This window comes from Actinophytocola glycyrrhizae, assembly GCF_042653545.1.
GTDB classification, from domain to species: Bacteria; Actinomycetota; Actinomycetes; order Mycobacteriales; family Pseudonocardiaceae; genus Actinophytocola; species Actinophytocola glycyrrhizae.
In genome coordinates, this window is sequence record NZ_JBHSIS010000007.1 from 458712 (window position 1) to 515925 (window position 57214).

Annotated in this window: 50 protein-coding genes (2 of these 50 only partly in view); 27 read left to right on the top strand and 23 right to left on the bottom strand. The window is 70.9% G+C overall.

Going from position 1 to position 57214, the window contains the following annotated elements:
• Window positions 1–442: the 5' portion of a sensor histidine kinase gene (locus ACFPCV_RS18005; RefSeq protein WP_378057354.1), read on the bottom strand. 662 nt of this gene lie to the left of the window's left edge; the window shows 442 of its 1104 coding nt (coding positions 1–442); it begins with the start codon at window positions 440–442; the stop codon falls past the left edge of the window.
• A 157-nt stretch (window positions 443–599) separates the two neighbouring features.
• On the opposite strand from ACFPCV_RS18005, the gene ACFPCV_RS18010 reads away from it, so the two are divergent.
• The 3 genes from ACFPCV_RS18010 (at window position 600) to ACFPCV_RS18020 (ending at window position 2825) form a co-directional block, all read left to right on the top strand.
• Window positions 600–1226, top strand: coding sequence for a hypothetical protein (locus tag ACFPCV_RS18010; RefSeq protein ID WP_378057355.1), 627 nt, complete (start codon window positions 600–602; stop codon window positions 1224–1226).
• Complete coding sequence (locus ACFPCV_RS18015) at window positions 1219–1728, top strand: hypothetical protein (protein ID WP_378057356.1); 510 nt, start codon at window positions 1219–1221, stop codon at window positions 1726–1728. The genes ACFPCV_RS18010 and ACFPCV_RS18015 overlap by 8 nt, the downstream gene beginning before the upstream one ends.
• 239 nt (window positions 1729–1967) lie before the next feature.
• A complete protein-coding gene (locus ACFPCV_RS18020) occupies window positions 1968–2825 on the top strand; it encodes an MHYT domain-containing protein (RefSeq protein ID WP_378057465.1) in 858 nt (285 codons plus the stop codon).
• A gap of 150 nt (window positions 2826–2975) precedes the next feature.
• Here ACFPCV_RS18020 and ACFPCV_RS18025 read toward each other — a convergent pair whose 3' ends face one another.
• The gene (locus tag ACFPCV_RS18025; RefSeq protein WP_378057357.1) at window positions 2976–3593 is read right to left on the bottom strand and encodes a TetR/AcrR family transcriptional regulator; all 618 of its coding nucleotides are present in this window, start codon (window positions 3591–3593) and stop codon (window positions 2976–2978) included.
• Between the two features lie 69 nt (window positions 3594–3662).
• Between ACFPCV_RS18025 and cysD the strand changes: the two genes are divergently transcribed.
• Both cysD and cysC read left to right on the top strand, forming a co-directional pair.
• The gene (gene cysD, locus ACFPCV_RS18030; RefSeq protein ID WP_378057358.1) at window positions 3663–4559 is read left to right on the top strand and encodes a sulfate adenylyltransferase subunit CysD; all 897 of its coding nucleotides are present in this window, start codon (window positions 3663–3665) and stop codon (window positions 4557–4559) included.
• A complete protein-coding gene (gene cysC, locus ACFPCV_RS18035) occupies window positions 4559–6364 on the top strand; it encodes an adenylyl-sulfate kinase (protein WP_378057359.1) in 1806 nt (601 codons plus the stop codon). The genes cysD and cysC overlap by 1 nt, the downstream gene beginning before the upstream one ends.
• Window positions 6365–6571: 207 nt before the next feature.
• Here cysC and ACFPCV_RS18040 read toward each other — a convergent pair whose 3' ends face one another.
• The 5 genes from ACFPCV_RS18040 to ACFPCV_RS18060 all read right to left on the bottom strand — a co-directional run bounded on the left by ACFPCV_RS18040 (window position 6572) and on the right by ACFPCV_RS18060 (window position 11216).
• Window positions 6572–7348, bottom strand: coding sequence for an SDR family oxidoreductase (locus tag ACFPCV_RS18040; protein ID WP_378057360.1), 777 nt, complete (start codon window positions 7346–7348; stop codon window positions 6572–6574).
• Window positions 7345–8472 (bottom strand): sulfotransferase family protein, encoded by a 1128-nt coding sequence (locus ACFPCV_RS18045; protein ID WP_378057361.1) that lies wholly within the window; start codon window positions 8470–8472, stop codon window positions 7345–7347. Before ACFPCV_RS18045 ends, ACFPCV_RS18040 begins: the two co-directional genes overlap by 4 nt.
• A gap of 61 nt (window positions 8473–8533) precedes the next feature.
• Window positions 8534–9589, bottom strand: coding sequence for a DUF1214 domain-containing protein (locus tag ACFPCV_RS18050; RefSeq protein WP_378057362.1), 1056 nt, complete (start codon window positions 9587–9589; stop codon window positions 8534–8536).
• Window positions 9590–9762: 173 nt separating this feature from the next.
• Window positions 9763–10782, bottom strand: a complete 1020-nt coding sequence (locus ACFPCV_RS18055) for an SPFH domain-containing protein (protein WP_378057363.1) — start codon at window positions 10780–10782, stop codon at window positions 9763–9765.
• A 2-nt stretch (window positions 10783–10784) separates the two neighbouring features.
• Complete coding sequence (locus tag ACFPCV_RS18060) at window positions 10785–11216, bottom strand: NfeD family protein (protein WP_378057364.1); 432 nt, start codon at window positions 11214–11216, stop codon at window positions 10785–10787.
• Window positions 11217–11444: 228 nt separating this feature from the next.
• Between ACFPCV_RS18060 and ACFPCV_RS18065 the strand changes: the two genes are divergently transcribed.
• Window positions 11445–12698: a cation:proton antiporter gene (locus ACFPCV_RS18065; RefSeq protein WP_378057365.1), complete on the top strand. Its 1254-nt coding sequence runs from the start codon at window positions 11445–11447 to the stop codon at window positions 12696–12698.
• A 99-nt stretch (window positions 12699–12797) separates the two neighbouring features.
• On the opposite strand, the gene ACFPCV_RS18070 is transcribed toward ACFPCV_RS18065, so the two are convergent.
• Window positions 12798–14009 carry an ROK family transcriptional regulator gene (locus tag ACFPCV_RS18070; protein WP_378057366.1) on the bottom strand — a complete coding sequence of 404 codons (1212 nt, stop codon included), beginning with the start codon at window positions 14007–14009 and terminating at the stop codon, window positions 12798–12800.
• Window positions 14010–14116: 107 nt separating this feature from the next.
• On the opposite strand from ACFPCV_RS18070, the gene ACFPCV_RS18075 reads away from it, so the two are divergent.
• The 6 genes from ACFPCV_RS18075 (at window position 14117) to ACFPCV_RS18100 (ending at window position 25891) form a co-directional block, all read left to right on the top strand.
• Window positions 14117–15616 (top strand): sugar ABC transporter ATP-binding protein, encoded by a 1500-nt coding sequence (locus tag ACFPCV_RS18075; RefSeq protein WP_378057367.1) that lies wholly within the window; start codon window positions 14117–14119, stop codon window positions 15614–15616.
• A complete protein-coding gene (locus ACFPCV_RS18080) occupies window positions 15613–16689 on the top strand; it encodes an ABC transporter permease (protein ID WP_378057368.1) in 1077 nt (358 codons plus the stop codon). The genes ACFPCV_RS18075 and ACFPCV_RS18080 overlap by 4 nt, the downstream gene beginning before the upstream one ends.
• Entirely contained in the window at window positions 16686–17699 is a 1014-nt protein-coding gene (locus ACFPCV_RS18085; protein WP_378057369.1) for an ABC transporter permease, read from the top strand. Before ACFPCV_RS18080 ends, ACFPCV_RS18085 begins: the two co-directional genes overlap by 4 nt.
• Window positions 17700–17731: 32 nt before the next feature.
• On the top strand, window positions 17732–18934 hold the full coding sequence (locus ACFPCV_RS18090) for a substrate-binding domain-containing protein (protein ID WP_378057370.1): 1203 nt from the start codon (window positions 17732–17734) through the stop codon (window positions 18932–18934).
• 7 nt (window positions 18935–18941) lie between these two features.
• Complete coding sequence (locus ACFPCV_RS18095; RefSeq protein ID WP_378057371.1) at window positions 18942–19793, top strand: sugar phosphate isomerase/epimerase family protein; 852 nt, start codon at window positions 18942–18944, stop codon at window positions 19791–19793.
• Window positions 19794–19888: 95 nt separating this feature from the next.
• On the top strand, window positions 19889–25891 hold the full coding sequence (locus ACFPCV_RS18100; RefSeq protein WP_378057373.1) for a ThuA domain-containing protein: 6003 nt from the start codon (window positions 19889–19891) through the stop codon (window positions 25889–25891).
• A gap of 145 nt (window positions 25892–26036) precedes the next feature.
• Here the strand turns inward: ACFPCV_RS18100 and ACFPCV_RS18105 are convergent, their stop codons facing one another.
• The gene (locus ACFPCV_RS18105) at window positions 26037–26405 is read right to left on the bottom strand and encodes a hypothetical protein (protein WP_378057374.1); all 369 of its coding nucleotides are present in this window, start codon (window positions 26403–26405) and stop codon (window positions 26037–26039) included.
• 396 nt (window positions 26406–26801) lie between these two features.
• Here ACFPCV_RS18105 and ACFPCV_RS18110 point away from each other — a divergent pair, with 396 nt between their 5' ends.
• Entirely contained in the window at window positions 26802–26975 is a 174-nt protein-coding gene (locus tag ACFPCV_RS18110) for a hypothetical protein (RefSeq protein ID WP_378057375.1), read from the top strand.
• Here ACFPCV_RS18110 and ACFPCV_RS18115 read toward each other — a convergent pair.
• Both ACFPCV_RS18115 and ACFPCV_RS18120 read right to left on the bottom strand, forming a co-directional pair.
• On the bottom strand, window positions 26963–28840 hold the full coding sequence (locus tag ACFPCV_RS18115; RefSeq protein ID WP_378057376.1) for a Na+/H+ antiporter: 1878 nt from the start codon (window positions 28838–28840) through the stop codon (window positions 26963–26965). The two genes, ACFPCV_RS18110 and ACFPCV_RS18115, sit on opposite strands and share 13 nt — an antisense overlap.
• 27 nt (window positions 28841–28867) lie before the next feature.
• Window positions 28868–29530: a YbhB/YbcL family Raf kinase inhibitor-like protein gene (locus tag ACFPCV_RS18120; RefSeq protein ID WP_378057377.1), complete on the bottom strand. Its 663-nt coding sequence runs from the start codon at window positions 29528–29530 to the stop codon at window positions 28868–28870.
• 119 nt (window positions 29531–29649) lie between these two features.
• Between ACFPCV_RS18120 and ACFPCV_RS18125 the strand changes: the two genes are divergently transcribed.
• Window positions 29650–30111 carry a DUF4383 domain-containing protein gene (locus ACFPCV_RS18125; RefSeq protein ID WP_378057466.1) on the top strand — a complete coding sequence of 154 codons (462 nt, stop codon included), beginning with the start codon at window positions 29650–29652 and terminating at the stop codon, window positions 30109–30111.
• 87 nt (window positions 30112–30198) lie between these two features.
• Here ACFPCV_RS18125 and ACFPCV_RS18130 read toward each other — a convergent pair whose 3' ends face one another.
• From ACFPCV_RS18130 to ACFPCV_RS18165, 8 genes are all read right to left on the bottom strand, one after another.
• Window positions 30199–31746, bottom strand: a complete 1548-nt coding sequence (locus ACFPCV_RS18130) for an MFS transporter (protein WP_378057378.1) — start codon at window positions 31744–31746, stop codon at window positions 30199–30201.
• Between the two features lie 249 nt (window positions 31747–31995).
• Window positions 31996–32193, bottom strand: coding sequence for a hypothetical protein (locus ACFPCV_RS18135; RefSeq protein ID WP_378057379.1), 198 nt, complete (start codon window positions 32191–32193; stop codon window positions 31996–31998).
• 73 nt (window positions 32194–32266) lie between these two features.
• Window positions 32267–33571, bottom strand: a complete 1305-nt coding sequence (locus tag ACFPCV_RS18140) for an MFS transporter (RefSeq protein ID WP_378057380.1) — start codon at window positions 33569–33571, stop codon at window positions 32267–32269.
• Between the two features lie 9 nt (window positions 33572–33580).
• Window positions 33581–34327 (bottom strand): ABC transporter permease, encoded by a 747-nt coding sequence (locus tag ACFPCV_RS18145; RefSeq protein ID WP_378057381.1) that lies wholly within the window; start codon window positions 34325–34327, stop codon window positions 33581–33583.
• On the bottom strand, window positions 34327–35091 hold the full coding sequence (locus ACFPCV_RS18150) for an ABC transporter permease (RefSeq protein WP_378057382.1): 765 nt from the start codon (window positions 35089–35091) through the stop codon (window positions 34327–34329). The genes ACFPCV_RS18145 and ACFPCV_RS18150 overlap by 1 nt, the downstream gene beginning before the upstream one ends.
• Window positions 35084–35857, bottom strand: a complete 774-nt coding sequence (locus ACFPCV_RS18155; RefSeq protein WP_378057383.1) for an ABC transporter ATP-binding protein — start codon at window positions 35855–35857, stop codon at window positions 35084–35086. Before ACFPCV_RS18155 ends, ACFPCV_RS18150 begins: the two co-directional genes overlap by 8 nt.
• Window positions 35858–36502, bottom strand: a complete 645-nt coding sequence (locus tag ACFPCV_RS18160) for an isochorismatase family protein (protein WP_378057384.1) — start codon at window positions 36500–36502, stop codon at window positions 35858–35860. It abuts the gene before it with no gap.
• A gap of 2 nt (window positions 36503–36504) precedes the next feature.
• Window positions 36505–37464 (bottom strand): ABC transporter substrate-binding protein, encoded by a 960-nt coding sequence (locus ACFPCV_RS18165; RefSeq protein ID WP_378057385.1) that lies wholly within the window; start codon window positions 37462–37464, stop codon window positions 36505–36507.
• A gap of 162 nt (window positions 37465–37626) precedes the next feature.
• On the opposite strand from ACFPCV_RS18165, the gene ACFPCV_RS18170 reads away from it, so the two are divergent.
• The 7 genes from ACFPCV_RS18170 to ACFPCV_RS18200 are packed head-to-tail and all read left to right on the top strand — an operon-like array spanning window position 37627 to window position 44764.
• A complete protein-coding gene (locus ACFPCV_RS18170) occupies window positions 37627–38274 on the top strand; it encodes a CoxG family protein (RefSeq protein WP_378057386.1) in 648 nt (215 codons plus the stop codon).
• Entirely contained in the window at window positions 38274–39089 is an 816-nt protein-coding gene (locus tag ACFPCV_RS18175) for an FAD binding domain-containing protein (protein ID WP_378057387.1), read from the top strand. Before ACFPCV_RS18170 ends, ACFPCV_RS18175 begins: the two co-directional genes overlap by 1 nt.
• Entirely contained in the window at window positions 39082–41376 is a 2295-nt protein-coding gene (locus ACFPCV_RS18180; RefSeq protein WP_378057388.1) for a xanthine dehydrogenase family protein molybdopterin-binding subunit, read from the top strand. Before ACFPCV_RS18175 ends, ACFPCV_RS18180 begins: the two co-directional genes overlap by 8 nt.
• Window positions 41373–41834: a (2Fe-2S)-binding protein gene (locus ACFPCV_RS18185; RefSeq protein ID WP_378057390.1), complete on the top strand. Its 462-nt coding sequence runs from the start codon at window positions 41373–41375 to the stop codon at window positions 41832–41834. Before ACFPCV_RS18180 ends, ACFPCV_RS18185 begins: the two co-directional genes overlap by 4 nt.
• On the top strand, window positions 41831–42553 hold the full coding sequence (locus ACFPCV_RS18190) for an alpha/beta fold hydrolase (RefSeq protein ID WP_378057391.1): 723 nt from the start codon (window positions 41831–41833) through the stop codon (window positions 42551–42553). Before ACFPCV_RS18185 ends, ACFPCV_RS18190 begins: the two co-directional genes overlap by 4 nt.
• Complete coding sequence (locus ACFPCV_RS18195; RefSeq protein WP_378057392.1) at window positions 42550–43977, top strand: UbiD family decarboxylase; 1428 nt, start codon at window positions 42550–42552, stop codon at window positions 43975–43977. The genes ACFPCV_RS18190 and ACFPCV_RS18195 overlap by 4 nt, the downstream gene beginning before the upstream one ends.
• 16 nt (window positions 43978–43993) lie before the next feature.
• A complete protein-coding gene (locus ACFPCV_RS18200; RefSeq protein ID WP_378057393.1) occupies window positions 43994–44764 on the top strand; it encodes an IclR family transcriptional regulator in 771 nt (256 codons plus the stop codon).
• Window positions 44765–44884: 120 nt separating this feature from the next.
• Here ACFPCV_RS18200 and ACFPCV_RS18205 read toward each other — a convergent pair whose 3' ends face one another.
• Both ACFPCV_RS18205 and ACFPCV_RS18210 read right to left on the bottom strand, forming a co-directional pair.
• The gene (locus tag ACFPCV_RS18205) at window positions 44885–46357 is read right to left on the bottom strand and encodes an arylsulfotransferase family protein (RefSeq protein WP_378057394.1); all 1473 of its coding nucleotides are present in this window, start codon (window positions 46355–46357) and stop codon (window positions 44885–44887) included.
• 5 nt (window positions 46358–46362) lie between these two features.
• The gene (locus ACFPCV_RS18210) at window positions 46363–47439 is read right to left on the bottom strand and encodes a zinc-dependent alcohol dehydrogenase family protein (RefSeq protein ID WP_378057395.1); all 1077 of its coding nucleotides are present in this window, start codon (window positions 47437–47439) and stop codon (window positions 46363–46365) included.
• A 757-nt stretch (window positions 47440–48196) separates the two neighbouring features.
• Between ACFPCV_RS18210 and ACFPCV_RS18215 the strand changes: the two genes are divergently transcribed.
• From ACFPCV_RS18215 to ACFPCV_RS18230, 4 genes are all read left to right on the top strand, one after another.
• Window positions 48197–48535, top strand: a complete 339-nt coding sequence (locus ACFPCV_RS18215; protein WP_378057396.1) for a DoxX family protein — start codon at window positions 48197–48199, stop codon at window positions 48533–48535.
• A gap of 817 nt (window positions 48536–49352) precedes the next feature.
• On the top strand, window positions 49353–50429 hold the full coding sequence (locus ACFPCV_RS18220) for a damage-control phosphatase ARMT1 family protein (RefSeq protein WP_378057397.1): 1077 nt from the start codon (window positions 49353–49355) through the stop codon (window positions 50427–50429).
• Between the two features lie 100 nt (window positions 50430–50529).
• Window positions 50530–51162, top strand: coding sequence for an HAD family hydrolase (locus ACFPCV_RS18225; protein WP_378057398.1), 633 nt, complete (start codon window positions 50530–50532; stop codon window positions 51160–51162).
• Window positions 51163–51200: 38 nt separating this feature from the next.
• On the top strand, window positions 51201–51842 hold the full coding sequence (locus tag ACFPCV_RS18230) for a DJ-1/PfpI family protein (protein WP_378057399.1): 642 nt from the start codon (window positions 51201–51203) through the stop codon (window positions 51840–51842).
• Here ACFPCV_RS18230 and ACFPCV_RS18235 read toward each other — a convergent pair.
• Entirely contained in the window at window positions 51768–52757 is a 990-nt protein-coding gene (locus ACFPCV_RS18235; RefSeq protein WP_378057400.1) for a DUF1295 domain-containing protein, read from the bottom strand. The genes ACFPCV_RS18230 and ACFPCV_RS18235 overlap by 75 nt on opposite strands.
• A gap of 209 nt (window positions 52758–52966) precedes the next feature.
• Window positions 52967–53821 (bottom strand): siderophore-interacting protein, encoded by an 855-nt coding sequence (locus ACFPCV_RS18240; protein ID WP_378057401.1) that lies wholly within the window; start codon window positions 53819–53821, stop codon window positions 52967–52969.
• 178 nt (window positions 53822–53999) lie between these two features.
• Here ACFPCV_RS18240 and ACFPCV_RS18245 point away from each other — a divergent pair, with 178 nt between their 5' ends.
• Window positions 54000–55016, top strand: a complete 1017-nt coding sequence (locus ACFPCV_RS18245; protein WP_378057402.1) for a hypothetical protein — start codon at window positions 54000–54002, stop codon at window positions 55014–55016.
• Window positions 55000–57214, top strand: the 5' portion of a protein-coding gene (locus tag ACFPCV_RS18250; protein ID WP_378057403.1) for a heavy metal translocating P-type ATPase. 326 nt of this gene lie beyond the right edge of the window; only the first 2215 of its 2541 coding nucleotides appear in the window; it begins with the start codon at window positions 55000–55002; its stop codon lies off the right edge, out of view. The genes ACFPCV_RS18245 and ACFPCV_RS18250 overlap by 17 nt, the downstream gene beginning before the upstream one ends.

Consider the following 57214-nt stretch of genomic DNA (forward strand, 5'->3'; position numbering starts at 1 on the left):
CCACCCCGCCGACCGCGACCGACGCCACGAGCCACCCGAACAGCAGGAACAGCGAGACGTCGTCGAGGTGGCGGCGTTCGCTGGCCGTCTCGCCCACCACCGTGAGCCCGAGCGCCAGTGCGCCGAACCCGGCGGCGGCCCACAGCAGCCCGGCCTCGCCCACGCCGAACATCGCGGCCATGAACGTCAGCATGATCGGGCTGCCGGGGCCGGTCAGCGGGTAGTACAGCGCGCAGGCGAGCAGCGTGTACGCCGCGACGAACACCGGGTACCGGCGCCGGAGGTACAGCGCGGCCGACGCGGTGACCACCAGTAGCCAGCTGATGACGCCGACCTGGCCGTTGCCGGCCGAGAGCACGGTCGAGCCGAGCACGAACGCGCCGATCGCACCCGCGACCAGCGCGTCGGCGAACCGTCCACGCGGCGGCCACGACCACTCCATGCGGCAAGCATAGGGACGAACCGGACGGCGGGCCGGGACCCGGGCGACCGGCGCCTGCCCGCTCCGCCTGCTCCAGGTGGAGCAATCTCGCGGTAGTGCCGTTTCCCGATCACCCGAACGGGCCATCCCCTCCACAGTTCCCAGGAAGGAGCGCGTGATGTCGACCGCAGCAATTGTAATTCTGGTCGTCGTCCTGCTCGCGGTGTTGTTCGCGGCAGGGTGGTTCCTCGGCGGGCAGGCACGCAGCCGCAGGCTGCGCAACCGGTTCGGGCCGGAGTACGACCGCCACCTCGAGACCGCGGAGAACCGGCGGATCGCGGAACGTGAACTGACGGAACGCGAGAAGCGGCACGCGCAGCTGTCGCTGCGGCCGCTGTCGGACACCGCGCGGGTGCACTACACCGAGCAGTGGACCCGGGTGCAGGAGCGTTTCGTCGACGCGCCGCGTGAAGCCCTCGCGGGTGCCGACGATCTGGTGCACGCCGTGATGCGCGAACGTGGTTACCCGATGGAGGGGTTCGAGCAGCAGGCCGCCGACCTGTCCGTCGAACACGGACACATCGTGGACGGCTACCGCGCCGCGCACGAGATTCACGACGGACGCGCCCAGGCGGACACCGAACGACTCCGCGCCGCGCTGGTGCACTACCGGGAGGTCTTCCGCGAGCTGGTCGGCGACGACGCCGACGTGCCCGCGCAGCGGACCCCGGATGTCGATCCCCGCCAGGACGGGCACCGCGACGGCCGCCACAACGACCAGCACCAGGAGGCCCACCATGCGTAACGTCGAGCACCAGGACGGCAGATCCCAGGACGGCATGCCCCGCGACGGCATGCCGAGGAACGGCGTGGCGAACCACCAGATCCCGCGACAGGAAACCCTTGCGGCGGAACCACTTCCCGCCGACACGCAGGACTTCGGCACGCCCGTGGACGACCGGCCTGCCGAGTCGTTGCCCGTCGCGGACCGGCCTGCCGACTCGCTGCCCGTCGACGAGACGGGGCCGGCGGCCGGTGACGCCGCGGTGACCGGCGGCGACCTGTTCCCCGGCGACGCCGCCACGCGCCTGCGGGAGCGGTGGCGTGAGCTGCAGGCGGACTTCGTCGACGACCCGCAGCGAGCGGTGCGGGAGGCCGACGACGTGGTCGACGAGGTGCTGCGGACCATCACCGAGCACCGGCAGCGGCTCGCGGGCGAGTGGCAGGGCGACACCGACACCGAGCACCTCCGGCTGGCGATGCGGGAATACCGCACCTTCGTGGACCGGTTGCTGCCGACGACCTGAAAAGTAATTCCGTAACCGCGTGACGCCGATTGCGGTCTGCAAAGTGCAGATCCAATCGGCGTCACGCTTTGCTTATGCGGCAATACCTTTATTGACACACCGGCTGAAGTGGACTTTTATTCACGTTGTCGCGGGCTTGGTCGTCCCGGGCACGATTCGGCGCTGACCGGGGGAAGCGCTCTGAATGCGAGGAGTACCGCGCTGTGTCCGTTGCCGCCGGTCACGTCCATCACTTCGCGATGGGCTCGTGGCTGCCGTTCTTCGCTTATGCCGTCGCCGTGGTCGGCTCCGTCGTCGGGCTCGCGTGCACACTGCAGGCGCGCCGTGCGGGCGACGAGGGCAGGCCGAGGTACGGCTGGCTGATCCTCGCCGCCGTGTCGATCGGTGGGGTCGGCATCTGGCTGATGCACTTCATCGCGATGCTGGGCTTCGACACGCCGGGTTCGCCGGTGCGCTACGACATCGGCCGCACCGCGGTCTCCGCGCTCCTGTCGGTCAGCGCCGTGTTCCTCGGGTTGCTGGTGTTCGGCGTCCGCTCGCGCTTCACGCTGTGGCGGCTGCTGCTCGCCGGGCTGATCACCGGTCTCGCCGTGAACCTCATGCACTACACGGGCATGTGGGCGGTGCGGGTGCAGGGCACGATCACCTACGACGCGGTCGCCGTCTGGCTGTCGATCGGCATCGCGATCGTGGCCGCCACCACCGCGTTCTGGTTCACCGTCCTCATCGAACACCCGGGACTCCGCGTGCTCGCCGGTCTCGTGATGGGACTCGCGGTCACCGGCATGCACTACACCGGCATGGCCGCGGTCCAGGTGCAGCTCGACGAGAACGCGCCGGCTCCCGTCGGTGCCGAGGTGTTCACCTTCCTGTTCCCGGTGTTCGTGCTGTCGGTCATCGCGCTCGCGGTGCCGATCTACGCCGTGCTGATGGCGTCCACGTGGTCGGAGAACGACGAGGTGGCGCGGGTGGCGCCGCGCGGCGCGGCCGCACCGGCGCGGCCGCGGGACCAGCCGGTGGCAGAGCCCGAGCTGGGACAGGGGCTGCGCGGGTTCCGCCAGCTCGCCGCCCGGTACTCACCAGGGCAGGACGACTAGCCCGCCTCCCCGGGAATTCGAAGCGCCGGTCTCGACCCAGCGGCACCTGCGGACCGCGGGTGGTTGGTGGTCCAGTGCCGTCATTTCCCCCGACGTCACTGCTGATCAGGCCAAGGCGTTGCACAAAGATCCAAGGATGCGCTGTGGTGCTCAGTGCGCCACGATGCCGCGCTCGATGGCCTCGGTCGCGAACTCGACGAGCCGGGCGGCCGAGACCCGTGCCTGCAGCGAACCGCCGTGCACGAGGTCGTCGGCCACGCCGATCAGGGAGTCCCACACCCAGTAGGCCATCGCGGGATGGTCGACCAGCGTCGCGCCCTGCGCGTCAGCCGCCTCGCGCAGCGCCCTCTCCAGCGCGCGGGCCATGCGGCGGAACACCGTCGCCGACGTGACGGCCCGCTTGCCCTTCGGCCCGCCCGCGAGCACCTTCGACTCCCACTGCTGCGCGGACCGGCCGAACACCCGCCACAGCTCCCGCACCTGCGGCAGGATCGCGGTCAGCACCCCGGCGACCCCGACACCGCGGTCGAGCTCGTCGAGGGTGTCGCTCATGTCCGCGAGGCGGGCGGACATGAGCGCGACGAACACGTCCTCCTTGCCGTCGAAGTACTGGTACACGGTGCCAGAGCTGACGCCCGCACCGACGGCGATCGCACGCATGGTGAGCGCGGCGTAGCCGGAGTCGGCGAGCAGCTTCTCGGCGGAGCGCAGGATGTCGCGCCTGCGGCCCTCCGCGTCACCCCAAGCGGTCGGTTCGGTGCTGTCCACGGCGACAGCATATCGAACGATGTCCGATTTCATTCTGGACAACGTTCAAAATGGGCTTATCATCGAGTCATGCTGACCCATCTCGACCGGCTCGAGGCGGAGAGCATCGACATCCTGCGCGAGGCGGTCGCCGAGAGCGAGCGCCCGGTCCTGCTGTACTCCATCGGCAAGGACTCCTCGACCCTGCTGCACCTCGCGCGCAAGGCGTTCCACCCGTCGAAGCCGCCGTTCCCGCTGCTGCACGTGGACACGACGTGGAAGTTCCGCGAGATGATCGCCTTCCGGGACCGGACCGCCGCCGAGCTGGGACTCGAGCTGATCGTCCACCGCAACCCGGAGTGCCTCGCGCTCGGCGTCAACCCGTTCGACCACGGCTCCGCGACGCACACGGACCTGTGGAAGACCCAGGGGCTGCGGCAGGCACTGGACAAGCACCGGTTCGACCTCGCGTTCGGCGGCGCGCGCCGCGACGAGGAGCCGGTGCGCGCCAAGGAACGCGTGTTCTCGTTCCGCACGGCCGACCACCGGTGGGAGCCTCGCGACCAGCGGCCGGAGCTGTGGCGGCTGTACAACGCGCGCACCGCGCCGGGCGAGAGCATCCGGGTGTTCCCGCTGTCGAACTGGACCGAGCTGGACGTGTGGCGCTACGTCGAACGCGAGCGGATTCCCGTGGTGCCGCTGTACTTCGCGGCACCACGACCGGTGGTCGAGCGCGACGGCACGCTGATCATGGTGGACGACGACCGGCTGCCGCTGCGGCAGGGGGAGCGCCCCGAGCTTCGCACGGTGCGGTTCCGGACGCTGGGCTGCTACCCGCTGACCGGCGCGATCCAGAGCACGGCGGCGACCGTGGCGGACATCGTCGCGGCGACCGAGGCAGCGGTGACCTCGGAGCGGCAGGGCCGGGTGATCGACCGCGACCAGTCCGGGTCGATGGAGCGCAAGAAGCGGGAAGGCTACTTCTGATGGACCTGTTGCGGTTCCTGACGTGCGGCAGCGTCGACGACGGCAAGAGCACGCTGATCGGCCGCCTCCTGTACGACACGCACGCGCTCTACAACGACCAGGTCGCGGCACTCACCGAGAGTGGGCTGGACTTCGCGTCGCTGACCGACGGCCTGCTCGCCGAACGGGAGCAGGGCATCACGATCGACGTCGCGTACCGCTACTTCGCCACGGCGGCACGGAGTTTCATCGTCGCCGACACACCGGGACACGAGCAGTACACCAGGAACATGGTGACCGGGGCGTCCACGTCGGACGCCGCGGTGCTGCTGCTCGACGCGCGCGCCGGGGTGCTGCGCCAGACCCGCAGGCACAGCCACGTGGTCGCGCTGCTGGGCATCCGGCGGGTGGCGCTCGCGGTGAACAAGATGGACCTGGTGGACTTCGACCGGGCGCGGTTCACCGCGATCGCCGACGAGTACCGGGAGTTCGCCGCCGGGCTCGGTGTCGACGAGGTGACGTGCGTGCCGACCGCCGCGACCGAGGGCGCCAACGTGGTGCACCGCGCGGCGCGGACGCCGTGGTACGACGGGCCGACGCTGCTCGAGTGGCTGGAGACCGTGCCGGTCGACGCCGGGCACGGGCCGTTCCGGATGATCGTGCGGTGGGTCAACCGGCCGGGGCCCGACTTCCGCGGTGCGTCCGGTCTCGTGGTCGGCGGCACGGTGCGCGTCGGTGACGTGGTGCGCGTGCTTCCCGGGCACGCGACGAGCACGGTCGCGCGGTTGGTGACCTTCGACGGCGACCTCGACGAGGCGGAGGCCGGGCAGTCGGTGACGGTGGTGCTGGCCGACGACGTCGACGTGCCCAGGGGCGCGGTGCTCGCCGCCGCCGACCCGCCCGGTGTCGTGGACGCGGCGCAGGCGGACCTGATCTGGATGTCGGAGCAGGAACTGCTGCCCGGCAGGCGGTACCTCGCGAAGGTGGGCGCGCGGACCGTCGGGCTCACGGTGGACCCGCCCAAGCACCGCGTCGATGTCGACACCGGCGCGCGGCTGGCGGCGCGGACGTTGCGCCTCAACGAGATCGGGGTCGGGAACGTCCACTTCGACCAGCCGGTGGCGCTGGACCCCTACCGCGCCAACCGGGACCTCGGCGGCTTCATCGTGATCGACCGGCTCACGAACGCGACGGTGGGCGCCGGGCTCGTGCGGTTCCCGTTGCGGCGCGCGGCGAATGTGACGTGGCAGCCGACGTCGGTCACCAGGGGGATGCGGGCCGGGCTGAACGGGCACCGCGGCTGTGTCGTGTGGTTCACCGGCCTGTCGGGCGCCGGCAAGTCGACGATCGCGGACCGCACCGAGCAGCGGCTGCACGCGGCGGGCAGGCACACGTTCCTGCTGGACGGCGACAACGTGCGGCACGGCCTGAACGCCGACCTCGGCTTCACCGACGCCGACCGGGTGGAGAACATCCGCAGGGTCGCGGAGGTCGCGGGCCTGATGGTCGAGGCGGGTCTGGTCGTGCTGGTCTCGTTCATCTCCCCGTTCCGCGCGGAACGCGAACTGGCCCGCGGCATCGTGGCGGCGGACGAGTTCTGCGAGGTGTTCGTGGACACCCCGCTCACGGTCGCCGAACAACGCGACCCGAAGGGCCTGTACGCCAAGGCACGCAGGGGCGAGCTGCCCAACTTCACCGGCATCGACTCACCGTACGAGCCACCGGAACACCCGGAACTGCGCCTGGACACGACGACCCTGACCGCGCAGGAGTCCGCGGCCGCGGTTGTGGCCCGGTTGGAACAGCTGGGTCTGGCGACGCACTGAGGGGCGTTCAGGGCATAACCAGTGCCGTGAAAGGCGCGTTCAGAGCGCTGAGCGCCGCGAAAGGCCCATTCACGGCATCGCAGGTGGGGGTTTACAGCGTCAAAGCCAGCCCGCTACGCGCCCGGGTCCGCGCGGTAGACCCGCGAAGCGGGGCATGCCCGTGCAATCCCGACGGCGATCCCACCGTCACGGACGTGATCGCCTGACTCAGGACGGCAGGTACTCCCCGCCGTTGACGTCCAGCACCGCACCCGTGACCTCGGACGCGAAGCGGGACAACAGGAACAGGATCGCTCCCGCGCACGCCTCGTCGACCGGGATGCGGCCCAGCGGGTTGCGGGCGGCGATCTCGTCGTACACGTCCTGCTCGGTGATCCCGCGCTGCTGTGCGGTCATCGTCAGGTAGAACCGCACACCCGGCCCGTCCAGCCAGCCGAGCACCGCCTGGTTGACCCTGATGCCCCGTTCGCCGAGCTCCAGCGCGAGGTACTGGGAAGCGCAGCCCATCGCCGCCTTCGCCACCGCATAGCCGCCCTCGCCGCGCATCGGCTTGCGGGTCGACAGGGTGCCGACGTTGACGATCGAGCCGCCGCCGGTCATGTGCGGCACCGCGGCCCGCGTCATGGCGAGCGCGCCGTGCAGGATGATGTCGACCGACCGGCGCAGCTGCTTGTCCGGGGTGGCGAGCAGGTCGTGGAAACCGGGGTGGGAGTACGCCGAGTTCACCAGGCCCGTCACCCTGCCGAACCGTTCGGCCGCGGTGTCGACGACCCGTTCGACGTCCTCGGGTTTCCGCACGTCGCACGGCACACCGACCGCCTCGCCGCCCGCCGCGGCGACCTCCTTGGCCACCTGGTCCATCACCTGTGGCGACCGGGCGGCCATCACGACCTTGGCGCCCTCCGCCGCCGCGCGGGCCGCGAGCTTGGCCCCCAGTCCCGCGCCGACGCCCGACACGATGACGACCTCGCCGTCGAGGATCACGGCGCCACCTCCTCGTAGCACGCGAAGTCCCGCGCGAGACCCGCCTCGGTCAGCCCGAAGTCCTCCGGCGTGTAGGTGTGCCTTCCGTGCCGCTGCTCGCGGTTGCGCGCCAGGTACGCGGTGAACGCCTCGCGGTCGGCAGGCAGGCCCAGCTCCGCCGTGACCTGCTCGGCCTGCGCGACCGGCGCGGCCACCATGTCGGCGAACCGCACGTCCACGAACCGGTCCGGGCGCTCGCGGCGGATCTCGGTGAACGCGCGCAATGTCGTGGCGAACCGGTCCGACCAGTACCGGCCGATCTCGACGGGGTCCACCCGGTCGCTGTACTGGCCGGTCATCGAGGTGACCATCGAGGCGTAGGACGGCACGGCCGCGGCGGGCGAGCGGTGCGTCATGACGATCCGGCAGCCGGGGAACGTGTCGAGCACGGTCCGCGCGGCGGTGAGGTGGTGCGGCGACTTCAGTACCCACGGCAGGCCCCTGCGTGCCGGGTTCTGCCACTGCAGCGCCTGCAGCCACTCCCGCAGCTCCCGGTAGGCGGGTGCCTGGTCGGCGCCGCGCAACCACGTCCCGTAGGTGGGCACCCGGTAGAAGGAGTCGAAGCTCATCGACGTGAACGTGCGGTCGAGCAGGATCACGTCCTCCTCCGGCCCGTCCCACTCGATCGTGTGGATATCGCCGAACTCGGGTGACATCCGCAGGAACAGCGCCGCCCGGTCCCGCGCGCGCTGCTTGCGTTCCGCCGCGTCCGGGCCCTCGCCGGGGAACGGCAGCGGGTAGGACGTCTCCCACGACAGCGTCGACGTGACGTGCCGGGAAGCGGCGAGTAGCCGGTGCAGCAGGGTGGAACCGGTGCGCGGGAGCCCGCAGATCTCGGCCGCGACCGTCACCTCCTCGTCGCGCACCTCGGGGTGGTCCCGGTGCAGCCGCCGCAGCCGCAGCCGGTCCGCGAGCAGGGCGGTGAGGCGGCGCCTGGTGAGCACCAGCCCTGCCTCGGACAGGCGGGCCTCCTCGTTCAGCGCGCGGACCAGCACGGAAAGCGGCTCGGTGAACCATTCGTCGCCGAAGTCGCGCAGACCGGTCTTGTCCCGCGCCGAGGCGAGCAGGTCGTCGACGGTGATCACAACGCCCTCTCACGGGCTCCGGGACGTTGTCCGTGCCGGTGGTTCGCTCCGCAGGATCCGCTCACGCTTCCTCCAGGTCGATGACGCGGCAATCCGGAATCGGGTGGTGGTCAGCGCCGAGCCAGCGCAGGAGAGCGGTGCCGCTGGTGTGCCCGCACGTGTCGATCCAGTTGCCCCAGCCGGGATCCCGCGCCGCGACGACGATCGTGAGGCGGCCGTCGTCGAGCGTGGCGGTGTGCTTGTTGACGGTGATCCGCCGGTCGTGGTCCAGGGACTCCATCCACCAGTTGTCGAGCTGGAAGTTCCAGTACGGACAGTCCGGGACCGCGGTCTCGATCACCCACGCCTGCCCTGGTTCGAGCGTCCAGTAGCCGTGCAGGTAGAAGATCCCGGGATCACCGCCCGCCCGCTGGAACATCTCCTGCCCGAAGTCCGGCAGCTCGTTGGGGCGGGTCATGAACAGCTCGGTCCAGCCCGCGAAGGTGGCGGCCGTGCCGTGCACCGACAGCGCGGCCCGCCGCAGCGCCTTCGTCAGGAACCCGGGCGACAGCTCACGCGGCTCGGCAGGCCCGCCGACACACTCGATCCGCCACCGGCCGGGCACCTCGGTGGCGCGGTCGAGATAGGTCTGGCGCACCACGAGCCCCGTCGAGTCGGCCGCCAACGGCAACCAGTTCTTCTCGTGCGGGGTGGCACTCGCGACGATCTCGACGGTGCCGTCGGGCTCGACCACGAGGTCGGCGCCGGACAGCTCGCCGGTGGAGGCCATCGTGCCGTCCTTGGCGTACCGGTTGGCCTTGGAGCCGATCGAGAAGTAGGCGATCGTGCCCCGGGTGCCGGTGATCCGGTACGTGCGGTCACCTCGGATGTTCGCCGACAGGTACACGTTGTCCGGGTTGTCCGCGCCGATCTTGACCCGGTCCAGCTCGTGCAGGCGGGGAAAGTCCGGATCGGCGTTCTCGACGGTCGAGTACAGCATCTCGCGCACCAGCCGGGTGAGGTAGCGGTAGCCCTCTGCCCGGTCGAGCGGCGTCGCGGGCGCCTTGTCCCGCAGCACCACCTCACCCGCCCGTTCCAGCGCACGGCAGAACTCGGCCCAGACCTGTGCGTCGACCATGCGCACCTCCGTAGATCTAGAACACGTTCTACCAGAGGTGCGCACTTCCGGACAACGTTCAAAATTCCGCGGTCGGAACTGGATGACACGCTTTCAGTGCCTGGCCGCCATTGTGCGAGTGCGGACAGGGACGCCTGTCCGCACTCGCACGCCTCGCCACCGTTCCGGAGGCGTCAGCGGTTCCTGTTGCTGGGTTGTGCTTCTGCCGCGTCCGCCACCGCGGCGGCGGCCGCGTCCGCCGCGCGGGCGGCGTCGTCGGCGGCTTCCTGGGTCAGTTGCGCCGCCGGTGCCTCGTCGCGGGTGGCCGCGGACTTCGGCAGTGACTCGCTGAACGCCCTCGACACGCCCGACAGTGCGGACGTCAGCTCGCTGGGGATCACGAAGAACGTGTTGTTGGGTCCCTGTGCCAGCTGCGGCAGCGTCTGGAGGTACTGGTAGGCGAGCAGCTTCGGGTCGGGATCGTTGCGGTGCACGGCCTGGAACACGGTCTCGATCGCCTTCGCTTCGCCCTCCGCCTTGAGGATCTGAGCGGTCCGGTTGCCCTCGGCGCGCAGCACGGACGACTGCTTGTCGCCTTCCGCGGTGAGGATCTGGGACTGCCGTTGGCCCTCCGCGCCGAGGATCGCGGCGCGCTTGTCGCGTTCGGCGCGCATCTGCTTCTCCATGGCGTCCTTGATGGTCTTCGGCGGGTCGATCGCCTTGATCTCCACGCGGTTGACGCGGATGCCCCACCGGCCGGTCGCGTCGTCGAGGACGCCGCGCAATTGGCTGTTGATCGTGTCGCGGGACGTCAGCGTCTTCTCCAGGTCCATCGAGCCGACCACGTTGCGCAGCGTGGTGACGGTCAGCTGCTCCACCGCCTGCAGGTAGTTCGCGATCTCGTACGCGGCCGCGCGCGGGTCGGTGACCTGGAAGTACAGGACCGTGTCGATCTCGACGACCAGGTTGTCCTCGGTGATGACCGGCTGGGGCTGGAACGACACGACCTGCTCGCGGAGGTCGATCGCGGAGTACACGCGGTCGATGAACGGGATGACGAAGTTCAGGCCCGGCTTCAGCGTCTTGTTGTAGCGGCCGAGCCGTTCCACGTTGCGGGCCCTGGCCTGTGGCACGATCCGCACCGCGCGAAAGACCGTGAACACCACCAGCAGGACCACGAGCAAAGTCACGATGAGTGCTGCGGAGATCTCCATGTTCACTCCATGGGGTAGACGTAGGCGGTGGTGCCGCTGATGCGCATCACGTTGACCGCGGCACCTTCTGGGATCACGGTGACCTCGTCGAACGACCGGGCGGACCACTCCTCGCCGTCGATGCGCACGAGCCCGTCGCGGTCACTGACCTCGCGGACCACGAACGCGCGCTTGCCGACCAGCGCCTCGACACCGAACTGTTCCAGCTGCGGTCTGCTCATGTGGCGCAACGCGATCGGGCGCACCAGCAGCACTCCCGCGGTGGCCGCGACCGCGAACGCGGCCAGTTGCAGGGGCAGTGGCAACCCGAGCGCGGCGATCACCACGGGCACGACCGCGGCGGCACCGAGCACGCCGAGTGCCGCGGTGAGGGTGAAGATTTCCGCGACGCCGAACACCACCGCGATGACCAGCCAGATGAGCCACAGCTCCATGCGGCCTCCCGGTGCGCAGACGTCAGTACGTGCCGACCAGACTTCCCGGCGCACCCTTGTCACCCACCGTAGCACCGGTGGGTGGGTGACCGACGGGCAAGCGTGCGGATGGATCGGCGGGACCCCGAACCGAGTGGCCCGCGAGCACACGCGATGACCGCGGGTTCCGTTTCGGCCTGGTCGGCGCCGGGTATGACTGGCAAGCGTTGATCAAGGCGAAGGAGACACGTGGCGGACACGACGTCGGTCGTCTACGTGGCGGCCGGTGCGGCGACGCTCGCGGCCGCCCTGTTACCACGGGTGCTCGGCCGTGCACCCGTTTCGATGCCGATGATGTTCCTCGGCGTCGGTGCGTGCGTGTTCGGGTTCAGCGGCTCACTGCCCGCGCCCCTCCCGAGGGACTACCCGTCGATCACGCTCCACCTGACCGAGCTGTGCGTGATCATCTCGCTGATGGGGGCCGGCCTCGCGATCGGCAGACCCGTCGGGTGGCGGCGGTGGGGCACCACCTGGCGGATGCTCGGGATCACGATGCCGCTGACGATCATCGCGGTCGCGTTCCTCGGCTGGGCGGTGCTGGGGCTGGGGGTGGCGGCCGCGCTGCTGATCGCCGCCGCGCTCGCGCCGACCGACCCGGTGCTGGCCACGGAGGTCCAGGTCGGGGAGCCCGCGGAGGACCCGGAAGAGGACGAGGACGAGGTGCGGTTCTCGCTCACCTCCGAAGCGGGGCTCAACGACGGGCTCGCGTTCCCGTTCACCTACGCCGCGGTCGCGGTCAGCGTCGCCGGGTTCGCGCCGTCGGGGTGGCTGGGCCACTGGCTGCTCGTCGACGTCGGCTGGCGGCTCGCCGTCGGCCTGGTCGTCGGGCTCGGCGCCGGGTGGTTGCTGCGCAAGCTGTTCTTCGACGTGCCCTTCGAACGGTTCCGCCTCGCCGAGCACGCGGAGGGCTTCGTCGCGCTCGCGGCCACGTTCCTCGCCTACGGCGCCGCGGAGATGGCGGAGGGGTACGGCTTCGTCGCGGTGTTCGTGTGCGCGTGCACCATCCGCGCGGCCGAGCGGTCGCACGGCTACCACCGGGTGCTGCACCAGTACGTCGAGCAGGTCGAGCGGATGCTCACCGTGCTGGTGATCTTCCTGCTCGGCGGCGCCGCCGCGACCGGGCTGCTGGCGGGCCTCACGTGGCGCGAACTGCTGGTGGCCGGGCTGCTGCTGGTCGTGATCCGGCCGGTCGCGAGCCTGGTCGCGCTGGCGGGCAGCAGCACGGGGGCGCGGGAGCGGGGCGCGATCGCGGTGTTCGGCGTGCGGGGCGTCGGGTCGGTGTTCTACGTCGCGTACGGGCTGCAGGAAGGCGAGATCGCCCACGTCGACCAGGTGTGGCGGATCGTCGCGCTCGTGGTGGTCGGGTCGATCCTGCTCCACGGCATGAGCGCCACCCCGGTCATGCGGCGGCTGGACCGCCTCCGGGACCGCGACGCCGGGTGACTGGGCCAGGGCGGGCCCGTGTGACGGGCGTTGGCAATGCCCTGAAAGGCGCGTTCAGGGCGCTGAGCGCCCTGAACGGCCCATTGACGGCACCGGTTGTTACGAGACCCGGGGCGGCGGACTGGCGAAGATGTGGGTGTCCACCTGCATCGGGGCGAGCGCGTGGTCGATGACCATGACCGCGGCGCCGATGATGCCCGCCCGGTCGCCGGTGCGGGACTGCACGATGCGCAGGTCCTGCGTGGCGAGCGGCAGTGACCGCCGGTAGACCACCTCGCGGACACCCGCGATCAGGTGCTCGCCCGCCTGCGCGAGCGACCCGCCGATCACGATGATCGACGGGTTGAACAGGCTCACCGCCGCGGCGAGCACCTCGCCGATGTCGCGGCCTGCCTGGCGCACCAGGTGCAGTGCCTCGACCGAGCCGCCCCTGGCCAGCGCCACCACGTCCTGGCTGGACCTGGCAGGCAGGCCCTGTTCGGTGAGCCTGGCAGCGATGGCCGCGCCGCTCGCCACCGCTTCGAGGCAGCCGGTGTTGCCGCACCGGCACACGATGTCGGCGCCGTGCGGCAGCTGCAGGTGGCCCATGTCGCCCGCCGCGCCCTGGGCGCCCCGGTGCAGCCGGCCGTGGCTGATCAGGCCGCTGCCGATACCGGTGGCGACCTTCACGAACATCATGTGCGCCGCGGTCGGCCACTGCGTGAAGTGCTCGCCGAGCGCCATGATGTTCACGTCGTTGTCGACCAGCGCGACCACGCCGAGGTGCTCGGTCAGGTAGGCCTGCACGTCGAAATTGTCCCAGCCGGGCATGATCGGCGGGTTCACCGGCCTGCCGGAGGAGTGCTCGACCGGGCCGGGCAGGCCGATCCCCACGCCGAGCAGGTCCGTCAGCGTCCTGCCGACCTTGGCCAGCAGCTCGTGCGACGTGGCGACCACCCATTCGAGGACGGGTACCGGCCCGAGCGCGACGTCGAGGTCGTCGCGGTGCTCGGCGAGGACCTCGCCGGCCAGGTCGGTGGCGGCCATCCGCGCGTGCGTCGCGCCGATGTCGGCCGACAGCGTGACGCGTGCGGCCGGGTTGAACGCGAACTGCGTCGGGGGCCGGCCACCCGTCGAGGTCGCCTCGCCGACCGGCAGCACGAAGTTCGCGCCGAGCAGTGCCTCGACACGTTGCGTGATCGTCGACCGGGCGAGCCCGGTGAGGGCCGCCAGCTCGGAGCGGGTGCGTGGTCTGCCGTCCCGCATGAGCCGCAGCAGTGCGCCGGCACCGCCGTTGTCGGCGAAGCCGTTCATGACCGGGCCTTCCACCATCTGTTCAGTGAAACACACCGTAGTTCCGTTGGCTCCCGAAACATATCGCGGCAACGGAATCGCAACTTTTGATTGTTAAGTGTCAAAAGTCGGGTTAGGTTCTGCGCATGGCAGTGGCGCCGCTCACAGAGACCGTGTTGCGGATGCGGGGCATCCAGAAGTCGTTCCTCGGCGTCCGTGTGCTCCACGGCGTCGACCTGGAGCTGAGGGCCGGCGAGGTGCACGCGCTCATGGGGGAGAACGGCGCGGGCAAGTCGACGCTGATGAAGGTGCTGGCCGGGGTCCACCACGCCGAGGCGGGCACGATCGAGCTGGACGGGCGCGAGGTCACCTTCGCCCACCCGCTGCAGGCGCAGCAGGCCGGTGTGTCGACGGTGTTCCAGGAGTTCAACCTGCTGCCGGAGCGCACCGTCGCGGAGAACGTGTTCCTCGGCCGCGAGCCACGCAGGCGCGGGCTGGTCGACGCCGACCGCATGAACGCCGACACCGCCGCGCTGCTGCGCGACCTCGGCCTGGAGTCGATCTCCCCGCAGCGCCGCGTGCGCACGCTGTCCGTCGCCGGGCAGCAGATCGTCGAGATCGTCAAGGCGCTGTCCTACGACGCGCGGATCATCTCGATGGACGAGCCCACCGCGGCACTCGCCGAGGAGGAGGTCGAGCTGCTGTACGGCCTGGTCCGCACGCTGCGGGAACGCGGGATGGCGATCCTGTACGTCTCGCACCGGCTCAAGGAGATCTTCGACCTGTCCGACCGGGTCACCGTGCTCAAGGACGGTGCGCTCGTGGACACCGTGCCCACCGCCGACATCACGCCGGACGAGCTGGTGCGCAAGATGGTGGGACGGCCCATCACGAGCTTCTTCCCGGAGAAACTGCCGGACACGGTCACGGGGGAGGTCCGACTGCGGATCTCCGGTGGTGGCAACGAGCAGCTCGACGGCATCGACCTCGAGGTGCGGGCGGGCGAGATCGTGACGCTCGCCGGGCTGCAGGGCAGCGGCCGCACGGAGATCGCGCACGCGTTGTTCGGCGTCGCCCGGTTCACCAGGGGCACGATCGAGGTCGACGGGAAGCGGGTGTCGCCCCGGTCGGCGCGGCAGGCGGTGCGTGCCGGGCTCGCGCTCGTCACCGAGGACCGCAAGGCGGAGGGTCTCGCCCTCAACCAGTCCGTGACCGCGAACGCCCGGCTGGTGCTGGACGCGGTGCTGCCCCGGCAGTCCAGCCGGAAGGCGAGGCAGATCCCCGGGATCCTGTCGTCGCTCGAACTCGTGTCGCGCGGCGGCGACCAGGAGGTCCGGTTCCTGTCCGGCGGCAACCAGCAGAAGGTCGTGCTGGCCAAGTGGTTGGCCGCCGACCCGGCGGTGATCGTGCTCGACGAGCCGACCCGGGGCATCGACGTCGGTGCGAAGCAGAAGGTGTACACGCTGATGCGCGAGCTGTCCGCGCGTGGCGTCGCGATCCTGATGATCTCCTCCGAGCTGCAGGAGGTCATCGGCATGGCCGACCGGATCGTGGTGCTGCGGGACGGCCGGATCGCGGGCGAGCTGCCCGCGGGCGCCGACGAGGAGGCGGTCATGCAGGTCGCGACGGGCCAGGTGACGTCATGACCACAGTGGACAGACGAGGGCTCGGCGGACGGCTGGGCAGCACGGAGCTGGTGTACCTTGCGCTGCTCGGCGTGCTGGTGATCGGTGCCGTGCTGGTGGCCGTCGACGGCGGGAACCTGTTCGGCACGGCCAACCTCGTCGACATGCTGACCCGCTCCAGCCTGCTGGGGTTCGTGGCGCTGGGGCAGACGTTCGTGATCCTGTGCGGCTCGCTCGACCTGTCGGTCGGCTACGTGATGGCGCTGTGCAGCCTCGTCGGCGCGACGACCATGGCCGGTGACCCGGCGAAGGTGCCGCTGGGCATCGCGGCGGTGCTCGTCGTGGCGGCGGGGATCGGGTTGCTGAACGGGCTGATCGTGTCCGTGCTGAAGGTGAACCCGTTCATCGCCACCCTGGGCATGGGCCTGATCATCAAGGGCTACCTGGACACGAACTACAAGGGGCCCGCCGGTGCGGTGCCCTCGTCGTTCCAGCAGTTCGGGTACAGCCGGATCGGGTTCCTTCCGGTGTCGACGGCGGTGATGCTGATCGCGGTGGTGCTGGGGATCCTGTACCTGCGGCGGACCCGCACCGGGTTCCACATGTTCGCGGTCGGCGGCAGCCAGGACGTCGCGCGGCTGTCGGGCATCCGGACCGGCCGCGTGCTCGTGACCGCGCACGTGCTGTGCTCGGTGGCGGCCGGGGTCGCCGGGTTGCTGATCGCGGCCCGGTTCGGGACGGGCAGCGCGCTGGTCTACGGCTCGGGCTACGACCTGGACTCCATCGCGGCGGTCGTGCTCGGCGGGACGTTGCTGATGGGCGGCCGGGGCGGGATCGCCGGGACGCTCGCCGGGGTGCTGATCCTGGCGGTGCTGGACACGGTCTTCAACATCCTGCAGGTCGACCCGTTCTTCAAGGACGTGCTGCGCGGTGTCGTGATCATCGCGGCGGTCGCCATCTACGCCCGCAGGCAGATCGACCGGCGGGCGAGCAGACCGAGGTTCGGGCCGGACGGGAACGGCGGTCCACCGGGCCCGCCGAGGGATCCGGCCCCGGACGAACCGGTACCGGCGGGACGGGGAGCGGACCGATGACGACCACCGCACCCGAGGAGACCAAGCCGGGCAGACCGGCCGCCGCCGCTGCCGCGCGGCTGTTCGGCGGCGGCAGTGCGACGGTGTTCGCCCTGCTGGTGCTGGTCTTCGTCGCGATCCTGTTCCTCAACCCGAGCTTCTTCGAGCCGCCGTCGCTGATGGCGTTCGCGAAGAAGGCGGCGCCGCTGGTCATCCTGGCCGTCGGGCAGTACTTCGTGATCGTGTGCGGGGAGCTGGACCTCTCGGTCGGCTCGCTGGTCGGCGCGCAGGTGGTCATCGCGGCCGCGGTGATCGACGGGGAGGAAGGCCGGACCGTTCCGGTGCTGCTCCTCATGCTCGCGTTCGGTGTGCTGGTCGGGTTGGTCAACGGGCTCGTGGTGACCGTCCTCAAGGTCCACTCGCTGATCGCGACGCTCGGCATGATGCTCGTGCTCTACGGTGCGATCCGGCTCTGGACCGGCGGCGCGCCGACCGGGGCGCTGTCCGACGGGTTCCGGCAGGCCGGTCGCGAGGGGATCGACATGCCGGTGCTGCGGCAGCTGCCGTGGGCGCTGCTGGTCGCCGCCGCCGTGGTGGTCGCCGCGGTGGTGTTCATGCGGAAACCCTTCGGCCGCACGCTGATCGCGGCCGGGGACAACGAGCGGGCGGCGGCGTTCTCCGGTGTCCGGGTGTGGTGGGTGCGCACGGCCGCGTTCGTGCTGTCGAGCGTGCTCGCGACGCTCGCCGGGGTGCTCATCGGCGGGTACGCGGGCGTCACCGCACAGGTCGGCGAGGGCCTGGAGTTCACCGCGATCACGGCGGTGGTCCTCGGCGGCGTGGTGCTCGGCGGCGGCCGTGGCACCGTGCTGGCCGCGATGGCGGGCGCGTTGACCGTCGAAGCCCTGTTCACCCTGTTCAACCAGCTGAGCATGCCGTCGACCATCCGGCCGACCGTGCAGGGCCTGATCATCGTCGCGGCCGTCGCATGGGCCGCACGGGAGCGGCGAGGGCCGTTCCTTCCCAAGTCATAGCCACACAAGCTCGCTACCCCGAGGAGGAACCGATGCGGAGAACGCATGGCCTCGTCGCAGGCTTAGCCGCCGCGGCACTCACGCTGACCGCCTGCGCCACCGACGCCCCGACCGACCAGCCACCCGGCGGGGGCGGTGAGACGGAGCAGGAGCAGTCCGCTGACGGCGAGTGGTTCGTCAAGGCCGAGTACGACAGGCAGCTCGCCCAGCGCGACGAGGAACCACAGGGCCCGGCCGACCAGCCGTGGCTGCAGATGATCGAACCCGAGCTGGTCGACACCGCGGAGTACAAGCAGGACGGCAAGACCCTCTGCTTCTCCAACGCCTCGGTGTCCAACCCGTGGCGGGTCACCGGCTTCATCACCATGCAGCAGCAGGTGGAGGTCCTCAAGCAGGCGGGCGAGATCAGCGACTTCCGTGTCTCCGACGCCGGGGACGACGACAACCAGCAGATCTCCGACATCCAGGCGTTCGTGGACGCCGGTGACTGCAACGCGATCATCATCTCGCCGTCCACCACCGCCACCCTCACCCCGGCCGTCGAGACGGCCTGTGAGAGCGGGGTGCCGGTGATCGTGTTCGACCGCGGTGTCAACAGCGACTGCATGGTCACGTTCATCCACCCGATCGGCGGCTACGCCTACGGCGCGGACGCGGCCGAGTTCCTGGTGGAGAAGCTGGAGCCGGGGTCGAAGGTCCTGGCGCTGCGCATCCTGCCCGGCGTCGACGTGCTCGAGCACCGCTGGGCCGCGGCGCAGCAGATCTTCGGGGACAGCGACCTCGAGGTGCTCGGCGACGAGTTCACCGGCGGCGACGGCGCGAAGATCAAGGACATCGTCACCCAGTACCTGCAGCGCGGCGACGTCGACGGCATCTGGATGGACGCCGGGGACGGCGCGGTCGCTGCGGTCGAGGCGTTCGAGGACGCGGGCAAGGACTACCCGGTGATGGCCGGTGAGGACGAGCTGTCGTTCATGCGCAAGTGGAAGGACACCGGCATGACCGCGATCGCGCCGGTGTACTCGAACTTCCAGTGGCGCACGCCGGTGCTGGCCGCGGTGAAGATCTGGAAGGGCGAGCAGGTGCCGAGCGAGTGGGTGCTGCCGCAGGAGCCGATCACCGACGCCGACCGGGACGAGTTCCTCGAGCGCAACAAGGACATGCCGAGCCTGCACTACGCGAAGTTCGGTGGCGAGGACCTGCCGGGGTTCCCCAACGCCTGGAAGGACCGCTGAGGACACGATGAGGCACGCCATCGGCGTCAACACCTGGGTGTGGCGCTCACCGCTCTCCGACGCCGCGCTGGCGGAGCTGGTGCCGAGGATCGCGGGCTGGGGGTTCGACGTGGTCGAGCTGCCGGTCGAGAACCCCGGTGACTGGGACCCGGCACGGGCGAGGGCGCTCCTCGCCGATCACGGGCTGGCCGCCTCGGTCGTGCTCGTGATGGGGGAGGGGCGGGAGCTGGTGGCCGCCGACGCCACCACCGTGCTGTCCACTCAGGACTACCTCCGCCACGTCGTCGACGTGGCGGAGGTGGTCGGGTCCCCGGTGATCGCCGGACCGGCGTACGCGTCGGTCGGCCGCACCTGGCGGATGTCCGACGAGGAACGGCGGACGCGGTACGCCGAGTTGCGCGACGGGCTCGCGCCGGTCGCCGAGCACGCGGCGGCGGCCGGGATCCGGGTCGGCCTCGAACCGTTGAACCGCTACGAGACCAGCCTGCTCAACACCGTCGACCAGGCACTCGACGCGCTCGACGGGCTGCCGGAGAGCTGCGGGATCGCGCTGGACATCTACCACATGAACATCGAGGAGACCGACGTCGCCGCCGCCGTCCGCAGGGCGGGGCCGCGGCTGGTGCACGTCCAGGTGTGCGCCAACGACCGCGGCGCGCCCGGCGCGGACCACCTCGACTGGCCCGGTTTCCTCGCGGCACTCGACGAGACCGGCTACGACGGCCCGCTGGTGATCGAGTCGTTCACCGCGGAGAACGCGACCATCGCGACCGCCGCCTCGGTGTGGCGTCCGCTGGCACGGACGCAGGACGCCATCGCCACCGACGGTCTGGCGTTCCTGAGGAGGGTGATGCGTTAGGCCAGTGCTCCCCGACGGCGCCGGCACGCCGCGCGGGTCATGACACCGGAACGAGTTCCCGCTGCTGTCACCTCAGTGGAGAGGTCCCCACGCTCATGAACCTACGCAGATCCACGGCGACCGCGGTAGCGGGCGCCATGGCGATCTCCATGCTCGGCGCGGCGCCCGCGACCGCCCACCCGGGCGAGCACGGCGAAGCGCACGTCCTGATCTTCACCAAGACCACCCAGTTCCGGCACACGGAGGCGATCGAGCAGGGCGTGCCCGTGCTCACCCAGACCTTCGCCGACGCCGGCATCACCTCGGAGCACACCGAGGACTCGTCGGTGTTCAACGACACCGACCTCGCGCACTTCGACGCGCTCGTCATGTTCCAGGCCTCCGGCGATCCGTGGAACGCCGAGGAGAAGGCCGCGTTGGAACGTTACATGCAGGCGGGCGGCGGCATCGTCGCGATCCACAACGCGACCGACATGCGCGGCAACTACACCTGGTGGGACACCATGATCGGCGCGCTCATGCCCGGTCACGCCGCCACCGGCTCGAGCCCCGGCCTCCCGGGCACGGTCCGCGTCGAGGACCGCACACACCCCTCGACCAAGCACCTTCCGCAGCGCTGGGACCGCGCCGACGAGTGGTACAACTTCTCGGCCAACGTCCGGGGCGAGGCCCACGTGCTGGCCACGATGGACGAGTCGACCTACGACCCCGGCTCCAACGGGATGGGTTACGACCACCCGATCTCGTGGTGCAAGCCCTATGACGGCGGCCGCGCGTGGATGACCGGAATGGGTCACTTCGGTGCGCACTACACGCAGGAACCCGCGCTGGTGCAGCACATCCTCGGCGGTGTGAAGTACGCGGCCGGTATCGAGGCTGGCGACTGCGGCGGCACCGTGTGGGACCAGTTCGAGCGCGTGCCGCTGGACCAGAACACGAGCGCGCCGTACGCGATCGACGTCGCGCCGGACGGCCGGGTGTTCTTCACCGAGCTGGTCCGCGGCCAGATCCGCGTGTACGACCCGGAAGCACGGACCACCTCGACCGCGATCACCATCCCGGTGTACTCCGGCGGTGAGGACGGCCTGCTCGGCATCACGCTCGATCCGGGCTTCGCCGACAACGGCTGGCTGTACGTGTACTACTCGCCGGCGAGCGACGACGACACCGACCCGGCGAACTTCGTCAACCGGTTGTCCCGTTTCACCGTGGGTGAAGGCTCCCAGATCGATCCCGCTTCGGAGAAGGTCCTGCTCGACGTGCCCGCGCGGCGGCTGCCCGACGAGCCCGGTCACACCGGCGGCGGCCTGGACTTCGGGCCGGACGGCTCGCTGTACCTCGGGGTCGGCGACGACGTGAACCCGCACTCGGAACCCTCCGGCGGCTACGCGCCACTGTCCGAACGCGACGGCACGTTCCACGACGCGCGGGCCACCTCGGCCAACACGAACGACCTGCGCGGCAAGGTGCTGCGGATCGTCCCGCAGGCGGATGGCACCTACACCATCCCCGAGGGCAACATGTTCGCGCCGGGCACGGAGAAGACCCGGCCGGAGATCTACGCGATGGGCTTCCGCAACCCGTTCCGGTTCGCGATCGACCCCAAGACCGGTTCGCTCGGCGTCGCCGACTACGCACCGGACAACGGCACCGACAACCTCGCGAACCGAGGGCCTGCGGGCATCGTCGAATGGAACCTCATCACCGAGCCGGGGTTCTACGGCTGGCCGCTGTGCATGGGCGACAACGAGCCGTTCCGGGACGTCGACTACCGGACCAACCCGGTGACGGTCGGTGCGTTCTTCGACTGCGCCAACCCGGTGAACGACTCGATCCGCAACACCGGGCTGGTGAACCTGCCGCCTGCGAAGCCCGCGCAGCTGTGGTACGGCTACCAGCGTTCGTCGGTGCCGGAGGTCATCCCGGCCGGCGGCGGTCTCGCCCCGATGGGCGGCCCGTTCTACGACTACGACCCGGACCTGGCGTCCGACACCAAGTTCCCGTCCTCGTACGACGGCAAGGCGTTCTTCTACGAGTGGTCGCGGAACAAGATGTACTCGATCATCCCGGACGAGGCGGGCACGGGTGTCGAGAAGGTCAACCCGTTCCTGCCGGAGACGCAGTTCCTCGCGCCGATCGACTCGAAGTTCGGGGCCGACGGCTCGATGTACGTGCTCGACTGGGGTGGCGGCTTCGGCCGGGACAACCCGAACTCGGGCCTGTACCGCGTGGACTACGTGTCCGGGTCCCGGTCCCCGACGGCGAAGGCGGTCGCGACCCCCGACTCCGGGCACGCGCCGCTCGACGTGACGTTCGACGGTGAGTCGAGCACGGACCCGGAGAACGAGGCGCTCACCTACGCGTGGGACTTCACCGGCGACGGCACGACCGACTCGACCGAGCCGTCGCCGTCGTTCACCTACGGCGAGAACGGCGTCTACGACGCGCGGCTCACGGTGACCGACCCGCACGGCAAGACCGGCACCACGACGGTGCCGATCACGGTCGGCAACACCAGACCGGAGGTGGACTTCCAGCTCCCGCCGAACGGCGCGTTCTTCGACTTCGGTGACGAGGTCTCCTGGCAGCTGGACGTCTCCGACGCCGAGGACGCGACGATCGACGACGCGGACGTGGTGATCCAGCCCGCGCTCGGCCACGACGAGCACGCGCACCCCGGCGAGCCGTTGCACGGCAGAACGGGTTCGGTCGTGACGTCGCTGGGCGGCGGCCACGGCGAGGGCATGAACGTCTTCTACGCGATCGACGGCCGGTACACCGACGCGGGCGGCGAGGGCGGCATTCCCGCGCTCACCGGCTCGGACAACACGCTGCTGTTCGCCAAGCAGCGCGAGGCCGAGTTCTTCGACCGGTCCTCCGACGTCACCGTCGGCCCGTCGCGGGACGTGGAGGGCCACGGCGACGCGATCACCGGCCAGAACGGCGCCTGGGCTGCGTACCACCCGGTGAACCTGCACAACGTGGACGCGCTGGTGGTGCGGGCGTCGGCCAACGCGGCCGGTGCGATCGAGCTGCGGCGGGACGCACCGGACGGCCCGCTGCTGGGCACCGCGCAGCTCCCCGCCACCGGCCCGGTGTCCTATGTGGACGTGCCGGTCGCGGTGACCGACCCCGGCGAGACGTTCACGCTGTACGCGGTGTTCCCCGGTGCCGGGGAGCGGCGGCTGAACTTCGTCGAGGCCGACGGCAAGGGCGTCTCCCCGACGTCCAAGCCGAAGGTCGCGGTGACCGCGCCGACCCCGGAGGCCGACCTGGAACCGGGTGCGGTCACGGTGCGGGCGTCGGCGACCGACGCGGAGAACACGGTAACGAAGGTCGAGTTCTTCTCCGACGGCCAGTCGATCGGTGCCGACACCTCGGCCCCGTACGAGGTCACCTGGAACGCGGCGAACGAGGCGCGGTACCGGCTCACGGCGGTCGCCACCAACGACAAGGGCGCGTCGACGACGTCCCGCATCGTGCAGGTGGAGGTCGGTGACCTGTACGGCGCGTGGCAGACCTACAGCAACGTCACCGCCACGTTCGACCGGCCGGACACCGACACGTGGGTCGTCGACGCCGGTGGCGCGAACATGTGGCAGGGCACCGACGAGTACGGCTCGGTGTACCTGCCGGGCGCGGCGGGCACCGAGTGGACGGCCACGGTGAAGATCGAGCGGCAGGGCAACTCGGCAGGCTCGGCGAAGGCCGGGATCATCGTCCGCGACGACGTCACGCAGCTGGGGAGGTCCCCGGGTTACGCGATGCTGGCGATCCGGCCCAGTGGCGGGTTCGAGTGGCTGCGCGACAGCGACGGCAACGGCCAGCTCGACGCGAGCACCGGTGCGAGCTCCACGTCGTACCCGGCGTGGGTGCGGCTGGTGCGCGACGGCGACCAGTACACCGCGTACTGGAGCAAGGACGGCGAGAGCTTCACCGCCGTCGGCGACCCCGTGACGCTGCCGGCCGCCGGGTCCGTCCAGGACGTCGGGCTCGCGGTGACCGCGCACAACGCGGCCGCCACCAGCGAGGTCGAGTTCACCGGCTGGACGCTCTCGGACGAGGCGTGGACACCGGGCCCCGGCCCGGAGCCGGAGCCGGGCCCGACCTGTCTCGTGCAGGGCACCGACGCGTTCGACGGCGACTCGCTGAACCGCACCAGGTGGTCCACGGTCCGGAACGGACCGGACCTGCCGGTGCGGATCGAGGGCGGCAAGCTGGTGCTGCCGGTGACGAACGGCGACATCAACGAGGCGGCCGAAGGGCCGATCAGCTTCGTCGGCCAGGCGATGCGGCCCGGCGAGTGGACCGCGACGACCACGGTGTCGCTCGCGCACACCCGAGGGTGGCAGCACGCCGGGATGCTGGTGCACGGCGGCGACGACGACTACGTCAAGCTGGCGTTCACAGCCAACAGTTCCGGCGGCAGGCTGCTCGAGTTCCAGACCGAGGCCGACGGGAGCAGGACGTGGCATGCCAACGTGGCACTGCCCGCGGACTTCCCGTCGACCGCGCACCTGAGGCTCGCCAGTGACGGGACGAGCCTGAGCGCCGCGTACTCGACCGACGGGCAGGACTGGACCGAGCTGGCCGGTTCGGCTGCCGTGCTCGCGGGCGCGAAGGTCGGGCTGGTGGCCGCGGGTGACACCGCGGCACACAGCGTGGACGCCGTGTTCGACCACTTCACGGTCACGCCGGACACCACCGAGACCGGTGAGCGCGACGCGGCCGACGAGTTCGACGGCGCAGGGCTCGACGGGTGCCGCTGGACGAACGTGGTGCGCTACGACTCGGGCCACGTCTCGCTGGCGGGCGGGCAGCTGAAGATCCAGACGCAGCCCGGCGACATCAACGGTGCCGACAACGGCTCGCCACGCAACTTCGTGCTCCAGAAGGTCCCGGCCGGGGACTGGACGATCGAGACGAAGGTGACCCCGACGATGCTGCACCGGTGGCAGCTGGCCGGTCTGATCGTGTACGGCGGCGACGACGACTACGTCAAGTTCGACGTGGTCGCGCAGAACGCGAGCGGCACGGCACGGAACCTGCACGCGGAGCTGGTGTCCGAAAAGGACGGCCAGTTCGGCAACGGTGGCAACCGGAACATCGACATCGCGGACTCGTCCGAGAGCGGCTGGTTCTTCCTGCGGCTCACGAAGACGGGCAACGAGTACGCGGCGGAGATCAGCGACGGTGGCGTCAACTGGACCTCGCTCGGTGACCCGGTCACCAACGACGCCGAGCTGACCTCGGCGGGCCTGATGGCGATCGGTCCGGAGCAGACCGCACCGGCGACGGTCGGGTTCGACTACTACCGGGTCGGCACGCCGGACCGCACCGCGCCGTCCGTCGAGGTCGCGGTGTCCACCCCGGACGGTGCGAACGGCTGGCACCGCACGGCGGCGTCGGTCACCGCGACGGCGACCGACGACCGGGAAGGCGAGGTCCGGGTCGAGTACCGGGCGGGTGCCGGTGAGTGGACGGCCTACACGGCACCGGTGGTGCTGGACCGGGACGGTGGCCACGCACTGGAGTTCCGCGCGGTCGACGCCGCGGGCAACGTCTCGGCCGCGGTCCCGGCGACCGCGATGGTCGACACGTCCGCACCGGCGGTGTCGGTGTCGGGGGTGGAGTCCGGCCGGGAGTACGTGGTCGGCACCGAGCTGACGCTGTCCGCAGCGGCGGCGGACCCCGCGTCGGGTGTCGCGTCGGTGCTGGTGGAGCTGGACGGCAAGCGTGTCCAGGCCCCGCTGTCCGTCACGCCGGTGGCAGGCGCGCACGAGCTGCGCGTCGTGGCCACCGACGAGGCGGGCAACGCCAGGGAGGTGAAGGTCCCGTTCGTCGTGGCGGTCACGTGGGACACCGCGGCCGACCTCCTGGTGCGGTACCGGATGGAAGGCAAACTGGGGCTGGCGAGCTACCTCCAGCTCTACGTCCACCTCGCGACCGCGGAGCACCTGGCCCGCGTGGGGCTGAACCGCCAGGCCGGGCAGGCGCTCGACCGTTTCACGAAGGTGGCGAACACGGTCCCGAACGCGGACACCCGCGCACAGCTCGTCGCGATCGCGACGGTGCTGCGGGCACCGCTGGCCGGGTAACCCGGACGGGGGCCGGTGCCGGCCGGTCCCCACCCCGGTGCTGGAGCCCGTCGGGTGCTCCAGCACCGGGGCCTTTCCCGGCCCCGATGCCCCGAAAGCGTCGTGCAGGGCAGTCGCAGGCTGAACCGCCCCGGTTCGGTGGGCCTCAGCGCCAGCGGGCGGAGTCGGCGTACTCGCGGTCCAGCGTCGCGTCGTCGGCGAGGCGGATCGCGGTCGTCGCCGCGGTGATCACGCTGTTGATCGCGGGTTCGGGACGGCCCTCCGTCGCGTGCGCGAAGCCCACCCGCAGCTGCGCCAGCACGGCCGCGACCGGGCCGTGGGGCGCGGCGGCCGCGGTGGCCGCGAGCTCGGCGTGGATCGGGGCCAGCTCGGCGAACAATCTGGCCAGTGTCTCGTTGACGTCCGCGAGGTCGCGTCCGCTGAGTAACAGCTTGCGTTGCGCTGTCTGCACCGCCGTCCGCAGCACCGGCGTGGGGTCACGGCGCTCGGTGACGTGTTTCGCTGTTCTAGTCACGGAATGTGATAATACGCTGCACATGCAATTTGCAGAAGGCGAATGCACGTGCATCACTCGTACGGCGGCTGCACGTGCACCCAGTTCTACTCCAGGTGGGCAGTGCGGTCACACGGCGACACGCGGTTTGCCCGGTTTGTGCGCGATCGGGTGGCGCAGGACGAACACCGACGGGTCCGCCACACCTCGGCCCGGTTGCGTGCACAACGAGATCGGCCAGCGGAGAAGCACCGGCAGACCGCGCAGGCCGCGTGGACCAGTGCCCTGAAAGGCGCGTTGAGGGCGCTCAGCGCCCTCAACGCGCCTTTCAGGGCACGAGCCGCGGCGCAGGAGCGGGCGCTGCCGTTTGTCCACCCCGGGCCGGGGGTACGGCCTCGGACGGAAAGGGAGGTTCCGATGCGACGAGAAAGCGACCAGCACTCCCCACGTGAGGACGACCAGCTGAAGTCCGAGATGGACGGCATGCTGAAGGGCACGGGCCCGACGCGCGCAGAGGAGTGGGCCGATCCGGAGCCGCCGGCTGACGACGACCCGGATGTGCCACCGTTCGACGACGGTCAGCCGAGCTGACTGTCCACATAGCACCAGCGCCACGTCTCACCCGGCTCGAAGCTGCGCATCACCGGGTGCCGGGTGTCGTGGAAGTGGCTCGCGGCGTGCTTGCGCGGTGACGAGTCGCAGCACGCGACGGTGCCGCAGTCGAGGCACAACCGCAGGTGCACCCAGGTGGTGCCCTCCTCGACACACGCGGTGCACACGTCGGCCGCGGAAGGACGCACCTCCGGCCGCGGCCGGTCGAGGTGCCTGCACGAGCCCGCGGTCGCCACCGGGGTGCGCAGCTCGCGGTGGGACAGCACCTCCGCGTCGTCCTCGCGGTCCAGCATGGACTCCTCGATGTCGAGCCGTTCCAGGATCCTGCGCAGCACCACGTCGTCGGCCTGGCCGGTGTCGCGGGCCTTCAGCGCCTGCTCCCGTTCGGTCTTCATCAGCTCGGTGCGCAGCCTGCGGTAGGCGTCGCTGGGGGTCTCCGCGAGCGCGCTCTGCCTGCCGAGCTGTTCCCACGCCGAGTCGGTGCGGTCCTGCAGCCGGTTCCGCAGCCGGGCGATGACCTCCGGCGGGTCGTCCGGGTTGCGGATCTCGTCGAGGCGTTCGAGCGCGACCGCGCCCATGTCGTTGAGCACGGCCGCCTCCTGCAGCGCGTCCTCGGCCGGGTCGGGTGGCTGCAGCGCCAGCCTGCGGACCAGGCGGGGCAGCGTCATGCCCTGGACGACCAGCGTGCCCGCCACCACCACGAACGCGGCGAGCACCAGCACCGCGCGTTCGGGGGTGTCCGCGGGCAGGATGAACGCCGCGGCCAGCGTGACCACGCCGCGCATGCCCGCCCACGCGATCACCGCCGAGTAGCTCCACGGCCACACATGCCCGCGTCTGCCGGTGAGCTTCCTGCTGATCCGTTTCACCGTGCCGATGCCGAGCAGCCACACGATGCGGGTGCCGATCGTCGCGGCGAGCACCGCGGCGCAGATGCCCGCGATCGTGGCCGTGGACAGCGAGCTGTCGGCGACCTCCTCGCCGATCTGCCGCACCTGCAGCCCGATCAGCAGGAAGACCATGTTCTCCAGCAGGAACTGGATGGTCTGCCAGTTGTGCCTGCTCGCCAGCCGTGCCTGTCCGGACAGGATGGTCGGCGACCGGTGGCCGAGGATGATCCCGGCGGTCACCACCGCGAGCACCCCCGACCCGTGCACGACCTCGGCCAGCAGGTAGGCGACGAACGGCACCGCGAACGACAGGGCGGTGTCGGTCTCGAGGTTCTCGAGCCGGTTGCGCACGTAGGAGGCCACGACCCCGACCAGCAGCCCGGCGACCGCGCCGCCGACCGCGGCGAGCGCGAAGTCCAGCCCGACCTGCCACAGCGTCACCGACCCGGCGATGGCGGCGATCGCGGTGCGCAGCGCGACCAGCGCGGCCGCGTCGTTGAACAGGCTCTCACCTTCCAGCAGCCGGACCAGCTTGCGCGGCATGCCGACCCGCCGCGCGACCGCGCTGGCCGCCACCGCGTCCGGCGGCGCGACGACCGCCCCGAGCGCGATGCCCGCCGCCAGCGGCAGCCCCGGCACCACCGCCCACGCCACGAGCCCGACGCCGAACGTCGTGAACACCACCAGCCCCACCGACAGGAGCGCGATCGGGCCGCGCATCCTGCGGTAGTCCAGCAGTGAGGTCTGGATGGCCGCCGAGTACAGCAGCGGCGGCAGCAGCCCGACCAGCACGACCTCGGGCGACAGGTGGTAGCCGGGCACGCCGGGGATGTAGGAGGCACCCACACCGACCGCGATCAGGCACAGCGGCGCCGACCAGTCGAGTTTGCGCGCGACCGTCGTGACGACCAGAACCGCCACGACGAGCGCGACCACCTCTGCTGCGATGTGCACGCCACCATCATCACCCGGCGGCTGTGGTCAGCGGCCGAATCGTCCCACCAGCGTGCCGGTCGCCGTCGCGCGGTCGTCCAGAGTGGCCCGCAGGTCGGCGGCGGGCAGGTCCCTCGGCACGCGCTGGAGGTGGTCGAACGCGTACACCCGGAAGGAGTACCGGTGCGGTTCGTCGCCGACGGGCGGTTGTGGGCCGCCCCAGCCCTGCTCGCCGAACCCGTTGGTCTCCTGCGCGCCGGTCGGCGGCGGCTCACCCTCGTCGGCGGCCGTGACGTCCGGCTTGATGCCGGTGACGAACCAGTGCACGAACGGCCCGTCCGGCGCGTCCGGGTCCTCGCACAACAGCGCCAGCTCGGCGCTGCCGTCCGGCACCCCGTCCCATTCCAGCGGCGGTGAGATGTTGCCGTTGTCGTGCGCGAACCGCTCGGGCATCAGGTCGTGGTCGGCGAACGCACTGCTGCGCACGTGGATGACGTCCTGCGGATCGCGCGGTGGCGCACCGGCCCTCGGCCGTTGCGACTTCGGGCCGGCTGCCCGCTCGGGGTCACCGACTCGCGTCGGCGGGTGCTCACGCTGCAGTTCGGCGTTGGCCGCGTGGTCGGCGTGCTGGTCCGGCACCCCGTTGTCGTCGTACTCGGCCCGCAGGCGGGTGCGGTTGATGTCGTAGCTGTGGCTGCCTGGATCTGGCATCGGAAGCCCTCCCTTCTCAGGTCGACCGGTTCACCGGCGTACCCCGGAGGCGGGCCGCGTAACACCGGTTTGGGCAGGGGCGTGCCGGGTAGGCCGGTCCCATGTCAGGTCGGAAGCAGATGGGCGAGACCACCACACCACTCGGCCGTCCCGAGCCGGGCCGGATCGCGTCGGCCGCAGCCGGGGCGGTGTTCCTGCTGGTCGGCGTGCTCGGGTTCATCCCGGGGGTGACCACCGGCCTCGACGGCATGACCTTCGCCGGCCACGAGTCGACCGCCGAACTGTTCGGCGTGTTCGCCGTGTCCGTCCTGCACAACCTCGTGCACCTCGCGTTCGGGGTGGCCGGGCTGGCGCTCGCCACCACCGCGCGTGGTGCCCGGGTCTTCCTGGTCGGCGGCGGGCTTTTCTACCTGGCGCTGTTCGCCTACGGCCTGGTCGTCGACGCCTCGGCGGACATCGTGCCGGTCAACGCGGCCGACAACTGGCTGCACCTGTTCCTCGCGGCGAGCCTGCTGGCGCTTGCGTTCCTGGCCGGTACGCCGCGCAGGTCCACCAACACCCCGATCCACGCCCCGAACTGATTCGGGCTGGGTGTTTGGTGGGTTCATGCCGCGAACGCGAACCGCGGCTGGCTCCGAGGCCAGCCGCGGTCCGCTTGTCCTGGGTTGTCAGCCCACCAGTGCTGGGGCGGGTTCCGGTTCCGTCGTGGGTGCCGCCGGGCGGGACTTGCGCAGGACCACCATGCCGGCCACCGCGAACACGGCGACGACGACCGCGCCGATCGCGGCCACGGTGTGCAGACCGCTGGCGAACGCCTCGCGAGCAGGACCGAGCAGACCGGCGGCCAGCTGCTGGTCGAGCCCGGCAGCCACGTTGGTGGCACCGGCGATGCTCTCGGTCGCCTCGGCGGCGGCGCCACCCGGCAGGCCGGCGGGCAGGGTCAGCTCGTCGCGGTACACGGCGATGCCGACGCTGCCGAACAGCGCGATGCCCATCGCGATCCCGAACTCGCCGGTGGTCTCGGACATCGCCGAGGCCGCCCCGGCCTTCCTGGCAGGCACCGAGCTGATGACCATCTCGGTGCACAGCACCCCCTGCGGCCCCATGCCGAACGACGCGATCGACATGCCGACCACCACCAGCGCCACCCCGTCCGTCCCGACCCAGGTGAACAGCAGGATCCCGACCGAGGCGACGAGCATCCCGAAACCGAGGACGAACTCGGGCCGGATCCGCCCGGCCAGCCGCGGCGCGATCAACGACCCGACGACCACGGCAAGCGCCGGCGGCACCAGCACCACGCCCGCCTCCACGGCGGACAGCCCGGCCACCAGCTGCAGGTACTGGCTGACCAGCAGGAACACCCCGCCCATGATCAGCGCACCGATCGAAGCGATGCTCAGCGCCGCGCTGAACTTCCGGTTGCGGAACAGGCTCAGGTCCAGCATCGGCTCGGCCAGCGTCCGCTGCCGACGCACGAACGCCACACCCACCGCCAGCCCGCACACCAGCACCAGCAGGGTGCCGGCGGACGCCCCGTCCTTGGCGAACTCCTTCAGCGCGAACACGACCGGCAGCACGGTCCCGAGCGAGAGGACGACGCTGACCAGGTCCAGCCGGCCGGCCTGCTCGTCGCGGTACTCCGGCAGCAGCGCGGGCGCGGTGGCGAGCAGGAGGACCATGACCGGCACGGCGAGCAGGAAGACGGCGCCCCACCAGGCGGCCTCCAGCAGAAGGCCACCGACCAGCGGCCCGGTCACCATGCCACCCATGAAGCAGCTCATCCACACGGCGATCGCCACCCCGCGCTGCCGGGGGTTCGCGAACATGTTGCTGATCAACGCCAACGTCGACGGCATCAGCGTCGCGCCGGCGACCCCCAGCGCGGCCCTGGCCGCGATCAGCATCTCCGGACTGGTGGCGAACGCGGCCACCACGGAGGCCACCCCAAAGGCGGCCCCACCGAACATGAGGAGTTTTCGTCGCCCGATGCGGTCGCCCAGCGTCCCCATGGTCACCAGGAACCCGGCGACCATGAACCCGTAGATGTCGATGATCCACAGCAGCTCGGAACCGCTGGGCCGCAGGTCGGCAGCGAGGTGGGGGACTGCAAGGTGCAGGACGCTCATGTCGAGCGACAGCAGCAACGTCGGCAGCGCGAGCACCGCCAGCCCGATCCACTCCCGTCGCCCGGCCAGTGCGGTGGTCTCGTTCATGATCTTTGCTCCGTGTCCTCGGTGGTCTGTTCTCACCACCACGTCGGACCAGCGCGACGGATCTCGACATCACGCGCGGATGTTTTTGGCTCGAGTTCGGCTGAGTGCTGAAAGTGCGGGCCGAGGTGGGCGTCCGTGCCGGACGGGCCCCTTCGCGGCACGCGTGCGTGTCCCGGAAGACGCTTCGGGACGTTCGGCGTCGGCAAGGCGTCGTTCAGGGCATCGGCCGGCGGCCCACGTGTGGACGGGTCAGTCCGTGCCTCGGATGATGACGGTGTCCTCGTCCGGGGTTTCCGGTGTCTGGCGTGGGTCGCGGGCGGCCTGCCAGCGGGGCGAGCGGCCACCGATGGTGGTGGCCGGTTTGTTCTGTTCGCGTTCCCATCCGATGCCGGGGCACGCCGCCCGGAACTGGTTTCTGCGCACGATCTGCTCCTCGTCCGTGCTCACCCAAGTGTCAGGAGAGTAGGCAGCTTCGCACGAGATATACCCGAGAACCACTCTAATTCGCTGAGCGGTCGTGTCACTCCGGCAGGGCACGGCCGCGGGTTTCCGGGCAGAACGGCACCACCAGCATGCCGACGACGTAGATCAGGCCGAGCACGGTGGCCGCCGTGCCGTAGCCGCCCAGTGTCGCGATGATCGTGCCGGCCAGTAGCGGGCCGAGAAACGCGATGAACCGTGCCGCGTTGAACACGAAAGCGGCGCCGGTCGCCCGCAGGTGTGTCGGGTAGAACTCCGGCAGCCACACCGGCATCCACGTGTACTGGCCCAGCGTGAAGAACCCGTTCACCGCGCACAGCAGCAGCACCAGCGTCAGGTCCGAGGTCCACAGGAACAGCACCGGCGTCATGATCAGCGACGCCGCGAAGTAGGTGAACACGGTGCCCCTGCGGCCGAACCGGTCGGCGGCGAAACCGAGCGAGACGTACCCGGCGATGGCGCCCGCGTTGTAGATCATCCCGGCGGTCGACGCGTAGCTCTCCGGGGAGTGGCCGTCCTCGGCGGCGATGCTGCCGACGTACGCGGGCACCCACGTCGAGATGCCCCACCACGCGAGTGTGGTGACCGTCGACATGATCGAACCAAGGATCGTCAGGCGGCGCAGCGCCGGGTCGGCCAGGATCTGGCGCAGCGTGAACTTCGTGTACTCGCGTTCTTCGTCGGTCAGGGAGGACCGCTCCCGCAGGGACGCCCGGTGGGACGCCACTTTCGCCCACTTGTCCGATTCCGGCACGCCGCGCCGCAGCCACAGCGCGAAGAACGCGGGCAGCACCCCGAGGAGGAACATGTACCGCCACGAGTTCTCCCCCAGCGGGGCGATGAAGTGCCACGCCGCCGACGCCACGAAGAACCCGAGGCCGAGCCCGCACTGCATGAGCCCGGCCGCCTTCGCCCGCGCGTGCGGCGGCCACATCTCCGCGACCAGCGACGTGCCGGTGCCCCACTCCGACCCGAGCGTCACGCCGGTCAGCAGGCGCAGGATCAGGAACGACTCCCAATCCCACGCGAACGCCGACAGGCCGGTGAAGACCGAGTACAGCGTGATCGACAGCAGCAGGACGCGGCGGCGCCCGAGGTAGTCGGCGACGATGCCGCCGACGATCCCGCCCGCGCCCCAGCCGAGCAGGGTCACGGCGATGGTGAGTCCGATGTAGAACGCCGGGTTGCCGTCCGGGTGCAGCTGGCTGAGCGCGACACCCGCGGTGAGGATCAGCGCGTAGGTCTCGAACCCGTCGAACAGCCAGCCGAGGTTGGCGGCGATCAGCGCCCGCCACCTGGTCCGGTCCAGCGACCGGTACCAGGGCCCGGTGTCCACTTCGGTCATCCACAGCTCCTAGGTGGCCCCCCGCATGCGGTGGCTCACCGCGTTCTCGGCGCGCGTGACGACCCAGTTCACCACGAACCCCAGCACCCCCGCGATCGTGAGCAGCCCGTAGACCTGCGCGGACAGGAAGCTCGCCTGCGCGGCGCCCAGCGCGGCGCCGAGACCGTTCACCCGCGTCACGATCTCCACCAGCAGCGTGATGATCAGCGCCAGCGGTGCCGCCACCCGCACGCCCAGCAACACCGAGGGCAGCAGCGCCGGGGTGAGCACCTTCGTGATCCGGTCCCAACCGGACAGTCCGAGCGTGCGTGGCGTGTCCAGCAGCACCGGTGACAGCGATCGCCGCGCCGACCGGCACGTCAGCAGGATCGGCCACGTCGCAGGCAGTACCACGACCACCAGCTTCATCTGCGCCGTGTACCCGAGCACCAGCGCGGCCACCGGCACCAGCGACGCGGCGGGCAGCGCACGCAGGAACTCCAGGCTCGGCGACAGCGCCCGGTCCACCGGGCGCGAAGCGCCGACCAGCGTGCCGACGGTCGCGCCGAGCACGGTCGCGATCAGCAGTCCGAGCACGAACGTGAGCGAGGTGTCACCGATCGCCGGCAGCAGCTTGTCGCCGTCCACCAGCGGTTTCACCCCGTCGACCCAGGTGGACGGTGGCGGGAAGTACGGCGAGGACGGGTCGCCGAACACCTCCCACAGCACCAGCAGCAGTACCAGCGGGATGAGCCCGCGGACAGGAGTACCCCGCATCACGCCTCCCCGGCGGCGGCCAGCTGGCCGCGGAAGGTCAGCCTCGCCGCGCCCATGACGAGTCCGTTGAGGACGATCCCGGTGACGCCGATGACGAACACCGCCGCGAACATCTGACCCGGTTGCAACGCCTGTCCCTTCGTGACCAGCAGGAAGCCCAGCCCGGCCGGGTTGCCCACCATCTCGGCCACCAGCGTCAGCACCAACGAAGTGGACAGCCCCAGCCGCATGCCGACGACGATCGTCGCGGTCGCCGCAGGCAGGCGGATCTTCCACAGCACCGCCGGGCGGGACAGCTTCAGCACCCGGCCGGTCTCCACCAGCCTGGCCTCGGTGCGCATGCCGTTGACCGTGTTCAGCAGGATCGGCCACAGCGCCGCGTAGAACGCGACCATGATCTCGGTCTGCACGGAGAAGCCGAACAGCAGCACCGCGACCGGCACGAACGCGACGATCGGCAGCGCGCGCAGCGCCTCGAGGCTCGCCATCGAGTACGTCCACACCGGGCGGACCAGCCCGAGCACCGACCCGGCCGCCACGCCGACGAGGCAGGCGATGGCCCAGCCGGTGAGCGCGGCGAACAGGGTGTGCCCGAGCGCGGTGCCCAGCTCGCCGTTGCCGAGCAGCTCACCGAGCCCGACGGCCACCTCGGACGGTGGCGGCAGGTAGGTGAACGTGAGCAGCCCGGTGCGCACCAGCAGCTCCCAGAGTCCCAGCCCGAGCACGAACACCGCCGCGCCCAGCAGGTTCAGGCGTTCAGCCACGGGCGCGCTCACCGACCTTGTGACCGAGTGCGGAGTACACCTCGTGCCGCAGTTCGAGGTAGTCGGCGCGTTCCTTGGTGGCGATCTGGTCGCGGGGGCGGGGCAGCGGCACGTCGAGCGACAGCCCGATGTTCGCCGGGCTGCCGCTCAGCACGACCAGCCGGTCGGACAGGTACACGGCCTCCTCGACGTCGTGCGTGACGAACACGATCGTCGTGCCGGTCAGCTCGGCCACCTGCTGGAGCTGGTCCTGCAGCGACGCCTTCGTCATCGCGTCGAGCGCGCCGAACGGCTCGTCCATCAGCAGCACGCGGGGCCGCATCGCGAGCGCGCGGGCGATCTGCACCCGCTGCTGCATGCCGCCCGACAGCCGCCACGGGTACTCACCGTCCCGTTCGGACAGGCCGACCATCGCCAGCGCCTCGTCGACGCGTGCGTCCCGTTCGGACTTGTCGAGCTTCTCGATGCCCAGCGCCACGTTGCGGCGCACGGTCCGCCACGGCAGCAGCGAGTGCGCGTAGTCCTGGAACACCGTGACCACGCCGTCGGGTGGACCGGAGACGTCCACGCCGTCGCAGGTGATCCGGCCGCCCGTCGCGGACTGCAGCCCGCCGAGCACCCGCAGGAGCGTGGTCTTGCCGGACCCGGACGTGCCGAGGACCGACACGAACTCGCCCTTGTCCACGGTGAACCGGACACCGGACAGGATGTTCACCGGCCCGTTCGCGCCCGGCAGGGTGACCGAGAGGTCGTCGCAGGAGATCATCTAGCTTCCCATCAGCTCGATCGCTCGTCCGGTGTCCACAACGGACCCGTATTTCAGCTGGATGTCGAACAGGTTCGCCGCGTGCGCGAACTCCGACCGGTCGAAGCACGCGTCCTGGGCGACCAGCACGCGGAAGCCGTACGAGGCAGCGTCGACGACGGTGGCCCGCACACAGCCCGACGTGGTGGTGCCGCAGACGACCAGCGTGTCGACGCGGTGTTTGGTGAGGTAGGTGAGCAGTGGCGTGCCGAAGAACGCGCTCGCCTTCGCCTTCGCCAGCACGTACTCGTCGTCGCGTGGCACGAGCTCCGGTGGGAATGGCGCCGCGTGCACGCGCCGTGCCACCGCCGGGTCGTCCGACAGCTTCACCGCGCCGCCGACGAACACCGCGTCCGGTGCGGACCCGCACGTGAGCACGCGGGGAATGCCCAGCTCACGTGCGTGGTCCACCAGCCTGACGATGGCGGGCAGCCGGTCCCACCCGACCTGGCCGCAGCCGGTTGGGTAGGCCGGGTCGATGAACGACGTGGTCACGTCCACGACCAGCAGGCACGGCCGCTGCCCGACGGTCACCTCGCCGCCGAAACCGCGCCCGGCCAGCCGTTCCAGCTCACCGGCGGGCACGAACTCGTCCCAGACGGCCATGGTCAGTCCGTCGACGTGACGAGCGCGTCGAGGTCGACGTCACCGGTGAAGCCGTCGGCCTCCTGCATCGCCTCCAGCCAGACCTGCATGTCCTGCCTGCGGATCTCGGTGGTGTAGGTCGGGTGTTTCGCCGCCTTGATCGTCGCGTCCGGCAGGCCCGTGTACTCCTTGAGCACCGCCCGCGCCTGCTCGTCGTTGCCCGCGATGAACTCCGCGGCCTCGTCGAGCGCGGCCCGGAAGTCGGTGAGCACCTCGGCGTTCTGCGCGGCGAAGTCCTGCGTGGCGATCCACAGGATGGCCGACAGCTCGGGCGCCAGCTCCAGGTACGGGTCGCCGAGGTCGGTCGCGTTCGGGTCGGCCAGGATGTTGGTGGCGAACGGCATCACGGTCTCGACCGCGTCGACCCGGCCGGCCGCGAGCTGGTCGGCCTGCGCTGGCCCGTCCACCTGGACGATGTTGACGCTCGCGGGGTCGACGCCCTCCTGCTTGAGCCACGCCTTGGTCGCGATGTGCAGGGTGCCGGTCTCGGTCAGCACGCCGAGCGTCTTGCCGGCCAACTGCTTGACGTCGGTGATCCCGGCGCTCTTGGACCCGATCACGAAGGCCGTCGGGTTGTCCTCGACGTCGATGGTCGCGCCGGACACCTGGGTGACCGGGATGCCCTGCTGCGCCGCGGCGATCACCGTGGTCGGCACGGACAGGGCGACGTCGAACGAGCGGCCGAGCGTGCCCGGCAGCGTGCCGATGTTCTCGACCTTCGTGAACTCCACGTTCAGGTCGTGCTTGTCGAAGATGCCCTCCGCCATGGCCACCTGCACGGGCAGCGCGGCGGCGTTGGAGTTGTGCGCGATGCGCAGCGTGCGGGGGTCGCCGTCGTCGGAGGCGGCGCCGGGGCCGGAGCCGCAGGCGCTCGCCAGCATGAGAAGGGCCGCGACGGCGGCAAGCTTGGGGGTGGTGGCCATGGGGAAGCTCCCTGGTCCTCTATACGACACTCATTGTCCTGTGGAGCGGATGCTAGGAGGGTGTTACAGGCCCGTCAAGTCCTGTTTCGTCCTGCTTGACAGTCTGTTACGGGAGACCTACTGTCCCGCTGACAGGACAAACAGTCTCGTATGGCGGTCTACATGAAACTTGCGTCCGAGTTCTCCGTCCCCGCGGCACCGGAAAAGGTGTTCCCGCTCTTCTTCGATCCGGAGGTCATGCGCGGCTGCATTCCCGGCTGCGAGGAGCTGGTGCGGGCAGACGAGGCGACCTACACCGGCCGGCTGGTCAACGAGGTCGCGCACGTGCGCTTCTCCGCGGGCTTCTCCGCGACCATCCAGTCCGTCGCCGACGAGGGGGAGGTCAAGGAGGTCGCGGCGCTGCTGAAGGGCGAGGACCGCAGGCTGGGCAGCTCCATCAAGATCGACGCCAGGCTGACGGTCCGGCCCGACGGTGACGAGAAGTCCGTGATCGGCTACCGGATGGACATGGCGCTGTGGGGCAAGCTCGGCCGCCTCGGCGAGCCGATCATCCGCCGTCGCAGCCGCGAGGTGGAGCTGGAGTTCGCCCGCTCCCTCGCGATCGCGTGCGGCGCCCCGGCCGAGGAGGTGCGGCCGAAGGAAAAGCCGCGCAAGCGAGTCGCGGCCACCGCGGTCAGCGCGGACACCCACGTCGGCGTCCAGCCCGTCGCCGCCCCGGCTGGGGACGCGACGACGCGGAAACTCGCCGTGGTCGCGACCGTCCTCTCCGCCGTGGCGCTGCTGGTCGCCGTGCTCAGGCGGAGGCGTTGATGGCCCAGCTGCACCGGCCGACCTCCCTCGACGAGGCCGTCGAGCTGCTGTCCAGTTTGGACAACCCGATGGTCTACGGCGGCGGCACGGCCATCCAGATCCTCGTCAAGCAGGGCATCCTGTTCGCCGACCACTTCGTCGACCTCGCCACCGTGCCCGGCCTGCGCGAGGTCACCGCCGACGACCGCGGTGTCACCGTCGGCCCCATGGTGTCGATCCGCCGCATGGAGACCGCGGCCCCGCCGCTGGCCGCCGACGCGTACCGGCACGTCGCGAACCCCCGCGTCCGCAACACCGCCAGCGTCGGCGGCAACCTCGCCCACGGCGACTACCGGCTCGACCCGCCGACCGCGCTGCTCGTGCTGGACGCGGTCGTGCTGGCCACGTCCGTCGAGGGCACCAGACAGATCCCGGTCCGCGAGTTCTTCACCGACTTCCAGGAGACCGCGCTCGAACCGGGCGAGCTGGTGTCCGGCCTGCGGATCCCGAACCAGGACCCGGGTGCCGGGTACCACTTCGAGAAGAACTCGTCGCTGGGGGAGAACGACTGGCCGTGCGCGTCGGCCGCCGTGCTGCTCGACGACCGCACGATCCACATCGGACTCGGCGCGGTCGCGCCGGTGCCGGTGTACGTGACCGCCGACATCGCCGGTCTCGACGACCAGGGCGCCGTGGACGCCGCCGTCGCCGCCGTCGAACCGGTGCTCGACCCGATCCCGGACGTCCGCGGCGGTGTCGAGTACAAACGCAGGCTCGCGCGGGTGACCGTCTCCGACGCCGTCCGCCGCGCGTGGAAGGACCGCAACCATGGGTGACCAAGTCGGTGAGTCCCGGCCCCGTTTCGACATGGCGGGCCGGGTGCGCGGGCTCGTCTCGCACGTCGGCGACCAGCCCGTCGGCACCGCCGCGCACGTCGCGCTGCACCGCAGCACCGCACCGCACGCGCTGATCAACGAGGTGCACGTCGACGAGGCCCTGGCCATGCCGGGGGTCTACGCCGTCGTCACCGGGCTCGACCTGTACAAGCAGCTCGGCGACCGCATCCTCACCGGGCCCGCGTTCGCCGACCAGCCAGGGCTCGCGCACGAGAAGGTCCGCTACGTCGGCGAACCGGTCGCCGCCGTGCTCGCCGCCGATCTCAAGACCGCCCGCGCCGCTGCCGACGCCGTGTGGGTGGACTACGAGGAGCTGCCGCCGGTCTACGACCTGACCGACGCGCTCGACGGCGACGCGTACGTGCACGACGAGCTGCGCCCCTCGTCGGTGTTCGGCGACCTCAGGCACCTGCGCGGGGTGCGCGACACCAACGTCAACTACGAGTACCGCCTGCGGCACGGGGACGCGGCCGCCGCCCGCGACGCCGGCGCCACCACGGTGACCGGTGAGTTCTGGGCGCCGCCCACCCACCACGTGCCGATCGAGCTGCCGTGCACGATCGCGTGGACCGACGCCGGGCGCCTGGAGATGCTGACCACCACGCAGACCCCGTCCTACGTCCGGCAGACCGTGTCCGACCTGCTGGACCTGCCGCTGTCCCGCGTCCGGATCACCACCCGGCCGCTCGGTGGCAGCTTCGGCGCGAAGATGTACGACCGGCTCGAACCCCTCGCCGCCGCGCTCGCGTGGACCACCGGGCGCACGGTCCGGCTCGTCGCGTCACGCGAGGAGTCGTTCCTGCTCACCACCCGCCACGGCGCCGGGGTCACCGCCAGCATGACCGCCGACGCCGAGGGCAACCTCGTCAGCGCGATCGCCGACGTCCGCTACGACACCGGCGCCTACGCCGACGTCGGCCCGCGCATCACCGGGAAGTCCGGCATGGTCGCGCCCGGCCCCTACCGGATCGCCAACGCGAGCGTGCGGTCCCGCTGCGTGTACACGAACAAGCCGTCGGCCGGGCCGTTCCGCGGGTTCGGTGTCCCGCAGGTGACGTGGTCGCACGAGTCGCTCATCGACGAGCTCGCCCACCAGCTCGGCGAGGACCCGGTTGCCTTCCGCCGCCGTCACCTGCTGCGTGAGGGCGACGAGGCGCCGATGGGCACGAAGATGCACAGCGCGGACTTCGTCGGCTGCCTCGACGCGGTCGCCGAGGCCATCGGCTGGGAACAGCCGGTCGACCGCGGCGACGGGCGGGTCAGGCGTGGCCGCGGGGTCGCCGTCGGCGTGAAGGCCGTGCTGACACCGACGATCGCGAACGCCGTGCTGCAACTGAACCAGGACGCGTCGGCCACGCTGCTGATCAGCACCGTCGACATGGGACAGGGCAGCGACACGATCATGGCGCAGATCGCCGCGGACGTGCTGTGCATGGACTCCGCGCGCATCCACGTCGTGCGCGCCGACACCGACGCCACCCCCTACGACACGATCACCGCGGGCAGCCGGTCGACCTACCACACCGGCAACGCCGTGCGGAAGGTCGCGGAAGCCATGCGTGCCAAGCTGATCGGCCTCGCCGCGCAGCGCTTCGACGCACCGGCCGACGAAGTCGTGCTCACCGAGGAGGGCCTGCGGCACGGGGACACGCACGTCACGATCCCCGAGCTGATCCACGGCCATTTCGGGGCGCGCGGCGCGACCGTCACCACCGAGGCCAACTACACGTCGGAATGGGTGCCCTACGACAAGGAGACCGGCCGCTCGGCGAAGGTCACCGAGCACTGGTTCGCCGGTGCCGTCGGCGTCCAGCTCACCGTCGACACCGCGACCGGCCGCGTCCACCTCGAACACCTGGCGGTCAGCGGGGACGTCGGTCGCGCGATCAACCCGAAGCTCGTGGAGCAGCAGCTCTCCGGCGCCGCGATCATGGGCATCGGGCACGCGTTGTTCGACCAGCTCGTGCTCGACCAGGGCCAGCTGATCAACGGCACGCTGCTCGACTACCAGCTGCCGTCCATCAAGGACCTGCCGGACAAGCTGACGCCGATCATCGTGGAGGCCCCGCACGACACCGGCCCGTTCGGTGCGAAAGGCGTGGGGGAGACCGGCATTCTCGGCGTCGCACCGGCGATCGCCAACGCCGTCCGCGACGCGCTCGGCGTCCGCATCACCACGCTGCCCCTCACGCCGGAGTCGATCGTCGCGGCACTGGAGGAGAAATGAAGCGGATCACCCTGGTCGTCAACGGTGTCAAGCACGTCGTGGACGTCGCCGACGACGCGCTGCTGCTCGACGTGCTGCGGGAGAAGGTCGGCACCACGAGCGTCCGCGAGGGCTGCGGTGTCGGCGCGTGCGGCGCGTGCACGGTGCTGTCCGGCGACATGAGCGTCTCCAGCTGCCTCGCGCTCGCCGTCCGCTACGACGGCGCCGAGCTGACCACCGCGGAGGGCCTCGACGAGAACGACGACGTCGTCTCGTCCTTCGTGGACTGTGACGCCGCCCAGTGCGGCTACTGCATCCCCGGTTTCGTGCTGATGTCCCGTGAGCTGCTGGCCGAGAACCCCCGGCCGACCGAGTGCGAGATCACCGAACACCTGGAGGGCAACATCTGCCGCTGCGGCACCTACCCGGAGATCAGGAAGGCGGTCGCCTCGGCGGCGGAACGGCGGTCCCCACGATGAAGGCACTGCTCCTGCACTCGCTCGCCATGTCCGGCGGGCTGTGGCAGCCACTGGTCGAGAAACTCACCGTGCCCGCCGTCGCCATGGACGCCCGTGGTCACGGCGAGTCCACCTGGGACGGTGCACCGTTCACCGTCGAGGACCTCGCCGCGGACGCGGCCGCGCTGATCGAGGCACGCGCCGACGGCCCGGTCGCGGTCGCGGGCATGTCGATGGGTGGCTGCGTGGCGATCGCTCTCGCGGGCACCCGCCCCGACCTGGTCGACCGGCTCGTGCTCGCGGACACCACCGCCGACTACGGCCCCGGCAGGACGACCGCGTGGGCCGACCGCGCCGACAACGCCATCCACAAGCCACGTGACCAGCAGCTCGCGTTCCAGGTCGACCGCTGGTTCTCCCCGGACTTCGCCGAGCGGAACCCGGAGGAGGTCAAGCGGGTCGCGGAACTGTTCCTCGCCACCGACTCGCGCGCGCACGCCCAGGCGTGCCTGGCGCTCGGCGCGTTCGACGGCACCGCGCTGCTGCCCGGCATCACCGCGCACACGCTTGTCCTGGTGGGTGAGCACGACTACGCCACCCCGCCCGCGATGGCCGGGGCGCTCGCCGGCGGCATCCCCGGCGCACGGCTGCACGTGTTCGAGAACGCCCGGCATTTCAGCGTGTTCGAGGCACCCGGGGCACTCGACCTGGTCGCCGGATTCCTGGAAGGACAACCATGACCGACCTGAGGTCGTGGCTGGCGAAGGTCGAGTCGTTCGGCGAGCTGCGGCACGTGCGGGGCGCGCACTGGGACACCGAGCTCGGTGCCATCGCCGAGCTGAGCTACCGCACACCCGAGCCGAAGGCGTTGCTGTTCGAGGACATCGACGGCTACGCGAGCGGCCGGGTGCTCACCGGCAGCACCGGCTCGCCGCGGCGCCTTGGCCACACGCTGAACCTCGGGGACGACCTCGACGACGCGGCCGTGGTCGCCGCACTGCGGGGCAAGCCGTCGGTGTGGGCGGCCACCGCACGCGACCACCCCACCGAGACGGTGACCGGCTCTCCCTTGCTGGACAACGTGGTCGATGGCCGTGACGTCAACCTGCTGGACCTGCCGGTGCCGCGCTGGCACGCGGAGGACGGCGGCCGGTTCATCGGCACCGGCTGCCTGGTGATCACGTGCGACCCGGAGACCGGGGACGTCAACGGCGGCTGCTACCGCATGGAGGTCGTCGAGGACGGCCGGTCCGCCACGGTCGCGGCGGTGCCGGGCAAACACGGCGCGCAGCACATCCGGCGCTGGTTCGACCGGGGTGAGAAGGCGCCGGTCGTGGTGTCGTTCGGGCACCACCCGGTGCTGCTGGTGACCGGCGGCACCGAGGTGCCGACCGGGATCTCCGAGCTGGAGTACGCGGGTGCGATCCTCGGCGAACGGCTGCCGGTGCTGACCGGCGAGCACACCGGGCTGCCGATCCCGGCGGGCAGCGAGGTCGCGATCGAGGGCTGGCTGTCACCGGAGCACCTGGCCGACGAGGGCCCCTTCGGCGAGTGGACCGGCTACTACTCCGGCAAACGGCGGCCCGCGCCCGCGCTGGAGATCGCGAAGCTGTACCACCGGGACGACCCGATCCTGCTCGGGGCGCCACCGGGGAAACCGCCGCACGACTACTCGTACATGCGCACCGTGATGAAGTCCGCGATGATCGAGGACGCGCTCACCGCCGCCGGGGTGCCCGGCATCCGGGGGGCGTGGGCACACGAAGCCGGTGGCGGCAGACTGTTCGTCGCGGTGTCGGTCGAGACACGGTACGCGGGGCACTCCAAGCAGGTCGGGCACCTGACGGCACAATTGCCCGCCGCGGCGTACATGAACAGGTTCGTCGTGGTGGTCGACGACGACATCGACGTCGCGAACCTGGACGAGGTGGTGTGGGCGATGAGCACCCGGTGCGACCCGGTGCGCGACATCGACATCGTCGGCGGCACGTGGGGCAGCAAGCTCGACCCGATGCTGGTCGACGGCGCGCCGCCGTACAACAGCAGGGCGGTGGTCGACGCGACGCGGCCATACGAGCGGCGCACCACGTTTCCGAAGGTGTCGACCGGGGATCCCGCTTACCTGGCGGCGGTGCTGGCAAAGTGGTCGGACGCGATCACATGAGGAATGGGGGCGGAAGGTGGCGAGTGACGTGCCGGCGGTGTCGTCGGCGGTGCGGATCCTGGAGCGGCTCGCGGCGCAGTGGCCGGCCGCCGTCGCGCCGAAGGACCTCGTCAACGAGCTGGGGCTGAACCGCAGCACCTGCTACAACATCCTGTCGACGCTGCAGCGCGCGGGCTGGGTCACCTCGACCGGGGAACGGTCCGGCTGGATGCTGGGCCCGAAGCTGCTGACGCTCACCGGGGTCACCGACGACATGACGGCGGCCATCGCGCAGCAGGAGATCGACGAGCTGGCGCGGCGGCTGGGGTTCGTCGTGTTCGTCGCGGAACCCGACGGCGCCGGTGGCTACGTGGTGACCGTGAAGGCCGAACGGCAGATGGGCGTGCGCGTGACCGTCGGAGTCGGGGAGGGGTTCCCGTTCTCCGCACCCGCGATCATGCAGGCGTACCTGGCGTGGCAGCCCCAGGACACGGTGGACGAGCTGGTGGACCGGTACGGGCTCAAGCAGTTCACCCAGCACACGGTCACCGACCGCGACGAGCTGCGGCGGGTGCTCGCGGAGATCCGCACCCGCGGCTACTCGACGAGCCTGCAGCAGTACGACATGGCGCAGAGCGGCGTCGCGGCCCCGGTGTTCGACCGGCGCGGGCAGGTGTCGCGGATGGTGTGTTCGCTGGCGTTCTTCACCGAACTGCACGCGGACAACGTCGGCCGCATCGGCACGCTGGTCAGCGACTGCGCCGACCGCATCACCGCCCGCTCCGGCGGGAAGCGGCCTACCCGGTAGGCCGCTTCCCGCCGGAGCGGGGGTAACGGCTGGCTTGTGCGTAGCGCCCGGGCTTGGTGCCCTGAAAGGCGCGTTTAGGGCGCTGATCGCCCTGAACGCGCCTTTCAGGGCATTTCACTGCTAGCCCGCGGTCCGCACCGGGACCGCGTCGGAGGTGCCGGTCGTGGTGCCCTGGGCGTCCAACGCCTCCACGCGCACGAACGCGGCGTCCCCGGTGAGTTCGACGGCGGTCTCGAAGCCGGTCTTCCCGGCCTCGGCGACCGGGCTCAGGTCTGTCGGCGACGGCCCGGCGAGGACCCGCCACCCGGTCACCTCGGTGGCGCCGTTCCAGCTGACGTGCACGGTGATCGTGTCCCCGTCGCCGGTCTCCGCGACAACCGAAGGCGGTTCGGCCGGCACGCCTGTCCATTCGGCGACGTGCGCACGGTAGGAGAAGATGTCCTCCGCGTAGGTCCAGTGCCGGACCACCGCACCGTCGGCGTCGAACTCGGTCAGGCTCGGCCGCGAACCCCACCCGGCCACGCTGTTGCCGTCGGGCAGGACCTGGAAGTTCGCCTGGCTCCCGCTGGTGTGGCCGTCGGGGTTGGCGAAGGCACTGACCAGCTCGGCTGTCCGGGCCTGCTGGTCGACGTCGAGCACCAGGCCCCGCGACGGCGGGCCCTCCCGGTCGTCGTCGGACGCGTTGTCCAGCAGGCTCACCCGGCCGTCGGGCAGCCACCGCGCATCGTGCTGCCAGGAGAACGCCACGTCCTCACCGAGCGTGAAGTCGCTGCGTTTGCCGCCCAGGCGCCACAGCACCTCGCTGGTGGCACGGTCGATCTTGTACAGCGCGTTCGTGTGCCGTGCCGAGACCAGCAGGTTCCCGTCGGCGTCCTCGTCGACCGAGTTGATGTGGAAGTAGTCGTAGGCGGCGTCCCGGTCCTCCGGAGCGGGTTCGTAGGACTCGTCGAGGCCGACGTGGTCACCGCTTCGCCACTCGAACAACACCTCCCCGGAAGCGATGTCGACCTCCTGCACCGCCCCGTCCCGCACCGACCGGTCGCCCGCGCGCTCCGGGTAGGACACCAGCAGCGCGGTCCCGCGCGGCGTGATCCGCATGTCGTGGAAGTCGGCCTCGGACAACCCGTCACCCGTCCGCACCGTCGCGACCTCCTGGTAGCTCTGGTCCAGCAGCACGTACTCGCCCACACCCCAGCCCCGCTCCGGCGACTTGCCGCGCCAGTAGGTGAGCACGGGTTGCCCCAGGTAGGACTGCACCGCCAGGTCGTTGACGAACACACCGTCGCCGTTGTCCTCGACCCGCATCACCCACACCGGCTCGGCGTCCTCGCCGAGGATGAGCGCATGCCCCTGGGGCTCGCCCTCGACGCGGTTGCGGATCCGGGTGGCCAGGAGGACATACCCCGGATCGGCACCGGCGGTCTCGGTGACCACGTTGATCACCGGCGGCGTCAGGTCGGGCCGGCTGACGAACTCCATCGTCGGCGACGGTCTCTTCGGCGTCTCGTCCTCGTCCACGGCAGGCGGGGCGGCGCAGCCACCCACCAGCAGGAACAGGACAACGGACAGCACCAGCCGCGACATGGTCCTCATGGCTATCACAGGACCACTCGATCTTCCAGTCGTGCACACCCGAAGACCGCTCGGAACGCGATGACGGTCATGCCCGGCTCGGTGGGCGGGTGATCCATCGCGGTGAGGGCGGCCGGGGCGTCTTCGATGCCGATGACCTTGCTGACCAGCAGGTCCGGGCGCAGTGTGCCGTCGGCGACGAGTGCGAGCAGCGGCGGGTAGTCCGCGGCCGCCATGCCGTGCGAGCCGTGGATCGACAGTTCCCTGGCGATCACCACGTCCATCGGCAGCGGGGCCGGGCCGGCCGGCAGCAGCCCGACCTGCACGTGCCTGCCCCGGCGGCGCAGGCCGCGCACCGACGCGGCCGCGGTGCCCGGTGAGCCGAGCGCGTCGACCGACACCGTTGCGCCGCCGCCGGTGAGCGAAGCGACCGTCGCGGCCGGGTCGGGGTCGGCGGTCGCGTCCACCGCGTGTGCCGCACCGAGTTCGGTCGCCAGTGCGAGTGCCGCTGGCGCGATGTCGACGGCGACGACCCGTGCGCCGAGCGCGACCCCGATCTGCACGGCCGACAGGCCCAGCCCGCCGCAGCCGTGCACGGCCAGCCAGTCGCCTGCCGCGAGGCGGCCGTGCGCGGTGAGCGCGCGATAGGCGGTGGCGAACCGGCAGCCCAGTGACGCGGCGGTCACGAAGTCCAGGGATTCCGGCAGTGCCACCAGGTTCGTGTCCGCGGCGTGGATCACCACCCGCTCCGCGAACGACCCCGGCCCGGTGAACCCCGGCTGTGTCTGGTGTGGACAGACCTGCGCGTCGCCGGCGCGGCAGTACGCGCAGCCGCCGCACCCGCACACGAACGGCACGGTCACCCGGTCACCGGCGCGCCGGCGGGTGACCCCGGCGCCGACCTCGGCGACGATCCCGGCCAGCTCGTGCCCCGGCGTGTGCGGCAGCGGCACTGGTTCGTGACCGCGCCACGCGTGCCAGTCCGACCGGCACACCCCGGTCGCCCGCACCTCGATCACCGCGCCACCGTCCGGAGCGACGGGCGCGGGCACGTCCGCCACCACCGGCGGCTCCCCGTAGGCGGAGTACACGACCGCACGCACTGGCCCTCCCGTTGTCGACCCGCGCCCAGCCTAGATGGATGATTCCGTGCAGATCACGTGAAGTGGCTTGGCGTACGGCCCCGTCATCAGGCACGACCCCACACCCCGGCGGTCGCCCGAGACGGGGGCGGGTCCGATGCCGTGAAAGGCGCGTTCACGGCACAACCGGTGCCGTCAATGGCACATTGACGGCGTTGAGCGCCGTGAACGGCGCATTGACGGCATCACGAATGCCGTGAACGCGCCTTTCACAGCACCAAAAGCCAGGGCGCTCCGCGCCCGGCCCGCGCACCGGGCCCGCGAAGCGGGGCGCTGCCTGCGCAACCCCGACGGTGGCGTAAGCCCACCCGAAAGGGCTCCCTGCCATCCCGTCGACCTGGCGAAGCCCGATCACACCGTGTCAAGGGGGGCCAAACACCCGAATCACAACACGCGGAAAATCGGCCCCCTTGGCGCGGTGTGATAGCCCCTGGGAGGTCGACGGGATGGCAGGCAGACCCGAACCCAACCGCAGCCCAACAACATCCCCCGCCACCTCCGAGACCTGCCCGTCCGGCGAGGACGAACCCACCACGCGAACCGGAGCCAGGCAACGCACCCGGACCGACCCGACCAGCACACGACGACCCACTCACACCGACTTCACGGAATCAATCATCTAGGTCCGTGACCGCCGCCACGTCCGGTCACACTCCCGTGCCGCCGCTGGTCAGCGAGATGACCGGCGCACCCGGCGCCGGCGGGAGAGGAGCACGTCATGTCCACAGCACACGTCGTCGTCAGCCTGGTCGCCGCCGCCATGGTCGGGTTCTCGGCCGGGTCCGTTCTCCTGCACGCGAAGTGGGTCGTCGGGCCGCTCGCCGACTACGGCGTGCCGCGGTCGTGGTGGCCGTGGCTGGGCGCCGCGAAGGCAGCGGGCGCGGCCGGTCTCGCCGCCGGTGTGTTCGTGCCGGTGCTCGGGGTGGTCGCGGGGATCTGCCTGGTGCTGTACTTCGCCTGCGCGATGATCACGGTCCTGCGGGCGCGTTTCTGGGCACACGTGTCCGCGCCCGTGCTGTACGTCGCGCCCGTGGTGGCGTCGCTGGTACTGACATGAGCGGTCAGTCGCCGAGCCGGAACAGGGCGGCGCCGCCCGCGGCGAGCTGGACGGTCACCTTGTCGGCGGACGCCGTGGTGAAGTCGGCGGCGCGGCCACGGCTCTGTGCTCGACACCGCATCGGCCTAGATGATTGATTCCGTGAAGATCATGTGAAGTGACATGCGCACGGCCCCGCCATCAGGCACGACCCCCACACCCCTGCGGAGCCCGACGGGGCGGGGCCGATGCCGTGAACGGCCCATTGACGGCATCCCGAATGCCGTCAACGCGCCTTTCACAGCACCAAAGCCCCGGGCGCTACGTGCCCCGGGCCCGCGAAGCGGGCCCCTGCCTGCGCAACCCTGACGGTGGCGCAAGCCCACCATAAAGGGGCTCCCTGCCATCCCGTCGACCCTGGCAGCGCCCGATCACACCGCGTCAAGGGGGGCCAAACACCCGAATCACATCATGCGGAAATCGGCCTCCCTTGACGCGGTGTGATAGCCCGTAGGGAGGTCGACTGGATGGCAGGCAGACCCGAACCCAACCGCAGCCCAACAGCATCCCCCCGCCACCCCCGAGACCTGCCCGTCCGGCGAGGACAAACCCCCGAACAGGCAACCCACCCGACCAGCACACGACGACCCACTTCACGGAACCAATCGTCCAGGCCCATGATCCCCAGTTGTCACCGTTCGGTCACTGCGCGGCAAGGTCCGCGGCGGGGGCGCAGAACCGGTGTGCCGGATGCCGGCCCGTGTGCCACGCTCAAGATCCTCAGGCGGGACGGACGTGCGATGAGGGACACCTACCGGGACTACGTGCGGAGGCTGCTGTGACCGCTGCCGAGATCACCGGCAACCCGCCAGGCTCGTTCGCGTGGGGTGTGCTGCACGACCGGCACCCCAGGCTGATCGCGCAGGTGCGGGACGGGCTGCCGTACCCGCCGGAGATCGGGCGCGCGCTCGACGAGCTGGCCGAGGAGATCACCGGCGAGATCCGCCCGCTGCCCGGCTGGGAGGAGTACGCGGGCCGCTCGTGGTACGACGTGCCGTTCCTGTGGGCCGAGAGTTGCTTCTACCGCAAGCTGCTGGTGGCGGTCGGCTACTTCGCGCCAGGGCCGTGGCAGGGCGTGGACCCGTTCGAGCCGGTGAAGTCGGCGGAGCTGCGCACCCCGGAGCTCGCCGACGACCTGGCCGCGTTCGCCACGCGCTCGGACGAGGACGCGCTGCTGACCGCGTCACTGTGGGGCAACCGCGCGGACCTCGGGTTCCGGTTGTCCGCCGGGCAGGCGGACGGGGACGGGGCGCTGCTGGTCGACCAGAGCCCGCTGCTGTGGTCGCTGCTCACCGACGCGGACACGGTGTGCGTGGTGGCGGACAACTCGGGCCGCGAGCTGGTGCCGGACCTGCTGCTCGCCGACCACCTGCTCGTGACGGGCCGGGCGGCGCGGATCCTGTTGCACGTCAAGCCCTGCCCGTACTACGTGTCGGACGCGCTGCTCACCGACGTGGTCGCCGCGTTGCGCAGGCTCTCCGAAAGCCACGACGCGGGGCCCCGTCTCGAGCGGGCCATGCGGGACGGGCGGCTCCAGGTGCGGGCCCACCCGTTCTCGTGCGCGCCGTGGTCGTACCACCGCATGCCACCCGACCTGGCGGCGGACTTCGCGTCGGCGACCGTCACGATCATGAAGGGCGACCTGAACTACCGCCGTCTCGTCGGCGACCGCCGGTGGGTGCCGACCACCCCGTTCGAGGAGGTCACGGCGTACTTCCCCGGCCGGGTCGCGGCGCTGCGCACCATGAAGTGCGACGTCGCGGTCGGCATCCCGGCCGATGCGGTGGCGCGCCTGGACGCCTCCGGTGAGCAGTGGCGCAGCAACGGCGCCCACGCGGTGATCCACGTGCGCTGACCACGAACGTGAGCCGCGGTGCCGTGAATGCTGGCTGTCGGCACTCCCACGGCCGGCCCGCCACGAACTACGCTGGTGGCATCGACGGGCTGGGGGCCTCATGCATGCTGAGGAACTGCTTGCGGAGTGCGATCACGTGCTCCTGGCGTTCGACGGGCCGGTGGCCGAGTTGCGGCCCGTCCCGGCCGCCGAGCGGCTGCGGGTGCTGATCGCCGCCGAGCGGCTGCCGAAGCGGGTGGCGCGGACCGGTGACCCGTTCGTCGTGCTCGCGCACGCCACCACCATGGGGCCCGCGACCGGGCGGGCGGTGTACGAGCACCTGTGCCGCATCGAGTTCGAACAGGCCGGCGGCGCGCGGGTCACCGACGGCGTCCGCGGCGCGCTGGCCACCCTGGCCGCCGTCGGCACGCGGGTGACCGTGATCAGCGGCCTGAACGCGGACGCGGTCCGCTCGTTCCTGGTGATGCACGGGCTGGACATGCACGTCCGCCACATCTCCGCCCGGTCCGGGCCGGACGCGGCTGGGCTGCCACCGGCCCCGGACCTCGTCGCCACGGCCGCGGGGGGCGACGTGTGCGTGTTCGTCGGCGCCACCCGTGCCGACCTGGCGGCCGCGCGTGCGGCCGGGGTCGGCACCCTCCGGTACCGGCGGCCCGGCGACGGCGAACCGCTGGAGCCGCACCGGAACCCGTGGTTCGCGGCCTTGTCCCAACCGGTGCGGCGACTACTCTGAGCACAGGCGCGTCCCGACGATTCAGTGGAGAACACCGCATGCGCATCGCGATCCTGCTCTTCGACCGGATGGCCGCGTTGGACGCCATCGGACCGTACGAGGTGCTGCGCTACAGCGAGAACGCCGAGGTGGTGTTCGTCGGCAAGCAGAAGGGTGAGGTGCGGGCCGGGCAGGGCACCCTCGGGCTGGTCGCGGACGCGGCGCTGGCCGACGTGCGGGAGACCGACGTCGTGCTCGTGCCGGGCGGTCCGGGGCAGGTCGACCTGATGACCGACGACGAGGTCCTTTCGTGGCTGCGGGCGGTCGACGAGACCAGCACGTGGACCACGTCCGTGTGCACCGGTTCGCTGGTGCTCGCCGCGGCCGGGTTGCTGAAGGGGCGCAAGGCGACCACGCACTGGCTCGCGCAGGACCAGCTGCCCGCGTTCGGTGTCGAGGCGACCGACGAGCGGGTGGTGTTCGACGGCAAGTACGTGACCGCGGCCGGTGTCTCGGCGGGCATCGACATGGGGCTCGCGCTGATCGACCGGATCGCCGGGAACGTCGCCGCGCAGGCGATCCAGCTCGGCCTCGAGTACGACCCGCAGCCGCCGCACGACACCGGCTCACCCGGGAAGGCGCCCGAGCCGCTCGTCGCCTCCATGCGGGAGAACAGCCGCTTCTTCCTCCAGGAGATCTGAGGGCCGTTTCCTGCGCGGGCCCGGGAAGAACCGGTTCACCTCCGCCTGGTACCGCCGGTACGCGGGGCGCTTGAGCACGCTGTAGTGCTCTGCGGGGACCGCACCGGAGTAGTACACCATCACCGTGTAGATGGCCCGCACCAGGAACAACAGGCCCACCGCGACGATCACCCACGGCACCACCGGCGACCGGTCCCACAGCGCCACCACCGACGGCACGGCCAGCAGCACCGCCGCGCACCACTGAACCCACTGGCCGAAGTAGTTGGGGTGCCTGCTGTAGCGCCACAGCCCGACGTCGCACACGTCGCGGCGTTCGGTCGCGTACCCGCCGAGGAACCGGTTCTTCTGCACGTCCGCGACGGTCTCGTACACGTACGCCGCGAACCACAGCACGATCGCCGCGATCTCGACGGGGTGCAGCCCGCCCCTTGGGTTGGTGGCGATGACGATCGACGGCAGCGCGAAGTAGGACATGTTCGCGGTCGCCTGCACGCTGATCTCGTACTGCAACGAAAGCCGTTCGCTGCGCAGGCCCGCCTTCTCCCACACCAGCCGCTGGTACTGGTAGCGCGGGAACTCCTCGGTGAGCCAGCCCGGTTTCACGACCAGGTAGCCCCAGTACATGAGCCGGGCTCCGGCGAGCGTGAACATGGTCGCCGCCGCGACCGTCAGCGGGGTCAGCTCCTCGGCGAACACGAAACCCTGGACCCCGAGCGCCAGCACCCCCGCCGGCCACGCGAAGTCCACATAGGACATCCGGTTCGTCCGCCACGCCGGGACGCACGCCGACGGCACGAAGATCGCCACCTGGACGAGCACGTTCCACAGCGCGAACGCCCGCGTCGCCGGGTTCGCGACCAGAGCACCGAGGCAGATCAGGACCGAAACACACCACACGACTCGCTCACGCACGCTGCGCCTCCTCATCGGGCTCCCGACGTTAGGACCGCGCCGTCGCACCCCGGTGGCACGCCACATGAGTGCCGCACCGGCGACACCGCCGAGTGCCGTGAATGGGCCGTTCAGGGCGCTGAGCGTCCTGAACGCGCCTTTCAGGGCATCAGCCACCCGGGGACCTGCCCGTCCGGCGAGGACACGCCCATCAGAGGGGCAACACCGATCTAGCTCGGCTGGTCCTGCTCGGCCTCCACCTCGCGGTTCCAGTCCTGCTTGGTGGCCTGCCAGCGGTCCTCGTCGTGGCCGGTGCGCCAGTACCCGGAGATCGACACCTGGTCGCGGGGGATGCCGCGCTCGACCAGCAGGAGCCTGCGCAGCTCCTTGACGAAGGCCGCCTCGCCGTGGACGAACGCCTGCACCGTGCCCGGCGGGAAGTCCAGGTCGGTGACCGCGCGGACGAGTGCCGTGCCGACGGGTGCGCCGCCCCGGTGCAGCCAGTTGATCGTGGCGTCGCCGGACGATTCGAGCTTCTGCTCCTCCTCGGGCCCCCTGACCTCGATGAACGCGTACGCGCGGGCGCCGGTCGGCAGGTTCTCCAGCGTGGCCGCGATCGCGGGGAGCGCGCTCTCGTCGCCCGCGAGCAGGTGCCAGTCGGCGTCGGGGGAGGGCGCGTAGGCGCCGCCCGGGCCCATGAACCGGATCTCGTCGCCCGGCCCGACGCCGGCCGCCCACGGGCCCGCGATGCCCTCGTCGCCGTGGTGGACCACGTCGACGGTGAGCTCACGGGTGTCGGCGTCCCAACGGCGCACGGTGTACGTCCGCATCCTCGGCCACTGCTCCCTCGGCAGCTCCGTCCTGATCCGCTGCATGTCGAACGGCTCGGGGTAGGTGACGCCCTCGGGCGGGAACAACAGCTTGACGTAGTGGTCGGTGAACTCGCCCGCGGTGAACTCGGCGAGGCCGTCGCCGCCCAGCACGACCCGCGTCATGTGCGGGGTGAGCCGCTCCACACGGGACACCCGTGCGAGCTTCGTCCTCGGGGTCCTGCGGTTTCGCGTCCCTGTGCGTGCCTCTGCCATGCGTCGATGGTAACCGTCCTGGCAGCGTGCGCGCAGTGTCCGGTAACTCACCGCTGGGAGCCGGTCTTCCCTGTCTCTATTCGCGCTGGAACCGGGTCGTTCGACGTGGACCGGCCATACCTCCCCTGCGTATGGTCCGGACAGGTCCCACCCTGTTTGTCCACATAGGACGGTTGTGATGAAGACGCTGACCAAACTCGGGGCATTCGTGGTCGCCCTGGTACTGGTGTTCGCGAGTGCCTACGTGGTCGGTCGTGTCGTCGGCCCGCCGCCGACGGAGGCGGCCGCCGCACCCGCGCCCGCCGCCGCCGCGCCCGACGAACACTCCGGTCCCGGCGGTCTGATGCTCTCCGCGGAGAGCATGACCCTGAAGGTGCTCAACGAGACCTTCACCGCTGGGAAGGAGGAAATTCTCGCCTTCCAGGTGCAGGAACGGGAGGGTACGCCGCTGATGCAGTACAAGGCACAGCACGACAAGCTGATGCACTTGATCATCGCGCGGCAGGACCTGTCCGGTTTCCAGCACATCCACCCGAATCTCGGTGCCGACGGCACGTGGCGGATCCCGGTGACGTTCCCGGAGGGCGGCACGTACCGGATCTTCGCGGACTTCTTCCCCGGCTGGGGCATCCACGGCACGACGCTCGGCACCAACGTCCAGGTGGCAGGCAACTTCGCGCCGAAGCCGCTGCCCGCGCCGTCGAACACCGCGACCGTCGACGACTTCACGGTGACGCTGAGCGGCAAGCTCGTTCCCGGCGAGTCGAGCAAACTCACCATGCACGTCTCGAAGGACGGCAAGCCGGTCACCGACCTCGAGCCGTACCTCGCCGCCTTCGGTCACCTGGTGATGCTGCGCGACGGCGACATGGCCTACATCCACGTCCATCCGGACGGCTCACCAGGTGACGGCAAGACCGCGCCCGGCCCGGAGATCGTGTTCTACGCAGAGGCCCCGTCCTACGGCCCGTACCGGCTGTACCTGGACTTCCAGCACCAGGGCACGGTCCGCACCGCGCAGTTCACCGTGAACGTCGAGGGTCCGAACCCGCCGCCGCACGGCCTGACGCCGGAGGTGTTCGAGCAGGCCAAGGCCACCAACCTGGCGGGCGGCAACAGCGCGGCGCCGGGTGGCGCGAGCAGTGGCGCTGGCGGCGGCAGCACGGGAGGTGCGACGCATGGCCACGGAGGCTGACCAGGTAGAACTCGTCATCGGCGGCATGACCTGTGCGTCGTGTGCCGCGCGGGTCGAGGCGCACCTGAACGAGATCGACGGGGTGTCGGCGACGGTCAACTACGCCACCGAGAAGGCGAAGGTGACGCACGCGTCGCCGGTGTCGGTGGCGGACGTGGTCGCGGCGATCGAGGAGATCGGCTACACCGCGAAGCCCGTCGCGCGCCCGGCGCCGCGACCTTCGCAGGCGGGCCAGGTCGAGCTGGTCATCGGCGGCATGACCTGCGCGTCGTGCGCCGCGCGGATCGAGGCGCACCTCAACGAGATCGACGGGGTGTCGGCGACGGTCAACTACGCCACCGAGAAGGCGAAGATCGCGCACCCGCCGTCGATGCCGGTGGCCGACATCGTCGCGGCCATCGAGGAGATCGGCTACACCGCGACGCGGCCCGCGCAGCGGAAACCGGCGGTGTCCGAGGTGGACAGCGCGCCGGAGGAGGACGAGCACGACACCGCGCTGCGGGCCGCCCGCAACCGGGTGCTCATCGTCGCCGTGCTGACGGTGCCCGTCATCGCCATGTCGATGATCCCGAGGTTCCAGTTCGAGTACTGGCAGTGGGCGTGTCTCGCCCTGTGCGGGCCCGTGGTCGTGTGGGGCGCGTTCCCGTTCCACAAGGCCGCGTTCGCGAACCTGCGCCACGGCGCGGCCACCATGGACACGCTGATCTCCGTCGGCACGATCTCGGCGTTCCTGTGGTCACTGTGGACACTGTTCCTCGGTGACGCCGGCATGCCAGGGATGAAACACCCGTTCCGCATCACCATCGAGCGGACGGCCGGCGAGGCCAACATGTACCTCGAGGTGGCGGCCGGGGTGACGCTGTTCATCCTCTGTGGACGGTACTTCGAGGCACGCGCCAAACGCCGGTCCGGCGCAGCGCTGCGTGCCCTGCTCTCCCTTGGCGCCAAGGACGTCGTGGTGCTGCGCGGCGGGGTCGAGGCCACCATCCCGATCACCGACCTCGAGGTCGGCGACCGGTTCGTGGTCCGTCCCGGGGAGAAGGTCGCGACCGACGGTGTCGTCGAGGAGGGCTCCTCCGCGGTCGACGCGAGCATGCTCACCGGCGAGTCGGTGCCCGTCGAGGTCGGTGCGGGCGACGAGGTCGTCGGCGCCACCGTCAACGTCGGCGGACGGCTCGTGGTGCGCGCGACCAAGGTCGGCTCGGACACCCAGCTCGCCCAGATGGCGCGGCTCGTCGAGGACGCGCAGAACGGCAAGGCGAAGGTGCAGCGGCTCGCCGACCAGGTGTCGGCGGTGTTCGTGCCCGGTGTCATCGGGCTCGCGCTCGCCACGCTCGGCTACTGGTTCGGCGCCGGTGAGTCGGCGACGGCCGCGTTCACCGCCGCGGTCGCCGTGCTCATCATCGCCTGCCCGTGCGCGCTCGGTCTCGCGACGCCGACGGCGCTGCTCGTCGGCACCGGCAGGGGCGCGCAGCTCGGCATCCTCATCAAGGGGCCGCAGGTGCTGGAGTCCACGCGCAAGGTGGACACCGTGGTGCTGGACAAGACCGGCACCGTCACCACCGGCGAGATGTCCCTCGTGGACGTCGTGGCGGTGGACGGCGTCGACACCGACGACCTGCTGCGGCTGGCGGGCGGGCTGGAGAACGCCTCCGAGCACCCGATCGCCCGCGCCATCGCGGCAGGCGCACGGGAGCGGGTCGGCGACCTGCCGGTACCGGCTGGCTTCGCCAACGAGGCCGGGCTCGGCGTACGGGGCACCGTGGACGGTCACCAGGTGGTCGTCGGCCGCGCCGCGCTCGCCGGGGATCTGCCGACCGAGCTGGTGGCGGCGCGGGACACGGCCGCCGCCGAGGGCCGGACGTCGGTCGTGGTCAGCTGGGACGGCGTGGTGCGCGGGCTTCTCGTCGTGTCCGACACCGTCAAGCCGACCAGCGCGGACGCGATCCGGCAGCTGCGTTCGCTCGGCCTCACCCCGGTGCTGCTCACCGGCGACAACGAGGCCGTCGCGAAGGCGGTCGCCGCGGAGGTCGGCATCACCGAGGTGATCGCCGAGGTGCTGCCCGCGGGCAAGGTGGCGGAGGTCAAGCGGCTGCAGGCGGAAGGCCGCGTGGTGGCCATGGTCGGCGACGGCGTCAACGACGCCGCCGCACTGGCACAGGCCGACCTCGGGCTCGCGATGGGCACCGGAACGGACG

Excerpts from the sequence above, each read along its gene's own strand:
- ACFPCV_RS18010 (WP_378057355.1), top strand. The coding sequence starts at position 600 with ATGTCGACCGCAGCAATTGTAATTCTGGTCGTCGTCCTGCTCGCGGTG.
- ACFPCV_RS18155 (WP_378057383.1), bottom strand. The coding sequence starts at position 35,857 with ATGATCTCCTGCGACGACCTCTCGGTCACCCTGCCGGGCGCGAACGGG.
- ACFPCV_RS18125 (WP_378057466.1), top strand. The coding sequence starts at position 29,650 with ATGGGCGAGACCACCACACCACTCGGCCGTCCCGAGCCGGGCCGGATC.
- ACFPCV_RS18020 (WP_378057465.1), top strand. The coding sequence starts at position 1,968 with ATGGGCTCGTGGCTGCCGTTCTTCGCTTATGCCGTCGCCGTGGTCGGC.
- ACFPCV_RS18240 (WP_378057401.1), bottom strand. The coding sequence starts at position 53,821 with ATGGCAGAGGCACGCACAGGGACGCGAAACCGCAGGACCCCGAGGACG.
- ACFPCV_RS18095 (WP_378057371.1), top strand. The coding sequence starts at position 18,942 with ATGAGGCACGCCATCGGCGTCAACACCTGGGTGTGGCGCTCACCGCTC.
- ACFPCV_RS18110 (WP_378057375.1), top strand. The coding sequence starts at position 26,802 with ATGCGACGAGAAAGCGACCAGCACTCCCCACGTGAGGACGACCAGCTG.
- ACFPCV_RS18090 (WP_378057370.1), top strand. The coding sequence starts at position 17,732 with ATGCGGAGAACGCATGGCCTCGTCGCAGGCTTAGCCGCCGCGGCACTC.
- ACFPCV_RS18075 (WP_378057367.1), top strand. The coding sequence starts at position 14,117 with ATGGCAGTGGCGCCGCTCACAGAGACCGTGTTGCGGATGCGGGGCATC.
- ACFPCV_RS18190 (WP_378057391.1), top strand. The coding sequence starts at position 41,831 with ATGAAGGCACTGCTCCTGCACTCGCTCGCCATGTCCGGCGGGCTGTGG.
- ACFPCV_RS18170 (WP_378057386.1), top strand. The coding sequence starts at position 37,627 with ATGAAACTTGCGTCCGAGTTCTCCGTCCCCGCGGCACCGGAAAAGGTG.
- ACFPCV_RS18225 (WP_378057398.1), top strand. The coding sequence starts at position 50,530 with ATGCATGCTGAGGAACTGCTTGCGGAGTGCGATCACGTGCTCCTGGCG.
- ACFPCV_RS18070 (WP_378057366.1), bottom strand. The coding sequence starts at position 14,009 with ATGGTGGAAGGCCCGGTCATGAACGGCTTCGCCGACAACGGCGGTGCC.
- ACFPCV_RS18230 (WP_378057399.1), top strand. The coding sequence starts at position 51,201 with ATGCGCATCGCGATCCTGCTCTTCGACCGGATGGCCGCGTTGGACGCC.
- ACFPCV_RS18195 (WP_378057392.1), top strand. The coding sequence starts at position 42,550 with ATGACCGACCTGAGGTCGTGGCTGGCGAAGGTCGAGTCGTTCGGCGAG.
- ACFPCV_RS18085 (WP_378057369.1), top strand. The coding sequence starts at position 16,686 with ATGACGACCACCGCACCCGAGGAGACCAAGCCGGGCAGACCGGCCGCC.
- ACFPCV_RS18080 (WP_378057368.1), top strand. The coding sequence starts at position 15,613 with ATGACCACAGTGGACAGACGAGGGCTCGGCGGACGGCTGGGCAGCACG.
- ACFPCV_RS18165 (WP_378057385.1), bottom strand. The coding sequence starts at position 37,464 with ATGGCCACCACCCCCAAGCTTGCCGCCGTCGCGGCCCTTCTCATGCTG.
- ACFPCV_RS18100 (WP_378057373.1), top strand. The coding sequence starts at position 19,889 with ATGAACCTACGCAGATCCACGGCGACCGCGGTAGCGGGCGCCATGGCG.
- ACFPCV_RS18215 (WP_378057396.1), top strand. The coding sequence starts at position 48,197 with ATGTCCACAGCACACGTCGTCGTCAGCCTGGTCGCCGCCGCCATGGTC.
- ACFPCV_RS18205 (WP_378057394.1), bottom strand. The coding sequence starts at position 46,357 with ATGAGGACCATGTCGCGGCTGGTGCTGTCCGTTGTCCTGTTCCTGCTG.
- ACFPCV_RS18015 (WP_378057356.1), top strand. The coding sequence starts at position 1,219 with ATGCGTAACGTCGAGCACCAGGACGGCAGATCCCAGGACGGCATGCCC.
- ACFPCV_RS18050 (WP_378057362.1), bottom strand. The coding sequence starts at position 9,589 with ATGGTCGACGCACAGGTCTGGGCCGAGTTCTGCCGTGCGCTGGAACGG.
- ACFPCV_RS18160 (WP_378057384.1), bottom strand. The coding sequence starts at position 36,502 with ATGGCCGTCTGGGACGAGTTCGTGCCCGCCGGTGAGCTGGAACGGCTG.
- ACFPCV_RS18130 (WP_378057378.1), bottom strand. The coding sequence starts at position 31,746 with ATGAACGAGACCACCGCACTGGCCGGGCGACGGGAGTGGATCGGGCTG.
- ACFPCV_RS18140 (WP_378057380.1), bottom strand. The coding sequence starts at position 33,571 with ATGACCGAAGTGGACACCGGGCCCTGGTACCGGTCGCTGGACCGGACC.
- ACFPCV_RS18175 (WP_378057387.1), top strand. The coding sequence starts at position 38,274 with ATGGCCCAGCTGCACCGGCCGACCTCCCTCGACGAGGCCGTCGAGCTG.
- ACFPCV_RS18060 (WP_378057364.1), bottom strand. The coding sequence starts at position 11,216 with ATGGAGCTGTGGCTCATCTGGCTGGTCATCGCGGTGGTGTTCGGCGTC.
- ACFPCV_RS18055 (WP_378057363.1), bottom strand. The coding sequence starts at position 10,782 with ATGGAGATCTCCGCAGCACTCATCGTGACTTTGCTCGTGGTCCTGCTG.
- ACFPCV_RS18185 (WP_378057390.1), top strand. The coding sequence starts at position 41,373 with ATGAAGCGGATCACCCTGGTCGTCAACGGTGTCAAGCACGTCGTGGAC.
- ACFPCV_RS18245 (WP_378057402.1), top strand. The coding sequence starts at position 54,000 with ATGAAGACGCTGACCAAACTCGGGGCATTCGTGGTCGCCCTGGTACTG.
- cysC (WP_378057359.1), top strand. The coding sequence starts at position 4,559 with ATGGACCTGTTGCGGTTCCTGACGTGCGGCAGCGTCGACGACGGCAAG.
- cysD (WP_378057358.1), top strand. The coding sequence starts at position 3,663 with ATGCTGACCCATCTCGACCGGCTCGAGGCGGAGAGCATCGACATCCTG.
- ACFPCV_RS18180 (WP_378057388.1), top strand. The coding sequence starts at position 39,082 with ATGGGTGACCAAGTCGGTGAGTCCCGGCCCCGTTTCGACATGGCGGGC.
- ACFPCV_RS18120 (WP_378057377.1), bottom strand. The coding sequence starts at position 29,530 with ATGCCAGATCCAGGCAGCCACAGCTACGACATCAACCGCACCCGCCTG.
- ACFPCV_RS18145 (WP_378057381.1), bottom strand. The coding sequence starts at position 34,327 with ATGCGGGGTACTCCTGTCCGCGGGCTCATCCCGCTGGTACTGCTGCTG.